This window comes from Collimonas rhizosphaerae (genome assembly GCF_038896935.1).
GTDB lineage: Bacteria > Pseudomonadota > Gammaproteobacteria > Burkholderiales > Burkholderiaceae_D > Collimonas > Collimonas rhizosphaerae.
Genome location: NZ_JBANDC010000005.1, coordinates 57,553 through 113,551, shown reverse-complemented (window position 1 = coordinate 113,551; position 55,999 = coordinate 57,553). Strand labels below are relative to the sequence as shown.

55 protein-coding genes (2 of these 55 running past the window's edge) are annotated in these 55,999 nt (G+C 61.0%); 29 read left to right on the top strand and 26 right to left on the bottom strand.

The window, feature by feature from the left end; translation table 11 throughout:
- From V8G57_RS08700 to V8G57_RS08680, 5 genes are all read left to right on the top strand, one after another.
- Positions 1-393 carry the 3' portion of a type 2 periplasmic-binding domain-containing protein gene (locus V8G57_RS08700; protein ID WP_342829018.1) on the top strand. It extends 423 nt beyond the left edge of the window, so the window shows 393 of its 816 coding nt (coding positions 424-816); the start codon falls outside the window, past its left edge; it ends in the stop codon at positions 391-393.
- A 282-nt stretch (positions 394-675) separates the two neighbouring features.
- Positions 676-1,782: a branched-chain amino acid ABC transporter substrate-binding protein gene (locus V8G57_RS08695; protein ID WP_342829017.1), complete on the top strand. Its 1,107-nt coding sequence runs from the start codon at positions 676-678 to the stop codon at positions 1,780-1,782.
- A gap of 139 nt (positions 1,783-1,921) precedes the next feature.
- Positions 1,922-2,932, top strand: a complete 1,011-nt coding sequence (lhpH, locus tag V8G57_RS08690) for a trans-3-hydroxy-L-proline dehydratase (protein WP_342829016.1) — start codon at positions 1,922-1,924, stop codon at positions 2,930-2,932.
- 21 nt (positions 2,933-2,953) lie between these two features.
- On the top strand, positions 2,954-3,892 hold the full coding sequence (locus V8G57_RS08685) for a delta(1)-pyrroline-2-carboxylate reductase family protein (RefSeq protein ID WP_342829015.1): 939 nt from the start codon (positions 2,954-2,956) through the stop codon (positions 3,890-3,892).
- A complete protein-coding gene (locus V8G57_RS08680; protein ID WP_342829014.1) occupies positions 3,889-4,383 on the top strand; it encodes a GNAT family N-acetyltransferase in 495 nt (164 codons plus the stop codon). The genes V8G57_RS08685 and V8G57_RS08680 overlap by 4 nt, the downstream gene beginning before the upstream one ends.
- 39 nt (positions 4,384-4,422) lie before the next feature.
- Here V8G57_RS08680 and V8G57_RS08675 read toward each other — a convergent pair whose 3' ends face one another.
- Entirely contained in the window at positions 4,423-4,887 is a 465-nt protein-coding gene (locus tag V8G57_RS08675; RefSeq protein WP_342829013.1) for a rhodanese-like domain-containing protein, read from the bottom strand.
- A gap of 426 nt (positions 4,888-5,313) precedes the next feature.
- On the opposite strand from V8G57_RS08675, the gene glnA reads away from it, so the two are divergent.
- The 4 genes from glnA to ntrC all read left to right on the top strand — a co-directional run bounded on the left by glnA (position 5,314) and on the right by ntrC (position 10,413).
- Positions 5,314-6,729, top strand: coding sequence for a type I glutamate--ammonia ligase (gene glnA, locus V8G57_RS08670; protein ID WP_092397390.1), 1,416 nt, complete (start codon positions 5,314-5,316; stop codon positions 6,727-6,729).
- 210 nt (positions 6,730-6,939) lie between these two features.
- Entirely contained in the window at positions 6,940-7,437 is a 498-nt protein-coding gene (locus V8G57_RS08665; RefSeq protein WP_092397392.1) for a DUF4124 domain-containing protein, read from the top strand.
- A gap of 253 nt (positions 7,438-7,690) precedes the next feature.
- A complete protein-coding gene (gene glnL / locus V8G57_RS08660; protein WP_092397394.1) occupies positions 7,691-8,773 on the top strand; it encodes a nitrogen regulation protein NR(II) in 1,083 nt (360 codons plus the stop codon).
- Positions 8,774-8,883: 110 nt separating this feature from the next.
- Complete coding sequence (gene ntrC / locus V8G57_RS08655; protein WP_092397396.1) at positions 8,884-10,413, top strand: nitrogen regulation protein NR(I); 1,530 nt, start codon at positions 8,884-8,886, stop codon at positions 10,411-10,413.
- 23 nt (positions 10,414-10,436) lie between these two features.
- Here ntrC and prpR read toward each other — a convergent pair whose 3' ends face one another.
- Positions 10,437-12,083 carry a propionate catabolism operon regulatory protein PrpR gene (gene prpR, locus V8G57_RS08650; RefSeq protein WP_342829012.1) on the bottom strand — a complete coding sequence of 549 codons (1,647 nt, stop codon included), beginning with the start codon at positions 12,081-12,083 and terminating at the stop codon, positions 10,437-10,439.
- A gap of 277 nt (positions 12,084-12,360) precedes the next feature.
- On the opposite strand from prpR, the gene prpB reads away from it, so the two are divergent.
- The 9 genes from prpB to V8G57_RS08605 all read left to right on the top strand — a co-directional run bounded on the left by prpB (position 12,361) and on the right by V8G57_RS08605 (position 20,995).
- Positions 12,361-13,251, top strand: coding sequence for a methylisocitrate lyase (gene prpB / locus V8G57_RS08645; RefSeq protein ID WP_092397400.1), 891 nt, complete (start codon positions 12,361-12,363; stop codon positions 13,249-13,251).
- Positions 13,252-13,304: 53 nt separating this feature from the next.
- Complete coding sequence (gene prpC / locus V8G57_RS08640; RefSeq protein ID WP_342829011.1) at positions 13,305-14,468, top strand: bifunctional 2-methylcitrate synthase/citrate synthase; 1,164 nt, start codon at positions 13,305-13,307, stop codon at positions 14,466-14,468.
- Positions 14,469-14,584: 116 nt separating this feature from the next.
- The gene (locus tag V8G57_RS08635; protein ID WP_092397404.1) at positions 14,585-14,986 is read left to right on the top strand and encodes a hypothetical protein; all 402 of its coding nucleotides are present in this window, start codon (positions 14,585-14,587) and stop codon (positions 14,984-14,986) included.
- A gap of 100 nt (positions 14,987-15,086) precedes the next feature.
- Positions 15,087-16,538, top strand: a complete 1,452-nt coding sequence (locus V8G57_RS08630; RefSeq protein WP_092397406.1) for a bifunctional 2-methylcitrate dehydratase/aconitate hydratase — start codon at positions 15,087-15,089, stop codon at positions 16,536-16,538.
- Positions 16,539-16,676: 138 nt separating this feature from the next.
- Positions 16,677-18,569 carry a propionate--CoA ligase gene (locus tag V8G57_RS08625; protein ID WP_425458252.1) on the top strand — a complete coding sequence of 631 codons (1,893 nt, stop codon included), beginning with the start codon at positions 16,677-16,679 and terminating at the stop codon, positions 18,567-18,569.
- Positions 18,570-18,653: 84 nt separating this feature from the next.
- A complete protein-coding gene (locus tag V8G57_RS08620; RefSeq protein WP_342829009.1) occupies positions 18,654-19,145 on the top strand; it encodes an arsinothricin resistance N-acetyltransferase ArsN1 family B in 492 nt (163 codons plus the stop codon).
- The gene (locus V8G57_RS08615) at positions 19,145-20,038 is read left to right on the top strand and encodes an RluA family pseudouridine synthase (RefSeq protein WP_342829224.1); all 894 of its coding nucleotides are present in this window, start codon (positions 19,145-19,147) and stop codon (positions 20,036-20,038) included. The genes V8G57_RS08620 and V8G57_RS08615 overlap by 1 nt, the downstream gene beginning before the upstream one ends.
- Positions 20,039-20,081: 43 nt before the next feature.
- Positions 20,082-20,339: a hypothetical protein gene (locus V8G57_RS08610; RefSeq protein ID WP_092397414.1), complete on the top strand. Its 258-nt coding sequence runs from the start codon at positions 20,082-20,084 to the stop codon at positions 20,337-20,339.
- Positions 20,340-20,347: 8 nt separating this feature from the next.
- On the top strand, positions 20,348-20,995 hold the full coding sequence (locus tag V8G57_RS08605) for an esterase/lipase family protein (protein ID WP_342829008.1): 648 nt from the start codon (positions 20,348-20,350) through the stop codon (positions 20,993-20,995).
- A 32-nt stretch (positions 20,996-21,027) separates the two neighbouring features.
- Here V8G57_RS08605 and V8G57_RS08600 read toward each other — a convergent pair whose 3' ends face one another.
- The 6 genes from V8G57_RS08600 to ampC form a co-directional block, all read right to left on the bottom strand.
- Entirely contained in the window at positions 21,028-21,834 is an 807-nt protein-coding gene (locus V8G57_RS08600) for a hypothetical protein (protein WP_342829007.1), read from the bottom strand.
- The gene (gene cysC, locus V8G57_RS08595; protein WP_425458251.1) at positions 21,831-22,481 is read right to left on the bottom strand and encodes an adenylyl-sulfate kinase; all 651 of its coding nucleotides are present in this window, start codon (positions 22,479-22,481) and stop codon (positions 21,831-21,833) included. The genes V8G57_RS08600 and cysC overlap by 4 nt, the downstream gene beginning before the upstream one ends.
- Before the next feature lie 287 nt (positions 22,482-22,768).
- Complete coding sequence (locus V8G57_RS08590; protein ID WP_092397422.1) at positions 22,769-24,076, bottom strand: MFS transporter; 1,308 nt, start codon at positions 24,074-24,076, stop codon at positions 22,769-22,771.
- Positions 24,073-24,525, bottom strand: coding sequence for a MarR family winged helix-turn-helix transcriptional regulator (locus V8G57_RS08585; protein WP_342829005.1), 453 nt, complete (start codon positions 24,523-24,525; stop codon positions 24,073-24,075). The genes V8G57_RS08590 and V8G57_RS08585 overlap by 4 nt, the downstream gene beginning before the upstream one ends.
- Before the next feature lie 179 nt (positions 24,526-24,704).
- The gene (locus tag V8G57_RS08580) at positions 24,705-25,862 is read right to left on the bottom strand and encodes an NHL repeat-containing protein (protein ID WP_342829004.1); all 1,158 of its coding nucleotides are present in this window, start codon (positions 25,860-25,862) and stop codon (positions 24,705-24,707) included.
- A gap of 164 nt (positions 25,863-26,026) precedes the next feature.
- Positions 26,027-27,217: a class C beta-lactamase gene (gene ampC, locus V8G57_RS08575; RefSeq protein WP_342829003.1), complete on the bottom strand. Its 1,191-nt coding sequence runs from the start codon at positions 27,215-27,217 to the stop codon at positions 26,027-26,029.
- Positions 27,218-27,364: 147 nt separating this feature from the next.
- On the opposite strand from ampC, the gene xth reads away from it, so the two are divergent.
- Positions 27,365-28,132 (top strand): exodeoxyribonuclease III, encoded by a 768-nt coding sequence (xth, locus tag V8G57_RS08570; RefSeq protein ID WP_342829002.1) that lies wholly within the window; start codon positions 27,365-27,367, stop codon positions 28,130-28,132.
- 74 nt (positions 28,133-28,206) lie between these two features.
- On the opposite strand, the gene V8G57_RS08565 is transcribed toward xth, so the two are convergent.
- Positions 28,207-29,715: a leucyl aminopeptidase gene (locus V8G57_RS08565; protein WP_342829001.1), complete on the bottom strand. Its 1,509-nt coding sequence runs from the start codon at positions 29,713-29,715 to the stop codon at positions 28,207-28,209.
- 38 nt (positions 29,716-29,753) lie between these two features.
- Between V8G57_RS08565 and lptF the strand changes: the two genes are divergently transcribed.
- From lptF to V8G57_RS08550, 3 genes are read left to right on the top strand one after another with little or no spacing between them, the layout of a single operon-like run.
- Positions 29,754-30,905 (top strand): LPS export ABC transporter permease LptF, encoded by a 1,152-nt coding sequence (gene lptF / locus V8G57_RS08560; protein WP_092397452.1) that lies wholly within the window; start codon positions 29,754-29,756, stop codon positions 30,903-30,905.
- Entirely contained in the window at positions 30,902-32,035 is a 1,134-nt protein-coding gene (gene lptG / locus V8G57_RS08555) for an LPS export ABC transporter permease LptG (RefSeq protein WP_342829000.1), read from the top strand. Before lptF ends, lptG begins: the two co-directional genes overlap by 4 nt.
- A gap of 31 nt (positions 32,036-32,066) precedes the next feature.
- Complete coding sequence (locus tag V8G57_RS08550) at positions 32,067-32,468, top strand: sirohydrochlorin chelatase (RefSeq protein WP_342828999.1); 402 nt, start codon at positions 32,067-32,069, stop codon at positions 32,466-32,468.
- On the opposite strand, the gene V8G57_RS08545 is transcribed toward V8G57_RS08550, so the two are convergent.
- Positions 32,449-33,360, bottom strand: coding sequence for a LysR substrate-binding domain-containing protein (locus V8G57_RS08545; RefSeq protein WP_342828997.1), 912 nt, complete (start codon positions 33,358-33,360; stop codon positions 32,449-32,451). The genes V8G57_RS08550 and V8G57_RS08545 overlap by 20 nt on opposite strands.
- 125 nt (positions 33,361-33,485) lie before the next feature.
- Here V8G57_RS08545 and V8G57_RS08540 point away from each other — a divergent pair, with 125 nt between their 5' ends.
- The 4 genes from V8G57_RS08540 to V8G57_RS08525 all read left to right on the top strand — a co-directional run bounded on the left by V8G57_RS08540 (position 33,486) and on the right by V8G57_RS08525 (position 35,305).
- A complete protein-coding gene (locus tag V8G57_RS08540; protein WP_342828996.1) occupies positions 33,486-33,695 on the top strand; it encodes a DUF3563 family protein in 210 nt (69 codons plus the stop codon).
- Positions 33,696-34,128: 433 nt separating this feature from the next.
- Entirely contained in the window at positions 34,129-34,524 is a 396-nt protein-coding gene (locus V8G57_RS08535) for a hypothetical protein (protein WP_144738913.1), read from the top strand.
- A gap of 261 nt (positions 34,525-34,785) precedes the next feature.
- Positions 34,786-34,989 (top strand): hypothetical protein, encoded by a 204-nt coding sequence (locus tag V8G57_RS08530; RefSeq protein ID WP_342828995.1) that lies wholly within the window; start codon positions 34,786-34,788, stop codon positions 34,987-34,989.
- A gap of 142 nt (positions 34,990-35,131) precedes the next feature.
- Positions 35,132-35,305, top strand: a complete 174-nt coding sequence (locus tag V8G57_RS08525) for a hypothetical protein (RefSeq protein WP_342828994.1) — start codon at positions 35,132-35,134, stop codon at positions 35,303-35,305.
- A 12-nt stretch (positions 35,306-35,317) separates the two neighbouring features.
- Here the strand turns inward: V8G57_RS08525 and cobA are convergent, their stop codons facing one another.
- The 7 genes from cobA to V8G57_RS08490 form a co-directional block, all read right to left on the bottom strand.
- Positions 35,318-36,094, bottom strand: coding sequence for a uroporphyrinogen-III C-methyltransferase (gene cobA, locus V8G57_RS08520; protein WP_092397464.1), 777 nt, complete (start codon positions 36,092-36,094; stop codon positions 35,318-35,320).
- Between the two features lie 29 nt (positions 36,095-36,123).
- On the bottom strand, positions 36,124-37,470 hold the full coding sequence (locus V8G57_RS08515) for a sulfate adenylyltransferase subunit 1 (protein ID WP_342828993.1): 1,347 nt from the start codon (positions 37,468-37,470) through the stop codon (positions 36,124-36,126).
- The gene (gene cysD, locus V8G57_RS08510; protein ID WP_092397468.1) at positions 37,470-38,405 is read right to left on the bottom strand and encodes a sulfate adenylyltransferase subunit CysD; all 936 of its coding nucleotides are present in this window, start codon (positions 38,403-38,405) and stop codon (positions 37,470-37,472) included. The genes V8G57_RS08515 and cysD overlap by 1 nt, the downstream gene beginning before the upstream one ends.
- Before the next feature lie 31 nt (positions 38,406-38,436).
- Positions 38,437-39,180, bottom strand: a complete 744-nt coding sequence (locus tag V8G57_RS08505; protein ID WP_342828992.1) for a phosphoadenylyl-sulfate reductase — start codon at positions 39,178-39,180, stop codon at positions 38,437-38,439.
- 2 nt (positions 39,181-39,182) lie between these two features.
- The gene (locus tag V8G57_RS08500; RefSeq protein WP_342828991.1) at positions 39,183-39,725 is read right to left on the bottom strand and encodes a DUF934 domain-containing protein; all 543 of its coding nucleotides are present in this window, start codon (positions 39,723-39,725) and stop codon (positions 39,183-39,185) included.
- Positions 39,700-41,397, bottom strand: a complete 1,698-nt coding sequence (locus V8G57_RS08495) for a nitrite/sulfite reductase (protein ID WP_342828990.1) — start codon at positions 41,395-41,397, stop codon at positions 39,700-39,702. The genes V8G57_RS08500 and V8G57_RS08495 overlap by 26 nt, the downstream gene beginning before the upstream one ends.
- Before the next feature lie 97 nt (positions 41,398-41,494).
- The gene (locus V8G57_RS08490) at positions 41,495-42,268 is read right to left on the bottom strand and encodes a sulfite exporter TauE/SafE family protein (protein ID WP_342828989.1); all 774 of its coding nucleotides are present in this window, start codon (positions 42,266-42,268) and stop codon (positions 41,495-41,497) included.
- A gap of 243 nt (positions 42,269-42,511) precedes the next feature.
- On the opposite strand from V8G57_RS08490, the gene V8G57_RS08485 reads away from it, so the two are divergent.
- Entirely contained in the window at positions 42,512-43,453 is a 942-nt protein-coding gene (locus V8G57_RS08485; protein WP_092397478.1) for a CysB family HTH-type transcriptional regulator, read from the top strand.
- Positions 43,454-43,577: 124 nt separating this feature from the next.
- Here the strand turns inward: V8G57_RS08485 and V8G57_RS08480 are convergent, their stop codons facing one another.
- Together V8G57_RS08480 and V8G57_RS08475 are read right to left on the bottom strand one after the other, a co-directional pair.
- Positions 43,578-44,036: a hypothetical protein gene (locus V8G57_RS08480; RefSeq protein WP_342828988.1), complete on the bottom strand. Its 459-nt coding sequence runs from the start codon at positions 44,034-44,036 to the stop codon at positions 43,578-43,580.
- A gap of 362 nt (positions 44,037-44,398) precedes the next feature.
- On the bottom strand, positions 44,399-45,994 hold the full coding sequence (locus V8G57_RS08475; RefSeq protein WP_342828987.1) for an MDR family MFS transporter: 1,596 nt from the start codon (positions 45,992-45,994) through the stop codon (positions 44,399-44,401).
- A gap of 191 nt (positions 45,995-46,185) precedes the next feature.
- Here V8G57_RS08475 and V8G57_RS08470 point away from each other — a divergent pair, with 191 nt between their 5' ends.
- Positions 46,186-47,571: a chloride channel protein gene (locus tag V8G57_RS08470; protein WP_342828986.1), complete on the top strand. Its 1,386-nt coding sequence runs from the start codon at positions 46,186-46,188 to the stop codon at positions 47,569-47,571.
- On the top strand, positions 47,568-48,215 hold the full coding sequence (locus tag V8G57_RS08465; protein WP_092401795.1) for a class I SAM-dependent methyltransferase: 648 nt from the start codon (positions 47,568-47,570) through the stop codon (positions 48,213-48,215). Before V8G57_RS08470 ends, V8G57_RS08465 begins: the two co-directional genes overlap by 4 nt.
- A gap of 9 nt (positions 48,216-48,224) precedes the next feature.
- On the opposite strand, the gene V8G57_RS08460 is transcribed toward V8G57_RS08465, so the two are convergent.
- The 7 genes from V8G57_RS08460 to ltnD all read right to left on the bottom strand — a co-directional run.
- Positions 48,225-50,480 (bottom strand): mechanosensitive ion channel family protein, encoded by a 2,256-nt coding sequence (locus tag V8G57_RS08460; protein ID WP_342828985.1) that lies wholly within the window; start codon positions 50,478-50,480, stop codon positions 48,225-48,227.
- 125 nt (positions 50,481-50,605) lie between these two features.
- The gene (gene denD / locus V8G57_RS08455) at positions 50,606-51,583 is read right to left on the bottom strand and encodes a D-erythronate dehydrogenase (RefSeq protein ID WP_342828983.1); all 978 of its coding nucleotides are present in this window, start codon (positions 51,581-51,583) and stop codon (positions 50,606-50,608) included.
- Between the two features lie 34 nt (positions 51,584-51,617).
- Entirely contained in the window at positions 51,618-52,406 is a 789-nt protein-coding gene (gene otnI, locus V8G57_RS08450) for a 2-oxo-tetronate isomerase (protein ID WP_342828981.1), read from the bottom strand.
- 25 nt (positions 52,407-52,431) lie between these two features.
- On the bottom strand, positions 52,432-53,754 hold the full coding sequence (locus V8G57_RS08445) for an MFS transporter (protein ID WP_175501143.1): 1,323 nt from the start codon (positions 53,752-53,754) through the stop codon (positions 52,432-52,434).
- Positions 53,755-53,819: 65 nt separating this feature from the next.
- Positions 53,820-54,458: a 3-oxo-tetronate 4-phosphate decarboxylase gene (otnC, locus tag V8G57_RS08440; protein ID WP_342829223.1), complete on the bottom strand. Its 639-nt coding sequence runs from the start codon at positions 54,456-54,458 to the stop codon at positions 53,820-53,822.
- Between the two features lie 32 nt (positions 54,459-54,490).
- Positions 54,491-55,798, bottom strand: coding sequence for a 3-oxo-tetronate kinase (gene otnK / locus V8G57_RS08435; RefSeq protein WP_342828980.1), 1,308 nt, complete (start codon positions 55,796-55,798; stop codon positions 54,491-54,493).
- 3 nt (positions 55,799-55,801) lie between these two features.
- On the bottom strand, positions 55,802-55,999 hold the end of the coding sequence (gene ltnD, locus V8G57_RS08430; RefSeq protein ID WP_342828979.1) for an L-threonate dehydrogenase. 696 nt of this gene lie beyond the right edge of the window; only the last 198 of its 894 coding nucleotides appear in the window; its start codon lies beyond the right edge, outside the window; the stop codon is at positions 55,802-55,804.

The following is a 55,999-nucleotide window of genomic DNA, read 5'->3' as shown; positions in this document are numbered from 1 at the left end:
CGCGGACGCAGCGTCTGCCTGGCGCAAGGCGGCGCTTATATCGGCAGCATGGCGGCCCGCTATGGCGCCGTGGAAAAAATATACAAAGCTCCGGCCGATGCATTGCTGGCGCTCAGGACCGGCGCCTGCGACGCCGCCGTGCATGACGATGCGGTCTTGACGGGCATGCTGGATTTGCCCGAATGGAAGAAGTTTTCAGCCAGCCTGCCGCTGGACGCCAGCCCGGCCACGCTGACTATTGCGGTGAGGCCGGCGGATACCGGCCTGGGCGATTACCTGCAGCAGGCAGCCAGCGCATGGGACAACGGCTACTGGGCCGGCAACCGGAAAAAATGGGTCAGCAATGTCGCATTCGAAGTCTACCTGGACCAGAATGTCCCGGATTGCCACTAGCCGCGCCTCAGCACCCTTTCTGCTGTCTCTGCCAGGCACCGCCAATTTGTTTCCCTCGCCGCCCGATAGCAACTAAAATCCCTGCAGGATCAAGTCATTTTGCCATCGAATCTACGGAGAAGCTGCCGCATAAAAGAATTTAATGTGGCGGCGTCCCTGCTAGGATTCGATCTGCAAGAGACGTCCCCGGTGTCCCACGCCTGACGATGGGTGCCGATATTAAAAAAACACTATTATTAAAGACAGACGAAAGGATTCGCCATGTACGCACGGACCAAACTGATGATGGTTATGTTGGCTGCATTCCCAGCGCTCGCTATGGCGCAGGAGACACAAGTAGTAAAGATCGGTTTCAGCGGTCCGCTGACCGGCCCCCAGGCATCTGCCGGCCGCGACAACCAGGGCGGCCTGGCCATGGCGATCGACAAGCTCAATGCCCAGGGCATGGTCATCGGCGGCAAGAAAATCAAGTTCGAAGCACAGATGGAAGACGACCAGGCCGATCCGCGCGCCGGTGTGGGTGTAGCGCAAAAGCTGGTCGACATGGGTGTCAAGGCAGTGGTCGGCCCTTACAATTCGGGCGTCACCATTCCTGCTTCGCGCGTCTATAACGACGCCGGCATCGTGATGGGCACCGTGGCTTCCAATCCGAAGGTGACTTTGCAAGGCTTCCACTCGGTATTCCGGGTAGCGGCCAGCGACAGCCAGCTGGGCGGCAAGATGGCGCTGTATGCAGCCAAGGAACTGAAGGTCAAGACAGTCGCGATCATCGACGACCGCACCGCCTACGGCCAGGGCCTGGCGGAAGAGTTTTCGAAAGTCGCCAAGGCCAACGGCATCAAGGTGCTCGGCAATGACTTCACCAATGACAAGGCAACCGATTTCACCGCCATCCTGACCTCCATCAAATCGAAGAAGCCGGACGCGATTTTCTACGGCGGCTACTCGCCGCAGGGCGGCCCGATGATGCGCCAGATGAAGCAGCTGGGCGTGAGCGCCAAGTTCCTTGGCGGCGACGGCATCTGCGCGCCTGAAATGGGCCGCCTCGGCGGCGACGCGATTACCGACCAGGTGTATTGCACCCAGGGCGGCGCCATGCTGGACAAGCTGGCTTCGGGCAAAACCTTTGCAGCCGACTACCAGAAGCGTTACAACCGTCCTGCGGAAACCTACGCTGCTTCGTTCTACGACGGCATGATGGTGATCGCGCAGGCGATGAAGGACGCCAATTCGGTCGAGCCTAAGCAATACGTCTCGGCGCTGGAAAAGATCCACTACAAGGGTGTCGCCGGTGCTTATGAATTCGACGCCAACCACGACCTGAAGCAATCGCCGGTAACCGTGTTCCGCTTCAAGGGCGGCGTGCCGGAAGCGCTCACCAGCTACTAAGCAGCTAGCGGGCAGCAGCCCTGGCAGCCCCGCTGCCAGGCGTGTCGCAAAAAGTAAGGCAAGGCGGGAGGCGCTGCGCGCTTTCCGCCTGCATCAAGATGCAGCGCGAACCTTCTCGGCTCTCTCATACAAGATTCCCATGCTAAGTTACACACGAACCATCCACACGGTCGATGCGCACACCGGCGGCGAACCGCTGCGCATCGTCATTTCCGGCCTGCCGCCGGTGCCGGGCAAGACCATCCTCGAGCGCCGCAGCTGGCTCAAGGCGCAGCGCGACGATGTGCGCCAGTTCCTGATGAACGAGCCGCGCGGCCATGCCGACATGTACGGCGCCTACCTGTTGCCGCCGGTTACGCCGGCCGCCGATTTCGGCGTGATCTTCATCCATAACGAAGGTTACAGCGACATGTGCGGCCACGGCATCATCGCGCTCGGCAAGGTGCTGGTGGAGCTCAACCATGTAGAACGCACCGTGCCGCTGACGCGCATCGGCTTCGACACGCCGGCCGGTTTTATCGAAGCCCAGGTCGAGTGGGACGGCCAGCGCGCCGGCGCCGTCACCTTCCGCAATGTGCCGGCGTTCATCTACCGGCGCGATGTCGAAGTCGAGACGCCGAGTTTCGGCAAGGTGACGGGCGACATCGTGTTCGGCGGCGCCTTTTATTACTACATGAATGCCGACCAGGCTGGCGTCAAGATCAAGCCGGAGCAGGTGCGCGGCCTGATACAGCTGGGCGCGGAAACCAAGCAGGCGGTCAAGGACCAGGTGGCGATCCGGCATCCGCTGGAGCCCGGCCTGGATACCCTGTACGGCACCATCATCGACGGTGCGCCGAACGGCGCCGGCGCCGACCAGGCCAATGTCTGCATCTTCGCCGACCGCGAAGTGGACCGTTCGCCGACCGGCACCGGCACTTCCGGCCGTGCCGCCCAGCTGTTCCTGCGCCAGAAACTGGCGCTGAACCAGGTGCTGGTGAATGAGAGCATCGTCGGCAGCTGTTTCCGGGTGCGCGTGACCGGCGCCACCAAGGTCGGCGAGTTCGATGCGGCGCTTACCGAAGTCACCGGCGATGCGCACATCATGGGTTTCAACCAGTGGGTGCTGGAAGACAGCGATCCGTTTCCGCAAGGTTTCTTCTTGCGCTGATTAATTTGGACGGCCTGACTTATGAAAATCCTCGACGCTGACAGCACCGCCGCCGCCTTGCCCTATGCCGAACTGGTGCCGGCGCTGGTAAAGGTCGCGCGCCAATTGCGCGAAGGCGAGATCAACGCACCCGAACGCATGGTGGTGGAAATCGACAAGGCCAGCGTGCTGCTGTGCATGCCGGCTATCGCCGCTGACATCGGCATGACCAAGCTGATCACCGTGCACGCCAACAATGCGCAATTCCAGTTGCCGGCGATCCAGGGCGAAGTGGTGGTGTTCGACGCCGCCAGCGGCCGCCGGCTGGCGCTGTTGCACGGGCCTACCGTTACCGCGCGCCGGACTGCGGCGGTAAGCCTGCTCGGCATCGAGGCGCTGCTGCCGTCCAGGCCGAAGTCCGCATTGCTGATCGGCACCGGAGTGCAGGCTATCGCCCACGCCGACGGCTTGGTCGAGTATTTCGGCGTCAATCAATTCTGGGTCGCCGCGCGCGACCTGCAGAAGACCCAGGCGTTTTGCGACGCCTTGCAGCTGCGCCATCCGCAGATTGCGGTCAAGGCCCTGGCCGCCGCCACGCTAGCCACCGATTTACCGCACACCGATGTCTTGATTGCCTTGACCACCTCGCGTACCGCGGTGATCCCGGCCCATGTCGCGGCAACCACGCTGGCGATCGGCGTCGGCGCCTTCAAACCGGACATGGTCGAGTTCCCGCCCGAGCTGCTGCACAGCCGCACCGTGGTGGTCGACTGCCTGGCCGGCGCCAGGCATGAAGCCGGCGATCTGCTGCAGGCGCAGGTCGACTGGAGCAAGGTGCGCGAACTGCCCGATGTGCTGGCGCACGGCTTTGTCCAGCAGGCCGTCTTGCCGGTATATAAGACCGTCGGCCAGGCCGCCTGGGACCTGGCGGCTGCGCGCGTGGCGATCGCATCGCTGGCGCGCACGGAACAGGCGACATGATCCGCAGCGCGGTGCAAGCCGACGGCATGAGCCTGACCGCGCTGTCGATCCAGGTCTGGCTGCATGCCTATGCCACCGAAGGCGTCAGCGATGACCTGGCGCGCGAGGTGCTGTCGACTTTCACGCCAGAGTATTTTCGCGAGATCATCGCTGATCCCGATTGCCGGCTGTTCGTCGAAGTGGATGGCGAAAACCTGCGGGGCTATATCCTGCTCGGCCTGGACTCGCCTTGCGCGGAAAAAAACTACGGCGGGGTCGAGGTCGACACGCTATACGTGCAGGAGCACTTCCATGGCCGCGGCATCGGCCGCGCGCTGCTGGACCATGCCCGCGGCAGCGCCGGCGACCGGCTCTGGCTTACCGCCTGGGCTGGCAATGTACAGGCACTGGGTTTTTACCGCGCCTACGGTTTCACCGATATCGGCACTGCCTGGCACGAATTCGAAGACCAGAAATACGAGAACCGGATACTCGCCTACCAGGCCAACTGAATCCGGCGCCCAGGCGCGCCAGCCTGCCGGGCAATTCCCTCAAGCTCCCAGCCAAGGCAAACCGGCCTTGCACCAGCCGTTGATGTTCTTGCGGTGGCCATTGTTGTCCTTGTCCCCTTCGAAGCCTTCCAGGATATTGAAACAGTTGCTGTAGCCGTTTTCGGTCGCCAGCTTGGCCGCGTGCTGCGAACGTACGCCGGAGCGGCACAGGAACAGCAGCGGCGTTCCTTTTTCAGCGATCTGCGCGAGCTGCGCCAGGAAATCGGGATTTTGCACGCCGCCGGGGTATTGCGACCATTGCACCGCCGCATGCTGCGGATCGCGGATCGAAACCCGGCCGACCCAGTCGCGTTCGGCATTGGTGCGGACATCCACCAGGATCGCGGCGACTTCCGCCTGCAGCAAGGCAAACGCCTCGCTCGGGGTGACGGCGCCGGCATAGGGCAGGTGGTCATTCTGGCCACGTTGGCGGGCGGTGGCCAGGAGTTCGTCGGTAGTGGGCATGGTGTATCTCCAAAAAGTGTTTTTTAAACAAGTGGCTATTCAATATCCCGAGTGCACCGTTATGGTGCCAATCCCTGGCTCGTCAAGATGCAGGCACTAAAACGGTGCTTGCATTTTCCTGTGCACCATAACGGTGATTTGCGATAACCGGATCAACTCCGGAAAAACGCAATACAGCCTTCTAAACCAGCTAATTACCGGATCGAATAAGCGTGCCGCAATGAAAGGATGGTGGCATGGATTCTGCTATCATCCTGCACTGAGTTCTGGTCGTACTGAATTGCTGTCCGGTCATAGTTTGCTCAATACCTGTACATCATGATGTTACTGCGACGCTGAAGACTGCGCGCAACAGATCCTGAGCAGGGCGCACAATTTAAAAACCGTAGTACTTTTTTACAAGTACTTTCATCTTAGGAGATTCACATGGCAATGACGGCCGCAGAAGTCTTGAAAATGGCAAAAGACAACGAAGTCAAATTCGTTGATTTTCGCTTCGCTGACACCAAAGGCAAGGAACAGCACGTAACTGTCCCTGTCTCTCATTTCGATATCGATAAATTTGAGTCGGGTCATGCATTTGACGGTTCTTCTATTGCTGGGTGGAAGGGTATCGAAGCTTCCGACATGTTGTTGATGCCGGACCCTAACACCGCGAACATCGACCCGTTCATGGAAGAAACCACATTGTTCATGCAATGTGACGTCATCGAGCCATCCGACGGCAAAGGCTACGACCGCGATCCGCGTTCGATCGCCAAGCGCGCTGAAGCCTACCTGAAATCTTCCGGCCTGGGCGATACCGCCTATTTCGGCCCGGAACCTGAATTCTTTATTTTCGACAACGTCCGCTGGGGCGCAGACATGTCCGGCTGCTTCGTCAAGATCGGTTCGGAAGAAGCATCGTGGAGCACCGGCGCCGAACTCGAAGGCGGCAACACCGGCCACCGTCCAACCGTCAAGGGCGGCTATTTCCCTGTGCCTCCGGTCGACAGCTTCCAGGACATGCGTTCGGAAATGTGCCTGATCCTGGAATCGCTGGGCATCCCGGTTGAAGTGCATCACCACGAAGTTGCAGGCGCCGGCCAGAACGAAATCGGCACCAAGTTCTCGACCCTGGTCGAGCGCGCCGACTGGACCCAGAACCTGAAGTACGTGGTCTGGAACGTGGCCCACACCTACGGCAAGACGGCGACTTTCATGCCTAAGCCTATCGTTGGCGACAACGGTTCCGGCATGCACGTGCACCAATCGGTCTGGAAAGACGGCAAGAACCTGTTCGCCGGCGACGGCTATGCCGGCCTGTCCGAATTCGCGCTGTTCTACATCGGCGGCATCATCAAGCACGCCAAGGCGCTCAACGCGATCACCAATCCAGGCACCAACTCGTACAAGCGCCTGGTTCCAGGCTTTGAAGCACCGGTCAAGCTGGCCTATTCGGCGCGTAACCGTTCGGCTTCGATCCGTATCCCGCACGTAGCGAATCCAAAGGGCCGCCGCATCGAAACCCGTTTCCCGGATCCGCTGGCTAACCCGTACCTGTGCTTCGCAGCATTGCTGATGGCAGGCCTGGACGGCGTGCAGAACAAGATCCATCCGGGCGAGGCAGCATCGAAAGACCTGTACCACCTGCCGCCAGAAGAAGACGCGCTGATCCCTACCGTTTGCGCTTCGCTGGAAGAAGCACTGGAAGCGCTGGACAAGGACCGTGAGTTCCTGACCCGCGGCGGCGTATTCAGCGACACCATGATCGATGCCTACCTGGACTTGAAGAAGCAGGAAGTCCAGCGCTACCGCATGACGACTCACCCGATCGAATTCGACATGTACTATTCGGTATAAGTCGGTTCGCAAGTTTGCACCTCCGCTCTTGCCAGTTGCAAGGGCGGACTGCAAGATAAAGGACAGGGAACTCCCTGTCCTTTTGTTTTTCTCACACGCTTGTTTTCATCGCCTGCATATCGCAAACTATATTCTGCAGGATGGTTTGTCATTGCATGTTTCTTGACATAAACTAGCGGCTCGATTGAATTGCCATTGCGAAGAAAGTCTATGAAGCGTCTTTTATCGGGATTTCTGCTATTGGCGGCCGTCAGCATGGCCGCAGGCACTGCTTACGCCCAAAGCGAGGTTTACCTTTGCGTGGACCAGAACGGCGTCAAGGAATACAAGAACACGGGTGACACCAAGGGCTGCAAGCGCGTCAGCCTGCCGCCGCTGACCGTGACTTCATCGAGCAAGCCGCCACGCGAAGGCACTGCTGCCAGCAAGCCGGCGGCCTCCACCCCGACCGACTTTCCGAAAGTCGATAACGGTACGCAAAAGGCGCGCGACAACGACCGCCGCCAGATCCTGCAGGACGAGCTGAAGAACGAACAGCAGCGCCTGGCCAATCTCAAGAAAGACTACAACGACGGCACGCCGGAGCGGCAAGGCAACGAGAAAAACTACGCCAAGTACCAGGAGCGCGTGGCGTCGATGAAAGAAGACATTTCCCGCAGCGAGAAAAATATCGATGCGCTCAACCGGGAACTGTCGAATCTGAAGTAACCAACGGCATGGTATCAACCTTGCTTAATGGATAAGGCCGCCGATGCGGCCTTTATTTTTGCCTACCCGGTTTAAGATAGAGCAGAGCCGGACGCACCATAATGTGGCGATCCTGCATATTACCCACCGACATCGCTTACAAAGCTTGTTATGCTCGGAAAATGCACTATTTCAATCACACTCGCAGTCTCAATGACGCCGGCGCGCCGCGCCTCGCTTTGCCTGGGCCGGGCTTTTTGACAAGGATGCCAGGATGCCAATAAAAACCGCCGAACGGAACGTGCTCGCCAGCCTTGACCTGCTGGCTTCCGCGGTGCTGGTGCTGGACCAGCACGGACGCCTGGTGTTTGCCAACGCCGCCGCGGAAAACCTGCTGGAAAGTTCCAGCCGCCTGCTGCAGCAGCAGACGCTGTCCGACCTGTTCCTGAACCCGGACCAGCTGCTGGCGATTTTCGAACAAGCCTTGCAGCACCAGTTCGACGACTCGCGCCAGGACCTGATCCTGGAACGCGTGGGACGCGAACCGCTGTGGGTCGACACCATCGTCACCGCGCTCGACAACCCCGAGATGCCGGTGCTGATCGAGTTGCGGGAGAATGTACAGCAGCTCAAGCTGGAGCGCGAGGAGCGCCTGATCGACCAGAGCCAGGTCAACAAGGAACTGATTCGCAACCTGGCCCATGAAATCAAGAATCCCCTGGGCGGCATCCGCGGCGCCGCCCAGCTGCTGGAGCTCGAACTGCCGGAGCGCCACGTCAAGGAATTGCGCGAATACACGCAAGTCATCATCAAGGAAGCCGATCGCCTGCAGACCCTGGTGGATCGCCTGCTGGCGCCGCACCGGCTGGCGCAGATCGTGGGCGACGTCAATATCCACGAGGTATGCGAGCGGGTGCGCAGCCTGATCGTGGCCGAATTCCCGAGCGGCCTGAGCATCAAGCGCGATTACGATCTGTCGATCCCGCAGTTCCGCGGCGACAAGGAACAGCTGATCCAGGCCATCCTCAACATCGCGCACAATGCCGCGCAAGCGTTGCAGGAGCGCATCAAGGCGGGCGATGCCGAGCTGGTTTTCCAGAGCCGGGTAGTGCGCCAGGTGACGCTGGCCAAGGTGCGTTACCGGCTGGCACTAGACTTGCATATCATCGACAATGGACCTGGCATCCCGGCCGAGATTCAAGAACGCATTTTCTACCCGCTGGTGTCGGGACGCGACGGCGGCAGCGGCCTGGGTTTGACGCTGGCGCAAACCTTTGTACAACAGCACATGGGCGTCATCGAATGCGAAAGCCGGCCGGGATATACAGATTTCAGAATCCTGATACCTCTGCCTTGATGGCTGCCTGCAAACGGTGCCTGCAAGTAGTTGACAGGCTGTAACAGCGAGGCCGTCATTGCGCTGATAAATAGTTTAACGGACTGCGCTCCTGGCGCAGCACAAAACACATGAAACCAATCTGGATTGTTGACGACGACGAATCGATTCGATGGGTGCTTGAAAAAGCGCTGGCCCGCGAAAACCTGAGCACCAAGAGTTTCTCCAATGCGCGCGATGCGATCGAAGCACTGCAATCGAGCACGCCGCAAGTGCTGGTCTCCGATATCCGCATGCCGGGCGCTTCCGGCCTGGAGCTGCTGCAAACCGTCAAAGCCAAGTTTCCCGGCGTGCCGGTGATCATCATCACCGCTTTTTCCGACCTGGATTCCGCGGTTGCCGCATTCCAGGGCGGTGCTTTCGAATACCTGGCCAAGCCTTTCGATGTCGACAAGGCGGTCGAACTGATACGGCGCGCGCTGGAAGAAAGCTTGCGCGAGGCCAACGTCGAGCAAGCCTCTGCCGAGACGCCGGAAATCCTGGGGCAGGCGCCGGCCATGCAAGACGTGTTCCGTGCCATCGGCCGCCTGTCGCAATCGAATGTGACGGTGCTGATCACCGGCGAATCGGGCACCGGCAAGGAACTGGTCGCACGCGCCTTGCACAAGCACAGCCCGCGCGCGTCGCAGCCGTTCATCGCCCTCAATACCGCGGCGATTCCGAAAGATTTGCTGGAGTCGGAATTGTTCGGGCACGAGCGTGGTGCATTTACCGGCGCCCAGGCATCGCGCCGCGGCCGTTTTGAACAAGCTGAAGGCGGCACCCTGTTCCTCGATGAAATCGGCGACATGCCGTTCGACCTGCAGACGCGCCTGCTGCGCGTGCTGTCCGACGGCCATTTCTATCGGGTCGGCGGCCACCAGTCCCTGAAAGCCAACGTCCGCGTCATCGCCGCCACCCACCAGAACCTGGAAACCCGGGTACGCGAGGGACTATTCCGCGAAGACTTGTATCACCGCCTGAATGTGATCAGGCTGCGTTTGCCGAGCTTGCGCGAGCGGCGCGAAGACATCCCGATCCTGACGCGCTACTTCCTGAGCCAGAGCGCCAAGCAGCTGGGCGTCGAAAGCAAGCGGGTTTCCGATAACGCCATGCGCTTCATGAGCAGCCTGGACCTGCCAGGCAACGTGCGCCAGCTGGAAAACCTGTGCAACTGGATTACCGTGATGGCGCCCGGCCAGACGGTCGAGATCAAGGACCTGCCGCAAGACCTGGTCGGCGGCCGCGACCAGAGCATGCAGCTGGAAAGCCCGGCCAGCCGGCCGGTAGCGTTCGATCCGCATCTGGCGGCGCCGGCCGCTGCCGCGCACTATCCTGAAATCCTGGCGCCGGCGGCGCAAGCTGCGGGCGCCGGCGAACGGCCGCTTGAAAAGCAAAGCTGGATTGCCCTGCTGGAGACGGAAGCGGCCCAGATGCTCAGCAATGGCGACGCCGACGTGATGGATGTGCTGGGACGGCAGTTTGAATCGGCCCTGATCAAGATCGCCTTGCGCCATACCCACGGACGCAAGAACGATGCGGCGGTACGCCTTGGCATCGGACGCAATACCATCACGCGCAAGATCCAGGAATTAGGCATAGCCGGCGCAAAAGACGATTGACGGCAAGCCGGGCAGGATGGTGCTTAGCTATCCTGCGATTCCCTCAGTTTGCGCCATAGGGTAGTGCGGCTGATGCCCAGGTACCGGGCCGCAGCTGCACGGTTGCCCTCGAACCTTGCCAGCACCTGCGCCGCGGATTCCGCCACCGCCGGCATGGCAACCGCCGGCGGCGCATTGCTGTTCGCGGCCGCCAGTTCCGGCGCCGCCGACAGCAGGAAGGCCGGCGTCAGCGAACGCAGCGGCTCGGCCGCCAGGAACAGCGCCACGCGTTCCATCAGGTTGCGCAGTTCGCGCACATTGCCGGGCCAGGCATAACTTTCCAGCAGCGGCGCGCAAGCCACGACTTCGGCGTGGAGATTGGCGTGCGGCCGCACATCCAGCGACGCCAGCGCCTGTTTCAGGCACCATTCCGCCAACGCCACCAAATCCTCCGGGCGCGCGCGCAAGGGCGGCAAATCCAGGCGCAGGACGCCGATGCGATAGAACAGGTCGGCGCGGAAACGGCCGTCGCGCACTCTTTCCTCGAGGTTGCAATGGGTGGCGCTGATGATGCGGACGTCAACCGCGATCGGGCGGGTAGAACCTACGCGCACCACTTCGCGCTCTTCCAGCACGCGCAGCAGCCGGGTTTGCAGCGCCAGCGGCATTTCGCCGATTTCATCGAGGAACAGGGTGCCGCGGTGAGCCGCTTCAAACAGGCCGGCGCGGCCGCCGCGGCGCGAGCCGGTGAAGGCGCCTTCTTCGTAGCCGAACAGCTCGGATTCCAGCAGCGATTCTGCAATCGCGCCGCAGTTCACCGCGACAAAAGGACGGCTGCTGCGGCCGCTGGCCGTGCCCTGCGCCAGCGGATGTTCACGGTGGATCGCCTGCGCCGCCAGCTCTTTGCCGCTGCCGGTTTCGCCATGGATCAGGACGTTGGCCGGCGAACGCGCAAACAGCGTCACCGACCTGCGTATCGCTTCCATGGCGTCCGACGCGCCGCGCAAATCGCTGATGCCGTGCTTGGCCCTGAGCGTGTCGCTGACCGGATAGCTGCGGCCGCCGGTCGATTCCAGCTGGAGTTGAGTCAGGCGCGCCAGTTCCAGCGCATCGTTGAACGCTTGCCGGATCGATGCGGCGGAGTAGACAAAGATGCCGCTCAGCCCGGCTTCTTCGGCGAGGTCGGTGATCAGGCCGGCGCCCACTATCGCCTTGATGCCGCTCGCTTTCAAATCGCTGACCTGGGCCCGGGCGTCTTCTTCGGTGGCGTAGCTGCGCTGCTCGATGCTGAGGTCGAATGCGGCCTGGAATTCCGCCAGCGCCGGCATCGACGCCTGGTAAGTGATGACGCCGACCCGCGGCGTGATCTTGCGGGCGCGGGCCAGCGCCTGCATCACATCGAAGCCGCTGGCCTTGGCGATGATGACCGGCACCGACAAGCGGCTCTTCAGGTAGGCGCCGTTGGAGCCGGCGGCAATCACGGCGTCGCAGCGTTCGGTCGCCAGCCGTTCGCGGATGTGCTGGACCGCGTCTTCAAAACCCAGCTGGATAGGCGCGATATTAGCCTGGTGGTCGAATTCCAGCGTGATGTCGCGGAACAGGTCGAACAGGCGCGATACCGAGACGGTCCAGATGACCGGCAGGTCGTTGTTGTCGCGGTTGCTGGCGGGAGAGGGCAGGGGACGGGCCATGTTATCGAGGTTTCATTGTTGCTGTAGCGGTGTTTCAATGATGTTTCATTAATGTTTCATGGATCAATTTGAAACATAGTATGGAACATCGAGGACAGCAATGCAATCGCTCGATGACTCCGAGGCGATCCACGCAAGTCCCTGATTCCAAATAAATAGTCGTCGCAGCCTGGGAAACGGACGGGGAATTGCCGCGGTTCATGCCGGCCATGGCATGGCGATTGCAATATTGCTGTATCGGTTTCCCCATGAAACCTGTTCGAGACAAGGTGACGATATGACGCAATATTCCGCAGGCGCTGCATTCAGGCAGGCCGTTCGTGACGAATCGCCGTTGCAGGTGGTCGGCGCGATCAACGCTAACCACGCTTTGCTGGCCAAGCGCGCCGGTTTCAAGGCGATCTACCTGTCTGGCGGCGGCGTTGCAGCCGGTTCGCTGGGCTTGCCGGACCTCGGCATCTCCAACCTGGACGACGTCCTGACCGATGTGCGGCGCATCACCGATGTCTGCGACCTGCCGCTGCTGGTGGATGTCGATACCGGTTTCGGTTCTTCCGCCTTCAATGTGGCGCGCACGGTCAAGGCCATGATCAAGTTCGGCGCCGCCGCCATGCATATCGAAGACCAGGTCGGCGCCAAGCGCTGCGGCCACCGGCCCAACAAGGAAATCGTCAGCAAGCAGGAAATGGTGGACCGCATCAAGGCTGCCGTCGATGCCCGCACCGACGACAACTTCGTCATCATGGCGCGCACCGATGCGCTGGCGGTGGAGGGCCTGGAAGCTGCGATGGAACGCGCGGTGGCCTGCGTCGAAGCCGGCGCCGACATGATCTTCCCGGAAGCGATCACCCAGCTCGACATGTACAAGACATTCGCGGCGGCGGTCAAGGTGCCGGTGCTGGCCAACATCACGGAATTCGGCGCGACTCCGCTGTTCACGGTCGATGAACTGAAATCCGCCGATGTCGGCCTGGTGCTGTATCCCTTGTCAGCTTTCCGCGCAATGAACAAGGCTGCCGAAAACGTCTACACCGCGCTGCGCCGCGACGGCACCCAGAAAAACGTGATCGACACCATGCAGACCCGCGCCGAACTTTACGAACGCATCAACTATCACGAATTCGAGCAAAAACTGGATGCCTTGTTTGCGCAGCAGAAGGCGAAATAACCGGCATCCTGTATTTGAATCCTGGTCAAATAAATCGCATAGGAGCACGACACATGAGTGAGCAACAGCCTGCAGCAGCGGCAACCTTCAAGCCCAAGAAATCGGTAGCCCTGTCCGGCGTCACCGCCGGCAATACCGCGCTGTGCACCGTCGGCAAGACCGGCAACGACCTGCACTACCGCGGCTACGATATCCTGGATATCGCCGACAGCTGCGAATTTGAAGAAATCGCGCATTTGCTGGTGCATGGAAAACTGCCCACCAGCGCTGAACTGAATGCCTATAAAACCAAGCTCAAAGCCCTGCGCGGGCTGCCGGCCAACGTCAAGGCGGCGCTTGAGTGGCTGCCGGCGTCATCGCATCCGATGGACGTGATGCGCACCGGCGTCTCCGCGCTGGGTTGCGTCCTGCCGGAAAAAGACGACCACAATACGCCTGGTGCGCGCGATATCGCCGACCGCCTGATGGCCTCGCTCGGCTCCGTCTTGCTGTACTGGTACCACTACAGCCACAACGGCAAGCGCATCGAAACCGAAACCGACGACGAATCGATAGGCGGCCATTTCCTGCACCTGCTGCACGGTGAAAAACCGTCCGCGCTGTGGGAGCAGGCGATGCACACTTCGCTGATCCTCTACGCCGAACATGAATTCAACGCGTCGACATTTACCGGCCGCGTGATTGCCGGCACCGGCTCCGACATGTATTCGGCCATCACCGGCGCCATCGGCGCCTTGCGTGGCCCCAAGCACGGCGGCGCCAACGAAGTCGCATTCGAGATACAGAAGCGCTACGACAACCCGGACGAGGCAGAAGCCGACATCAAGAAGCGCGTCGAAAACAAGGAAGTGGTGATCGGCTTCGGCCATCCCGTGTATACCATCTCCGATCCGCGCAACAAGGTGATCAAGGAAGTGGCGCGCAACCTGTCCAAGGATGCCGGCTCCCTGAAAATGTTCGATATCGCCGAGCGGCTGGAAACGGTGATGTGGGACATCAAGAAAATGTTCCCCAACCTGGACTGGTTTTCGGCCGTTTCGTATCACATGATGGGTGTGCCGACCGCCATGTTTACGCCGTTGTTCGTGATTGCCCGCACCTCCGGCTGGGCGGCGCACATTATCGAGCAAAGGATAGACAACAAGATTATTCGTCCATCGGCGAATTATGTGGGCCCAGAAGATTTAAAATTTGTCCCGATTGGCAAACGCAAATAGCGCCCGTATGCAAAATGGCAATACTGGCGCAGGAGCGAGCCAATAGATGTTTCCATCGCGTAAGCGATGGAAACTATCCGCTGCTTACTCAATTAACGCCTTAGGGCCGGGACCATATGATCGCTTTTAACGCATTGAATACTTACCGTATCGCTTCCGCTTTGACACTTACCGCCTTGCTGGCTGCCTGCGGCTCCAGCGTGCCGCTGGCCGATACCAAGCCGGCCCCGGCTTTGCCGAACCTCCTGAAGCTGGAGCCGGCGCCGTCGGCAAGCCTGCTGACCGGTAATTTCTATTGCGAATTGGGCAACCGGGTCGACCTGGCCGGCGCCGGCAGCGACGTCAAGCTGACCTGGAAAGGCCGCAGCTATCCGATGACCACGGTCAGCACCACCACCGGCGCGGTGCGCCTGGAAGACAAGGCCAGCGGCCTGGTGTGGATCCAGATCCCGGCCAAGTCGATGCTGCTCAATTCCAAGCTGGGACAGCAACTGGCCAACGAGTGCAAGCTGCGCTGATGCCCTGAACCGGGACGGCGTTGCAGGAGCGGCTGGGTATTTCTGCTTTAATTTTTTGGTTGTAATTGTTCGTTTTAATTTTTCATCATCAAGGAAAACAATGTCCGCTCACATCTCCAACGTCCGCCCAAAATACGACAAAGTGCTGGTCGATATCGTCGACTACGTGACCAAATACAAGATCACATCCAAAGTAGCCTACGATACCGCCCGCAACTGCCTGATCGATACCCTGGGCTGCGGCCTGGAAGCGTTGGAGTATCCGGCTTGCAAAAAGCTGATGGGACCGATCGTGCCGGGCACCGTGGTGCCTAACGGCGCCAAAGTGCCGGGCACCCAGTTCCAGCTCGATCCGATCCAGGCCGCCTTCAACATCGGCGCCATGATCCGCTGGCTGGATTTCAACGACACCTGGCTGGCAGCGGAATGGGGCCATCCGTCCGACAACCTGGGCGGCATCCTGGCTACCGCCGACTGGCTCTCGCGCAACGCCATCGCCGCCGGCAAGAAGCCGCTGAAGATGAAGGACGTGCTGACCGCGATGATCAAGGCGCACGAAATCCAGGGTTGCATCGCCCTCGAGAATTCTTTCAACAAGGTCGGCCTCGACCACGTGGTGCTGGTCAAGGTTGCGTCGACCGCGGTAGTGGCCGAAATGATGGGCCTGACGCGCGAAGAAATCCTCAATGCGGTATCGCTGGCATGGGTCGACGGCCAGTCGCTGCGCACCTATCGCCATGCGCCGAACACCGGTTCGCGCAAATCCTGGGCAGCCGGCGACGCCACCTCGCGCGCGGTGCGCCTGGCCTTGATCGCCAAGAGCGGCGAAATGGGCTACCCGTCGGTGCTGACCGCCAAGACCTGGGGCTTCTACGATGTGCTGTTCAAAGGCCAGCCTTTCAAGTTCCAGCGCAAGTATGAATCGTACGTGATGGAAAACGTGCTGTTCAAGATTTCGTTCCCGGCCGAATTCCATTCGCAGACCGCGGTGGAAGCGGCCATGACCTTGCACGCCGAACTGGCCAAGGCCGGCAAGTCGGTGGAAGACATCAAGAAGATCACCATCCGCACCCATGAAGCCTGCATCCGCATCATCGACAAGAAGGGTCCGCTGAACAATCCGGCCGACCGCGACCACTGCATCCAGTACATGGTTGCGGTGCCGCTGATTTTCGGCCGCCTGACAGCCGGCGATTATGAAGACAAGATCGCCGCCGACAAGCGTATCGACGTCTTGCGCGACAAGATCGTCTGCGTCGAAGACAAGGCATTCACCAAGGATTACCACGATCCGAAGAAGCGTTCTATCGCCAATGCGCTGACCGTGGAATTCAAGGATGGCAAGAAACTCAAGGAAATCGTGGTCGAATATCCGATCGGCCACGCCCGCCGCCGCAAGGATGGCATTCCGCTGCTGGAAGCGAAGTTCAAGGTCAACCTGGCGCGCCAGCTGTCGGCCAAGCAGCAGCAGAAGATCCTGGAAGTGTCGCTGGACCAGAAAAAACTGGAAGACATGGCAGTCAACGAGTATGTTGACCTGTATGTGATCTAAACCAGGCAGCGCCCCGCTTTGACGGGGCGCTGTTGCATTTGTCCGCAGTGGTTTGCCAAGACATGCCGCAGAAGCATGCAAGGCGGAAGGCGTTCGCCTTCCAGCCCTACGATTCTTTTCAAGAAGCGAGGAGACAGCATGAGTTTCGCCACCTTTTACCAGCGCTCGATCGACGATCCGTCCGCCTTCTGGGCCGAGCAAGCCAGGCGCATCGACTGGCACCACCCGTTCTCGCAAGTGCTCGACGACAGCCGGCCGCCGTTCGCCAGGTGGTTTGCCGGCGGCGCCACCAACCTGTGCCACAACGCGGTCGACCGCTGGGTGGCGACGCGCGGCGACCAGCCCGCCCTGATCGCGATTTCCACCGAGACCGGCACTGAAAAGACCTATTCCTTCCGCGAACTGCATGCAGAGGTCAACCGCATGGCCGCCATCATGCAAGGGCTGGGCGTGGCACGCGGCGACCGGGTCCTGATCTACATGCCGATGATCGCCGAGGCGGTATTCGCCATGCTGGCCAGCGCCCGCATCGGCGCCATCCATTCGGTGGTGTTCGGCGGCTTCGCTTCGAACAGCCTGGCGAGCCGCATCGACGATGCCACGCCCAAGCTGATCGTCTTGGCCGACGCCGGTTCGCGCGCCGGCAAGATATTGCCGTACAAGGGTTTGCTGGACGAAGCAATCAAGCTGGCCCGGCATCAGCCGGCGCACGTGCTGCTGGTCAACCGCGGCCTGGCGCCGATGGCGCTGGCCGCAGGGCGGGATGTCGATTATGCCGAGCTGCGGCAGCAGCATATCGGCGCCAAGGTGCCGGTGACCTGGCTGGAATCTAACGAAGCTTCTTACATCCTGTACACCTCGGGAACCACCGGCAAGCCCAAGGGCGTGCAGCGCGATGTGGGAGGTTACGCGGTGGCCTTGGCGACCTCCATGGACACCATCTTTTGCAGCAAGCCGGGCGGGACATTTTTCTGCACCTCCGACATCGGCTGGGTGGTCGGCCACTCCTACATCGTTTACGGGCCGTTGATCGCGGGCATGGCGACGGTGCTGTATGAGGGGTTGCCGATCCGTCCCGACGGCGGTGTCTGGTGGAGCATCGTTGAAAAGTACAAGGTGACCCGCATGTTTTCGGCGCCGACCGCGATCCGGGTGCTGAAAAAGCAGCCGCCGGAGCTGATGCGGAAGTACGACCTGTCGTCCTTGCAGGCGCTGTACCTGGCCGGGGAGCCGCTGGACGAAACCACTTCCAGCTGGATTGCATCGGCGCTCGGGGTGCCCGTCGTCGACAACTATTGGCAGACCGAATCCGGCTGGCCGATCATGACCATCGCCAGGAATGTCGACAGCAGGCCGGGCAAGCTGGGCAGCCCTGGCGTGCCGATGTACGGCTATAAGGTGCAGCTGTTGAACGAAGCCACCGGCGCGCTTTGCGGCGCCAATGAAAAAGGCGTGGTGGTGATCGAATGGCCGTTGCCGCCGGGCTGCATGCAAACCATCTATGGCGACGACCAGCGCTGCATCGATACCTATTGGGCCACGCAAGTGCCGGGCTCGGGCAACCGCGCCTATTCCACCTTCGACTGGGGCATCCGCGACGACGACGGCTATTACTTCATCCTCGGACGCACCGACGATGTCATCAATGTCGCCGGCCACCGGCTGGGCACCCGCGAAATCGAGGAAAGCATTTCCAGCCATCCGAATGTATCGGAGGTGGCCGTGGTCGGCGTCGAAGACAAGCTGAAAGGGCAGGTGGCGGTGGCCTTCGTGATTCCGCGGCAGGCGGTCGATACGGCGCAGGCGCGGGCTGCGCTGGAAGCGGAGATCATGGGCGTGGTCGACAAGCAGATCGGCAGCGTCGGCCGGCCGGCGCGGGTGCATGTGGTCGGCCTGCTGCCGAAAACCCGTTCCGGCAAGCTGCTGCGCCGTTCGATCCAGGCGATATGCGAGGGACGCGATCCGGGCGACCTGACCACGATCGAGGATCCGTCCTCCCTGCAGCAGATCAGGGAAGCCTTGCTGGCCTGATGCGGCGTATTTGGCCGATGTCCTCGGCACGGGCGATTGCGCGGTATGATTGTGCATTCACCCGTATAAGCTGAGTTTTTTGCCATGACCCATACAATCCGTCCGGCCGCCATTGCCGATGCCGCCGCCATTTGCGACATTTACAATCCTTACATCCGCGATACCTTCATCAGTTTTGAAACCGAACCGGTGACGCCCGAGCAGATAAAACATCGCATCCTGGATATCACCGCCAGCTTCCCGTGGCTGGTATGCGTCGAAAACGAACAGATCCTCGGCTACGCCTATGCCACCAAATGGCGTACGCGCGCGGCATACCAGCATGCGGTGGAGACTTCGGTATACCTGTCGCCTGACGCTGCCGGCAAGGGGCTCGGCAGCGCGCTGTACCGGGCCTTGATCGCCGAGCTGCAGAAATTGCCGGTGCATGTGGTGATCGGCGGCATCGCCTTGCCGAATGCCGCCAGCGTCGCCTTGCACGAAAAAATGGGCTACGAAAAGGTGGCGCATTTCGCCCAGGTCGGCAAGAAATTCGATCGCTGGATCGACGTCGGTTATTGGCAACGGGTACTGTGATGGCGCCGCAACGCCAGCCGCTGCCGGTGGTCGATGGCGTTGCACCAAGCTATCTGTGGCTGCCGGCGGGCGAATGGCCTGATTTGCTGAGTTTCCTGGAACAGCGATTCCCGGCTGTCGGCAGCGCCACCTGGGTGGCGCGCATGGCGCGCGGCGAGGTGGTCGACGGCGACGGCGCGCGGCTGGCGCCGGACAGTCCTTACCGGCGCGGCGCCCGCATTTTTTATTATCGCGAATTGCCGGCCGAAACGCCGATCCCGTTTGAAGAAATCATCCTGTACCAGGATGAGCGGATACTGGTGGCCGACAAGCCGCATTTCCTGCCGGTGATTCCGAGCGGGCGTTTCCTGCACGAGACCTTGCTGGTGCGCCTGAAAAAAAAGACCGGGCTGGCCGACCTGACGCCGATCCACAGGCTAGATCGGGAAACCGCCGGCGTCGTGATCTTTTCGCACGACATGGCCAGCCGCGGCGCCTACCAGTCGCTGTTCCAGCAACGGCTGGTCGAGAAGACCTACGAGGCGCTGGCGCCGACCGCGCCGGACCTGGCGCTGCCTCTGGTCTACCGCAGCCGCATGGTGGACGGCACGCCTTTTTTCCGGATGCAGGAAGTGGACGGCGAGCCTAATTCGGAAACCCGCATCGAGCTGATCGAGCAGCGCGCGAGCTGCAGCCTTTACCGGCTGCAGCCGCTGACCGGCAAGAAACATCAGCTGCGCGTGCATATGGCAGCATTGGGGATACCGATCATCAACGATGCCTTTTATCCCGACGCCCATCCATGCAAGGGCGACGACTTGTCGGCGCCCTTGAAACTGCTGGCGCGCGAAATCGCTTTCGCCGATCCGCTGGACGGACGGCGCCGCCATTTCGCCAGCCAGCGCGAACTGTAGACGAAGGAATGTTGGAACAGATGTCAAATACCAGGAGAACGCAATGAGATCAACCCGAGCCACGGCGGCGGTCGAACGTCTCAATGCCCGCAGCACCGATGTACGCTATTCGATGGTGAGGACCGCGGAGGAATTGTTTTACCTGACGCAGAACGCCGGCTTCGAAGCGCCGATCCGCTTGAGCGAAGCGCTGGAGCTGGATGATTTCGTCAAGTTCGTCAACGCTTACGGGCCGCAAAAACCGAAGCGCATCAGCAAGCTGGATGTCGCTTTTGAAAAGCAGCTGCAAAAGAAAGATTAGCCGCAGCCATGGACGCCCAACGGCCCGGTAGCGCCGGCGTACACGCCATCCTGGTGCATGGCATGGGGCGCACGCCGGTATCGATGCTGCTGCTCGCCAAACGTCTGCGCGCGGCCGGCATGACAACCCATCTGTTTGCCTATTCGGCCGCCTTTGAGCGCTGGCAGCCCTGCGTCGAACGCTTGCGCAAATTCATTGCGGCGCGCACCGGCGACCAGCGCTTCATCGTCATCGGCCATTCGCTCGGCTGTGTCTTGACGCGGGCCGCATTGCCGCACCTGGCGCGGCAGCCGGAACTGGGCGTGTTCCTGGCGCCGCCGACCAAGGCTTCCAGCTACGCCATGAAGCTGGCGCAGTGGCGCCTGTTCAGGTTGCTGACCGGCGAGATGGGGCAGTTGCTGGCGCGCCAGGATTTCATGGATACCTTGCCGGTTCCGGATATCCCGTTGCGCGTGTATGCCGGCACCAAGGGGCCGCGCGGCAACTGGATGCCGTTCGGCGACGAGCCGAACGACGGCATCCTGTCGGTCAAGGAAGTACAGCTGGGGGAAATACCGGTGCAGCTGCTGCCCACCATCCACACGGTCATCATGAATTCGCGGCAAATGACCGACGACATCGTGAGGGCCGTGCAGGCCAGGCCAGGCCACGGCTGATTCAAGGAACCTGCAGGCTGCGCCTTTGCCGGCTACGCAGCTTCATACGCTTGACCTACCTCGTAGGCAGCGCACAAATCTGCAAGTCTCTCCGTGGCGTATCGATACAGCTGGTTGTCCAATTGGTTTTGCCGGTTGAACTCCAGATACAGGCGTTCGCCGATTTCATCCCTGATGCTATCTTCCTGGCTTGACGTGTCTGAGCGATTGACGTGTTCCGGTTGCAGCGCCAGCTGCGGGAAAACCTGGCGATATGCATGCTCGATAACCTCGAGCGATTGTGCGTATTTCTCGACTATGCCTATCGCTTTCCAGCTTTGCAGGAGCGCCTGTGCTTCCAGCAGGTCTGCATCGCTTGCCTGCGCAGCGAGTATGCCTTGGTCGGCAAAGGACGCTGAAGACAGATGGATGACCTGGTAGTTGCGAATCACGACGCCGCCCGGCGCGCCGGATAAAGCCCAGTCAAGGTAGTCTGCAAAAGTACCTGTCGTTGCTTCCCTGAATGGCTGCCCCGGATCCTTGCGGGTAAATTCGTACACTGAGCGAGCCCGTAACAGCGGATTCCTCAAGAAAACGATGGGCAGCGCATTGCCATGCGGCAGCGGCGGCCGCGCCAGATGGCTGGACAGCGCTCTTATCGCTGGATTGGCTTTCAGGAACTTGCCTATGTCCGCGCTCGTTCTCAGATCGTGCGCGTGACTGCCTTCGTAGGTCGTCCATTGATTTCCGAAATGCTGCTGCAGCGCCAGATCCAGACTGCTGCCTGCATTCTTGAAGATGTGGTAATGGATGATGACGGGAGGATTGCCGTCCTCCCGGATTGAATGCGGATTAATCATTTCGACGATCGATCAAGCAGGTTGAGGAGGAGGCCGACTCCCGCCTCAACCGTGGTGGCGCCGCAGTCAATAACTGCGGTTGGGTGTTCTGGAGCTTCGTAGGGACTGTCGATGCCGGTCATGTTCTTCAACTGCCCTGACCTTGTTTTCCGGTACAAGCCTTTTGGGTCTCTTTGCTCGCACACAGCCAGCGGTGTGTTGATATATACCTCGATAAAATCGGCGTCGCCAATCAGCTCCCTGGCCATTTCCCGTTCCTTGTGAAACGGCGAAATGAACGCGGTGATAACGATCAGTCCTGCATCCATCATCAGTTTGGCGACTTCGGATATGCGGCGCATGTTTTCGGCGCGGCAGGCGTCGGAAAATCCCAGGTCCCTGTTTAACCCCGCGCGGACGTTATCGCCGTCGAGGATGTAGGAATGCCTGCCCATTGCGTGCAATTCCATCGCAAGGGCATTGGCGATAGTCGATTTGCCTGAACCGGACAGGCCGGTGAGCCATATGACCTTGGCAGCATGGCCGTTCAGTTTTGCGCGGTCGGTCCGGGTCACTGCGAAGAGTTGCGGATGCAAATCTTCCTCCCGGAATATCCTCTGAGGGGCCTCGCGTTCGACGACCGTCAGGTTGTTGAAACGACTACCCATATGGCCCTCTTTCTTGCATGAATTATGGTACGCAGCACAGAATGTCTTTGTATATATGATTTATACCGATTCTAGTGTGCAGGTTCTTGCAGTGAGGTAACGTTTGGTTTCGGATTGTAACTATTTGTGGATGCTGAATGGCAATGGCAGGGCTAAGTTACAAAACGGTTTGTAAGCGGCAGGAAAGCGCTTGATATCGTAATTTGTTCAAGTGTGTTGGCAGCAGTGGCGTGCCTGGGGCAACTACCCTGCTTCTTTCCCTGGCGAAGGAAAGAAGCAGGGAGCTCTTAACGATTCGTTACAGGCATGGCCGGTATCAGGTCGCCGCCGGCATGGTGGCCCTTGATGCGCAACACCATCACCGCGGCGACGATGCAAGCCGCGCCCATCAATACCGACGACAAGGTGTAGCTGCCCAGGCTGTTGCGCAGCGAGCCGGCCAGCATGGTGGCGCTGGCGGCGCCCAGCTGGTGGCCGGCGACGATCCAGCCGAACACGATAGGCGCGGCCAGCCGGCCGAATACATCGTTGGCCAGGCGCACCGTCGGCGGCACGGTGGCGATCCAGTCGAGGCCGTAAAACAGTGCGAAGACCGGCAGCCCGAAATAACTGAGGCCGAAGGCGTGCGGCAGGAAAATCAGCGCAATGCCGCGCAGGCCGTAATACCAGAACAGCAGCACGCGGGCATTGAAACGGTCCGACAGCCAGCCTGACATGGTGGTGCCGAACAGGTCGAGCAGGCCCATGGTGGCGAGGATGCTGGCGCCGCCGACGGCGGAAATGCCGTAGTCGCCGCACATGGCGATGAAATGCGAACCGATGTAACCGTTGGTGCTCATGCCGCAAATGAAGAAGCTGAAGAACAGCAGCCAGAAGTCGCGGATTTTCACCGCTTTCCCCAAGGCTTCGAAGGCGATGGACAAAGGATTCTTGGATTTGCTGGCCGTGTCCGGCGGCAGCTCTTCAAACTGGCCGTAGCGCTTCATGCCGATGTCCTGCGGCCGTTCCGGCAGGAACACCGCCACCAGCGGGATCGCCAGCGCCGCTACGCTGGCCACCAGGATGGCTACCGAGCGCCAGCCGAAATGTTCAACCATGTACGCCATCAAGGGCAGGAACACCATCTGGCCGGTGGCCGAGCTGGCGGTCAGCAAGCCCATCGCCAGTCCGCGCCGGGTTTCGAACCAGCGGCTGACGATGGTGGCCGCCAGCGTATTGGCGGCGACGCCGCTGCCGGCTCCCACCAGGATGCCCCAGGCCAGCACCATATGCCAGGGCATGGTCATGAAGGTGCTGACGAAGGTGCCGACCGCCAGCAGCACCAGCGCCCCCAGCACGATAGGGCGGATGCCGTAGCGCTGCATGGCGGCCGCCGAGAACGGCCCGATCAGGCCGTACAGCGCGATGTTGACTGAAATGACGAAAGAGATGGTGGTGACGCTCCAGCCGAATTCATGTTCCAGCGGCAGGATCATGACCGACGGCGTGGCGCGGATGCCGGCGGCGGCCAGCAATACGAGGAAAGTGATGCCGACGATGATCCACACGTAGCTGAAACGTGTGCGCGACATGATGGCTTGTATGGTCTGGTTCATAAAATGGCGTTTTCGCTTTGTTCGAATTTCACGTTTGCATCATCGACCAGGTTCATCAGCGCATGATGGGTCTGGTCGCCCAATATCGTATTGATGACATCTTGCGCCTTGCGCCAGTTGGGTTTGGACTGCCGCCACTTGCGTCCGCCTTCCGCGCTCAGGCGGACGCCGAAGGAGCGCTTGTCGGTCAGCATCTCCAGCGGCAGGTCGACGGTCTCGATCCAGCCGGCGCTGATCAGGGGCTTGAGCGTGCGGCTCATGGTGCTGCGGTCCATGCCCATGTTGTGCGCCAGCGGGATTACCCCGATCGGACCGTATTTGCCGATCCTTGCCAGCAATGAGTACTGGCTGATGGTGAGTTCGTCGGCGGCAAGATAGTGATCGTAGATATTGGTCATCTTGCGCGTCAGCTGGCGCAGCGTCGTGCAGCTGCATTCGTTTTTCATCATGGGCAGTCCTTTTTGATGCATATGCATCCATGTATATGCATACTACAGATGGGGCCGGGGCAATGTCAACAGGCTTATCGCGTTTGTTGCGATTTGTACGCGGAGAGGAGCAGGGGCGGCAGACGCCGCCCGCGGGGCTTGTTATCCAGGCAAGGCAGGCGTTGCCGGCGGGCTGTGCGCTAGAACTTGAAAAGGCACAGGCAGGATGAAGAACTGCCGCTGCTGAACAAGGTGCTGACCTGGCCATCGGTCGTCACTTTGCGGATCAGGTTGTTGCCGGTATCGGCGACATAGATGTTGTTGGCTGCATCGGCAGCGACACCCTTGGGCTGGTTGAAGCTGGCCTTGCTGCCGCTGCCGCTGGCGTCGCCCGCGGTTCCGGCCGCGCCGGCCAGAGTGCTGGCCACGCCGGTCACGGACACGGTGCGGATCAGCTGGTTGCCGTTGTCGCTGATGCGGATGTTGCCGGAGCTGTCTATTGCAAGGCCGTACGGCTGGCTGAAACGGGCGCGCTGCCCGCTGCCGTCATCGCTGCCTGAGCTGCCTGCGGTTCCGGCCAAGGTGCTGACGACGCCGTTCTGGTCAATCTTGCGGATCGTGTTGTTGCCGGTATCGGCGATATAAATATTAACTGCGAGGTTAGCTGCGGGGTTGCTTGCGCTGTCGAGAGCGATGCCGCGCGGCAGGTTGAATTGCGCACGGGTGCCGGCGCCGTCCGAGCTTCCTTGATTGCCGGCGCTGCCCGCCAGCGTCGTCACCACGCCCGCCGCGGTGATCTTGCGCACCGTGGCGTTGCCGGTATCGGTCACGTAGAGATTGCCGGCGGCATCGCGCGTCACGCCCCAAGGCTGGTTGAAGCGTGCGTTGCCCGCCGTGCCGTCATCCTGCCCGGCCTGGCCGGCGCGGCCGGCGATGGTGGTCACCAAGCCGGCGCTGGTGACCATGCGGATCGTATGGTTCTGGGTGTCGGCCAGGTACAGGTTGCCGGCTGCATCGACAGCGATGCCGCCCGGCTGGTTGAAGCGCGCCAGGCTGCCGTTGCCGTCGCTGCTGCCGCTATTGCCGGCGCTGCCGGCCAGCGTGCTCGCATCGCCGGCGGCGGTGATCTTGCGGACGGTGTTGTTGGCCGTATCGGCTACGAACAGGTTGCCGCCGGCATCGACGGCGATGGCGCCAGGCTGGTTGAAACGGACCTTGCTGCCGCTGCCGTCGGTGCTGCCGGCTTCGGTACTCGACGTGGTTGCGTCGCAAGTGGTCTGGCTGGTCCGGCAGCAGGCTGCGAGGGTCAGGGCCAGCAAGCAGAGGGAAAGCCTGGCAGGTAGTTTGGCAATTCGCATGTGGTCTCTGGTAGATTGACTCTGATATGCCTGATGACAAATCGATACGAGAATATTACCGGATTCCAGGGCTTTCTTGGGAGCAAAGTTGGCGCGGCCGGAATTGCGCCGCCGCGCCGCCGCGCCGCCAGCGCCATCCGGTTCGATTCCTTTGCGGCTGACAATCAATTTTTCGATGCGGCCTCGTTATCTAGCCGGGTCAATATCCGGTATGCCGCAGTGACGCGCTGGTCGATGGGATAGGATTTGTTCGCCAGGATCACGATGCCGATCTTTTTGGCCGGCACAAAAGCCACGTAGCCTGAAAAGCCATTGGTGGAGCCGGTTTTGTTGATCAGCACATCTGCTTGCGGAGGCAGCGGAGGGCTTAGCTTCGCAGCTGGCAATTCGTCGTAGAGGGAGGTGGTGGCGTTGCCCGCCAACAGCTGCTTCAGTTCTAACGGATAGGGATATTGTTCCCAGATCAGGTCCTGCGTAAATTCTCCCGAGCCGAAATATCCCGTATGCGTGCCGGTGATCGCGCGCTGCAATTTCGCTTCCAGCTTGATTGCCTGCATGTTGGCGCCGATGAAGCGGATCAAGTCGGCCGAACCGGATTTCACTCCGTAGGCTTCAGACGCCAGCACGCCTGGATTCACCCTGGCCGGGACATCTTTTACGGTGTAGCCTTGCGCATAATCCTGCATCTGGCCGGCTGGCACATTGATATAGCTGTGCGTCATTCCCAATTCGGGGAAGAGCTTCTTTTCAACCGCGTCCTCAAAAGACATATCCATGCTCTTGGCGGCAATCATGCCGAGCAACCCGATGCTCGGATTTGAATATTTCCTGTATGTGCCGGCGGCATGGGCCGGCTGCCAATGCTTGAAATAATCCATGAGCTGCTCGGTATTGCCGATATTGTCCGGGACTTGCAGCGGCAGGCCGCCGGCGGTGTGCGTTCCCAGGTTCAGCAGGCTGATATTGTCAAAGCTGCTGCCGCGCAGGGACGGCAGGTATTGGCTGGCGCTGTCGCTTAACGACAGCTTGCCTTCGACCTGGGCGTAAGAAGCCAGCGTCGCCGTGAATGTCTTGCTCAGAGAGCCGATTTCAAAGAGCGTCTTGCTGGTAACGGGTTGCCGGGTTTCCTTCGACGCTACGCCATAGTTATAGAAATAATTCTGGCCATCGATGGTGACGGCGACCGCCATGCCCGGAATGCCGTAGCTTTGCATCAGCGGCTGGATGGCGCTGTCTACGGTGGCCTTGATGCCGGACTGGTCGAGGTTGGCGGCGGCACAGTTGCCGGCGGCGAGAATACAGGCTGAAAAGGACAGTAGTTTCAATATGCTCATGGTTTTTTGCGGATATCGCATGAAGTCTTGTGAAGACGGAAATATCCCCTGTTGGCGGATTATCCACAAGCGAGAATAATTTCGGCAAGGCTAAAGAAAATCTTATGGCTCTACATCATTGCCGGCTTGCGGTAACATCGTCGTTAATCAAACAAGGATCTGGAAATAATGCAAAAAATTGCGACCTGGAACGTTAACTCTCTCAAAGTCCGCCTGCCGCAAGTGCTGCAATGGCTGGCCGATAACCCGGTCGACGTATTGGCCCTGCAGGAAACCAAGCTGACCGACGACAAATTTCCCGCGGCGGAAATCGAGGCGGCCGGCTACCACGTGGCGTTCAGCGGCCAGAAGACCTATAACGGCGTGGCCATCCTGTCGCGCCATCCGATCACCGATGTGGTCAAGAACAATCCGCGCTATGAAGACCTGCAGCAGCGCATCATCGCCGCCACCATAGACGGCATGCGGATTGTCTGCGCCTATATCCCCAACGGCCAGTCGCTCGAATCGGAAAAATACCAATACAAGCTGCAGTGGCTGGATGCCTTGCACGACTGGCTGCAGGACGAATGCAGGCAGCATCCGAAGCTGGCCTTGATGGGCGACTACAATATCGCCCCGGAAGACCGCGATGTCCACGATCCTGCCGCCTGGGTCGGGCAAAACCTGGTGTCGCCGCCCGAGCGCGCCGCTTTCGTCCGCTTGCTGGGGCTGGAGCTGACCGATGCTTTCCGCATGTTCGAACAGCCGGAGAAACTGTTCAGCTGGTGGGATTACCGGCAGATGGGATTCCGCCTGAACCGCGGCATGCGCATCGACCATATCCTGCTGTCGCCGCCGTTGGCCGCGCAGTGCACGGCCTGCGTCATCGACCGGGCGCCGCGCAAATGGGAACAGCCGTCGGACCATGCGCCGGTGATCGCGACGCTGGGTTAAGCAATCCGGGTGCGGAAATAAAAACGGGGTGCCGGCATTGCTGCCGGCACCCCGTTTGCCATGCCAGGTACTGATTACTTGGCTGCGGCGGCGCGGTTCATCAGGAACGTGGTCAGCAGGGCGACCGGGCGACCGGTTGCACCCTTGGCTGCGCCGCTTTTCCATGCCGTGCCGGCGATATCCAGGTGGGCCCAGGTGTATTTCTTGGTGTAGCGCTCCAGGAAACAGGCTGCGGTGATGCTGCCGCCGGCCGGGCCGCCGATATTCGCCATGTCGGCGAAATTCGACTTCAGCTGTTCCTGGTAGCCGTCTTCGATCGGCATGCGCCATGCGGTGTCGCCGGTCGCCTTGCCGGCGCTCAGCAACTCTTCCGCCAGGGCGTCATGCGCGCTGTCGTGACGCGTGAACAGGCCGGAATTGTGGTGGCCGAGCGAAGTGACGCAAGCGCCGGTCAGCGTCGCGATATCGACCACGGCTGCCGGCTTGAAGCGCTCTACGTAGGTCAGCGCATCGCACAGCACCAGGCGGCCTTCGGCGTCGGTGTTGAGGATCTCGATGGTCTGGCCCGACATCGAAGTGACGATGTCGCCCGGCTTGGTGGCGGTGCCGGACGGCATGTTCTCAGTCGCAGGAATGACGCCGATCACGTTCAGCTTCAGCTTCAGCTCGGCGATGGCGCGGATGGTGCCCAGCACCGAACCGGCGCCGCACATGTCGTATTTCATCTCATCCATGCCGGCGCCGCCCTTGAGCGAGATGCCGCCGGTGTCGAAGGTGATGCCCTTGCCGACCAGCACGGTCGGCGCATCCTTGGCCTTGCCGCCCAGGTGCTTGACGATGATGAACTTCGGCGCTTCGCCGCCGCCGCGTGCAACCGACAGGAAACTGCCCATTTTCAGGGCTTCCAGCTGCTTGCGGTCGAGTACTTCGACCGACAGCTTGAATTCCTTGGCCAGTTTCTTGGCTGTGTTGGCGAGGTAAGTCGGGGTGCAGACATTGCCGGGCAGGTTGCCCAGTTCCTTGGTCAGGTCGATGCCGTTGGCCAGCGCCACGCCTTGCGCCAGGGCGTCCTTGGCGACAGCGGCTTTGGCGGCGGCGACCAGGAAGGCGACCTTCTTGATGCCGGATGTTGTCTCTTTTTTACTTTTCAGGGTGTCCGAGCGATAGCTGTTGTCGCGCAGCACCAGGATGCTGCTGCGGATGGCCCATGCCAGGTCGCGTTCCTTGACGGCGTCAAACGGCAGCGCCAGCAGGGCGTCGGCGCCGCCCAGCGTCGCCAGGACGCGCGCCACGCACAGGGCCGCCATCGACGTCACCTTGTCGTTCAGCTCGCCGTCCGCGCCAAGGCCGATCAGCAGCACGCGTTCGGCGGCGACGCCGGCGACTTTGCGCAGCAGCAGGGTGGAGCCTGGTTTACCGGAAATATCTCCGGACTTTAGTGCAGCAGTGATTTCACCAGATTTGTCAAGAGCTTGCGCTTGTGGCGAGAGTTTCTTGTTTTCATAGATCCCGACTGCGATACAGCCGGCTTTCAGAGAGGCAATTGAGGTTTTTGCGTCAATGGTTTTTATGCTAAAGTCCATCACTTACTCCTTTTTTTGATCCGCAATTATATTCCCCAATGATCTTTCAGCGCGCACTACGACGCGAATTAATTAGCACCGCCGGTGCAGTTTTCACTACGCTCTTCACAATTATCATCACGGTGATGCTGATCAAGATTCTGGGACAAGCAGCCGGAGGACAGATTGCGTCCCAGGACGTGGTCGCGCTGATCGGTTTCCAGTCCCTGAACTACATGCCGATCCTGCTGATCCTGACCGGCTATATCTCGGTGCTGCTGGTGGTCACGCGCAGCTACCAGGATTCGGAAATGGTGGTCTGGTTCGCTTCCGGCCAGAGCCTGGTGCGCTGGATCCAGCCGGTGCTGTGGTTCGGCCTGCCGATCATCGTCCTGACCACTTTCCTCAGTTTTGTGGCGACGCCGTGGGCCAACAGCGAGAGCGCGCAATACCGCGAACGCTTCGAGAAGCGTGAAGACATTTCCCGGGTTTCGCCCGGCAAGTTCCAGGAATCGGCGTCGGCCAACCGCATCTACTTCGTCGAAGGGCTGACCGGCGACGCCAGCAAGGTCAAGAATGTCTTCGTCAATACCCAGCAGGACGGCAAGAACAGCATCGTGGTGGCCAAGGAAGGCAATGTCGAGCTGGACAAGAACGGCGACAAGTTCCTGATCCTGTCGAAAGGGCGGCGCTATGACGTCCTCTCCAGCCAGAACGAGTTCCGGGTCATGGAGTTCGAGCGATACGGCGTGCTGGTGGCCAGCAATTCGCAAGCGGTCAATGGCGACAAGTCGGCGCGCGCCTTGCCCACCGGCGACCTGCTGAAAGACCGCAACGGCTTCAACATGGGCGAGCTGCTGTGGCGCCTGTCGCTGCCGCTGATGGCGCTATGCCTGATGCTGCTGGCGATACCGCTGAGTTTTGTCAATCCGCGGGTAGGGCGTTCGGCCAGCCTGCTGATCGCGCTGCTGCTGTTCATTACCTACAGCAACGTGACCAATATCTTCCAGGCCGCGGTAGTGCAGGGACGCATGTCGTTCGGCGTCGGCTGGTGGCCGATGCACCTGGTGGTGCTGGCCATCATCGCTTTGCTGTTCCTGTGGCGGCTCAATGTCAATAGCCGCTGCCACCCTCTGGTCATGTGGTCCGCTGTCAAGCACGCACGCCTGCTTAAAAACAAAAAAACGATCAAGAAAACGGCGGCAACATGAAAGTCCTGCAGCGTTATTTCACTTCCGAGATAGTCCGGTCCGTCCTGTTCACGCTGGCGGCGTTCCTGGCGCTGTTCGCCTTCTTCGACTTGATGAACGAGCTGCCGTCGGTCGGCCGCGGCGGCTATAAATTGCAGCACGCCTTCTTTTTCGTCGTGCTTGGCTTGCCGGGCTACGCCTATGAGCTGATGCCGATTGCGGCCCTGATCGGCACCATCTATACCTTGTCGCAATTCGCCGCGCGTTCCGAATTCACCATCATGCGCGTCTCCAGCATGTCGACCATGATGACCGCCAGGATCCTGGTCAAGATCGGCTTGCTGTTTGTGGTCGCCACGGTATTGATCGGGGAATTCGTGTCGCCCAAGAGCGCCGAGTTTGCCGAGAAGGTGAAGCTGGAGGCCAAGGGCTCGTCGATCTCGCAGAAATTCAAGACCGGCTTGTGGAGCAAGGATGTAATACGGACCGGCGGCACCAGCGGCGACATCGTCGGCTCGCGCTTCATCAATATCGGCGAAATCCGCCCGGACGGCCGGCTGATCGGCGTCAAGCTTTACGAATTCGACCGCAACCTGCACATGACGGCCCTGATCCTGGCCGGCCACGCTGACTACAAGGGCCAGCACACCTGGAACATGGAAGACGTGGTGCAGACCGATTTTGTCAACGGCACCTCGACTGAGGACATCACCAGTTCGATCGCTACCAAGAAATTCCCGAACAAGGAGCTGGTGTCGGAAATCACGCCGGAAATCCTGTCGGTCCTGTTTGCCGACCCGGACCATATGTCGGCTTACAACCTGTGGTCTTATTCCCAGCATCTGGCGGAAAACAACCAGCACACCGAGCGCTACGACATCGCGTTCTGGAAAAAGCTGGTGTACCCCTTGTCGGTCTTCGTGATGATGGCGCTGGCCCTGCCGTTCGCCTACCTGCATTTCCGCACCGGCGGCGTCAGCCTGAAGATCTTTACCGGCATCATGATCGGCGTCAGTTTCCAGCTGGTCAATACGCTGTTTTCGCATCTCGGTTTACTCAACACATGGCCGCCTTTTTTCACCGCGGCCTTGCCCAGCACCATCTTCCTGCTGATCGCCATCGGCGCCTTGTGGAAGATCGAGCGAAACTGACGCCACACCTTGCTTGAAGATAGGGTGAACCATGTCTCAGTCTGCCTCTCATTCCACACCTCGCCAGGCGCTTATCCTGTTCGCCCACGGCGCCCGCGATCCCAGCTGGGCCGCGCCGTTCGAGTCCCTGCGGCAGCTGATCCAGCGCCAGCGGCCGCAGCTGCTGGTCAAGCTGGCTTTCCTTGAATTGATGCAGCCCGACCTGCCGCAGCTGCTGCAGCAGCTGGTTGCCGCCGGCGTCAGCGAAGCCAGCGTGGTGCCGGTATTCCTGGGGCAGGGCGGCCATGTGCGGCGCGACTTGCCGGCATTGATCGCACAGGCCCGCCAGCAGCATCCGCAACTGGCCATCACGGTGGCGCAGGCGGTAGGCGAACAATCCGACGTACAGGACGCCATCGTCCGTTACTGCCTTTCTACTCTGCCGCCTGGGTAATGCTGGCGCAGGTCTGCTGTCCCTTCGTTTGCAGCCAGCCGATAAAATTCGCCAGCACCGGATCCTGGCCGCCGGGGCGGAACAGCAAGTGGAATCCTTTGTCGCGCAGCAGCAGGTCAGGGAACAGCGGCAACAGGCTGCCATGTGCGAGATCGTCCTCGATCAGGGCCAGCGATCCCAGCGCTACCCCAAGATCGGTCAGCGCTGCCTGCAAACTTAAAAAGAAATGTTCATAGATCTGGCCGGGAAGCTGGCCCTTGACCGCCACGCCGACTGCGCTGAACCAGCGCGTCCAGCTTTCCGAGCGGCTCGACAGGTGCAGCAGCGATGCCTGCAGCAGGTCGGCCGGCGCCTTGAAGCGGTGCTGCTGCAGGTAACGCGGCGACGCTACCGGCGTCAGCACGTCGTCCAGGAAGCGTATGCACTCGTACTCAGCGCGATGCATGGGACTGCGCCGTATCAGCACATCGAACGGTTCCTTGATGGCGTCGACGGCGACGGTCGAGGTGGTGACGCGGATTTCGACACGCGGGTTTTCTATCTGGAACGAGGACAGCCGCGGAATCAGCCAGCGCATCGCCATGGATGGCGTGCAGCTGACGCGGATGATGCGCACCTTGCCGGTATTGAGCAGCTGTTCGCCCGCCAGCGCGATGCGGTCGAGGCCGGCTTTGACGTCGGCAAAAAATATCCGCGCCGCCGCCGTCGGCTCGACGCCGCGCTGGCCCCTGACAAACAGGGTCTGGTCGAAATGCTGTTCCAGCAGCTTGATCTGCTGGCTCACCGCGCTGTGCGTCAGGTGCAGCTCGGCGGCCGCCAGCGTCAGGCTGCCGGTCCGTACAACGGCTTCAAATACGCGCAGCGGCTTGAGCGGTGGCAGTCGTGTTTTCATGTTAAAAAAACTTATATTGGGGATAGTTAATACGGCTTTAAGAAAAACCTGGGCGGACCTATTCTACAGCCATGGCAATCGGTTACGGAGCCTCCGATTTTTAGGCTCGCCGCTGGGAGTTCGATATGGCGTTTTCTAATATATTTTCTAATGGTAAATTGCAGCGCCTGGTACAAAAGCTGGCTGCGTCGGGCGACGGCGCAGCAGATTCGGAACAGGCTTATCTTGCGGCGTCCCGGGATCACCAGGACCTGGAGCGGCGCTTGCGGGTGCTGGATTGCCGGCACGGATCGGTCCTGCATACTTTGCGGGTGCTGAAAATCAGTTCCTATTAATTCTGCCGAACGCCGGCCGTCATCGGTGTGATGGTTCGGCAATACATATTTTGTGGCGAAAGTAAAGGGTTTTTACTTGACAGAATAGCTAGCCGGAAATATAATCCCCGCATTGCATCACATGGAGGTCCATATCTTGGACAGTTGTTCTAGTAGTAGACATGGATGGGCCCTCAGCCCGGCACATAGCGCATAACCCTTAGCAGACCTCCCTCCGCTACAGCTTGTGCTATATGCGAGCTGTAGTATCGCGGCAAGCCATGCCGCAGCGATACTCCCATCCGTTTTTTTGCAAGACCGTTTTTCGTGCCGCCATCCGGCGGATTGCGTACGGCTGTGTCTGGCCATGTGCTTGCTTCAGGCGCACAGGCTTGACGCTGGCCGCGGCAATGCGCCTGGCAGCGCGGCTGACGGAAGTGGGAAGGAGATCGCCATGCCATTCGATAAACTGCATGCATTTTTCAACAAGCGCCGTTTTGCTGCGTCCGGCGACAGCGGCGAGACAGCTTTGCCATACCGTATCGTGACCACTTGCCGCAGTTCGGAAGTGGCCAAGCTCGAAGAGCTGATGCGGCGGCTGCTGTCGGCGTATGACGTGACTTACCAGGGCAGCGAGCCTGCGATACAAGCGCATCTGACCAGCATCACGGTCGAAGTGATGTGCTCGGTGCGGGAACGCGGCGGACTGGTGCAATTGGTCACCCGCCTGGCGCAGGAAATCAGCGTGCGCAGCGTACGCTGGGAAAGCATTCCTCAGCGTTCGGCGCGTCCTGTCCAGGACCGCACCGCATCTCGCGCCCGGCATGCTGCCGCGGCGCAGCCGGCATAACCAGGAGTTAGTGAAATGGACTGTTCCAGTTGTCCGCGCTACCGGACTAAAAAATTAGCACCAGAAAATAGTAAAGCAGGCGTGAGTTTGCCTGTCCCCGTCTAGCCATCCCACCGTTCCGGTGTCGATTGGCCAGGCTGGACAGCTTGCAATCGACTGGCGGAATGTCTTTTCGCAGTCGTCCGTGCCAATGCCGGCACCTCGCCACGCTTTACATGCTGACCTTGTTTCCGAATCGGAAGCAGCACATGAAAAGGTGAAATGATGACTATCAAAACCCTGCTGGGCATGAGCTCGAACAATCGCAATAGCAGCGGCAGCAGCTGGACTTTCGGCTGGACGCCAAGCCAGGCATCGGCGCTTTCCGGCAACGCAAAAAATGCCGCCAAGCGTGAAGCCGGCCACGGCGAGCGCCAGGTCGGCGTCTACGGCGTGCTGGCGGCGCGCAATCTCAACGGGCGCTGAGCGCCGGTTGCAGTCCGAAGTCTGAAAGCCGGATCCTGCCGCTGTTGGCGGCAGGACGGCTGGTTATTTGAATGCGGCAGTTTCCCGGCATTGCAGCAACGTCGGGCCGATGCTGCCGCTAAGGAGCAAGAAGGAGCAAGAAATGAAATGGGAATTTTTGAACAAGAGAGTTGCAGTATTCCTGGTATTGACCGTAGCCGCCGCCGGCCTGGTCAGCTGGATCAATGTTTTGTCGCCTGAAGAGCGTGCCGATCAATCCGGCCAGGTCCTGCAAAAAGCGCTGGCCTCGCCGGCGCACGCCAAACCGCTGCGGTGAACGCTGACGGCGTCAGGCCGCATCCTGCCGGTCTTGCCGACCGGTTTCCAGCGTTTGCCGGGCGCGGCTTGCCAAAGCCTCGCCTATCATCACCAGCACCGGGCCTTCGCACAGCTGCAAGCCTGACTCCAGCTGATCCAGCCGCAAGCGCTGGATGCGCTGGTTGTCGCGGCTGCAGTTTTCCACTACGACAACCGGGGTCGAGGCAGCACGGCCTTGCGCCAGCAGGCGCTGCGCGGTAGCCGCCGCTTCACGCCCGCCCATGTACTGCACCAGCGTGTCGCAAGAAGGGATATTGACTTCATCCGATTCGCCGGGAGCCGTGCTCGAGGTGAAGAAGGCCACGCTGCGCGCCACGCCGCGCTTGGTCAAAGGCTGCTGCGAAGTTGCCGCTGCCGCCAGCGCGGCACTGATGCCTGGCACCACTTCGACTGCGATGCCATGCTGTTCCAGCGCCCGTAGTTCTTCATCGGCGCGGCCGAACAGCATCGGGTCGCCGCCCTTCAGACGGACTACCACTGCGTATTTACGCGCATTGTCGATCATCTGTTTGTTGATGAACTGCTGCGCGGTGGACAGCTTGCCGCAGCGTTTCCCGACCGCGATCTTCAACGCTTGCGGGCACAATGCGAGCATCTCTTCGGTGACCAGCGCGTCATGCAAGACGACATCGGCCTGCGCCAGCAGCCTGGCGCCGCGCACGGTAATCAGGTCGGCCGCGCCGGGGCCGGCGCCGATCAGGTAAACCTTGCCGTAGGCAGGTTGGCGGGAGGAGTGAGTAGCTTGCATGGCTTGCCTGTCCAATCTGTCGCTGTCAGTCAGTCGAGTCCGGGTTGCAGGCGAATCATGCCGGCAGCCACGGTCTGGTGCGTAACTTCATCAATCAGGATGAAAGCGCCGGTCGCGCGGATCGCATCGTAGGAATCGGCAGCGATGGCTTGCTGCAGGCTGAGCGAGACGCGGGCGATGTCGTTCAGCTTGAGCGATTCGGCCGGACGCCGTTCCTGGGTGTTGATATCGAGCAGCGTATCGACCTTGGAGATGCGCGCCGCGACCTGTTTGGTGCTGTGTTTCATCCAGTACTTGCGGCGCAGGTCGAGCGCGTCTTCCGACAGCCAGCAGAGGTCGGCGCTGACGGTTTTCAGCAATGCCGGCGCACGTTCGATCGAAGTCAGCATGTCGCCGCGCGAGATGTCCAGGTATTCGTCCAGCAGCAAGGTGACCGACTGGCCGACCACGGCCGACGGCAGCGAACCTTCCAGCACCAGGATGTCTTTCACCGTGGCGCTCTGGCCGCTCGGCTGCACCACCAGCTTGTCGCCCTTGTGCACCTTGCCGGCTTCGATGCGGCCCATGTAGCCGCGGAAGTCGTTGGCTTCGTGGCCGTTGTGGCGCGCCACCAGCTGCACCGGGAAGCGGAACGGCTCGTCGTGAGATTCGTCGTAGACGCTGAGCGATTCCAGCAGCTCGATCAGGGTCGGGCCCTGGTTCCACGGCATGTTGTCGCCGGCTGCCACCACGTTGTCGCCGGCCAGCGCCGACAGCGGGATGGGACGGACGTCGCGCAAGCCCAGCTGTGCTGCAAATTCCTGGTAGGCGGCAACGATGCGGTCATACACGGCCTGGTCGTAATTCACCAGGTCCATCTTGTTGACGGCGACGATCACGTGCTCGATCTGCAGCAGGTGGGCAATGGTCGAATGGCGTTTGGTCTGGGTCAGCAGTTCGACACTGCCGTCGTCGCCCAGCTTCACCTTGGAAACGTCGATCAGGATGATGACCGCATCCGCGGTTGAAGCGCCGGTCACCATGTTGCGTGTGTATTGCTCGTGGCCCGGGGTGTCGGCGATGATGAATTTACGCTTCGGCGTGGCGAAATAGCGGTAGGCGACGTCGATCGTGATGCCTTGTTCGCGCTCGGCTTCCAGGCCGTCGGTCAGCAGCGACAGGTCGATGGTGTCGCCCACCGTACGTTTGTGCTTGGCGCGCGAGATGGCGTCGAGCTGGTCGGCGAAAATGCCCTTGCTGTCGAACAGCAGGCGGCCGATCAGCGTGCTCTTGCCGTCATCTACCGAACCGGCGGTGATGAAACGCAGCAGGCCGCGTTCCAGCGGCGCGTTGTCGGCGGTGACGGGATTGGCAACGGTGTTTACAACGGCGTTCATCAGAAATATCCTTCTTTTTTGCGTTTTTCCATCGAGGCTTCCGACGTCTGGTCATCCATCCGGGTAGCGCCGCGTTCGGTGATTTGCGTCACCGCGGTTTCGGCGATGATGGCTTCCACGGTAGCCGCGTCGGAGGCGACCGGGCAGGTGCAGGAAATGTCGCCGACGGTGCGGAAGCGCACTTCACGCAGTTCCGCGGTTTCGCCTTCCCTGGCCGGCGTCAGGTCGGTCAGCGGCACCAGCAGGCCGTTGCGCGGGATCACCTGGCGCTGGTGGGCGAAATAGATCGGCGGCAGTTCAAGTTTTTCGCGCGCGATGTATTGCCAGACATCCAGCTCGGTCCAGTTGGAAATCGGGAATACCCGCATGTTTTCGCCTGGATGGACACGGGTGTTGTAGAGATCCCAGAGCTCAGGGCGCTGCGCCTTCGGGTTCCATTGGCCGAACTCGTCGCGGAACGAAAAAATGCGTTCCTTGGCGCGCGCTTTTTCTTCATCGCGGCGGGCGCCGCCGATGCAGGCGTCGAACTTGTGTTCGGCAATGGTTTCCAGCAGGGTCACGGCTTGCGCGGCATTGCGCGAATCGGTCAGCGGATTGCGCAGGCGCACCGTGCCGCGCTTGATCGAATCCTCGACCGAACCGACGATCAGGCGTTCACCCAGCTCGGCAACGCGCTTGTCGCGGAAGGTGATGACTTCTTCAAAATTGTGCCCGGTGTCGATATGCACCAGCGGGAAAGGGAATTTGCCAGGACGGAACGCTTTCTCGGCAATCCGCAACAGCACCACAGAATCCTTGCCGCCCGAAAACAGCAATGCCGGATTGCTGCACTCGGCCGCCACTTCGCGCATGATGTGGATCGCTTCCGATTCCAGCCAGTCGAGATGGCGGTTGGCGGCCTTGTCCAGGAAAAATTTTTCAACAACTGTGTTCATGTCGGTTCTTGTCATTTGAAGATGCGATGATTCAGGCGTTTGGCTGAGAGGCGGACTTGATGCGGATCAGTTTGCCGTCGACCACATGCAAGCCGCATTCCTTCGATTCGGGATTTTCCCACCACCAGCGGCCGGCGCGCACGTCTTCGCCCGGCTGGATGGCGCGGGTGCAGGGTTCGCAGCCGATCGACGGATAACCTTTGTCGTGCAGCGGGTTGTACGGCACATTATTGCCGCGGATGTATTGCCAGACATCGTCCTCCGACCAGTCGGCCAGCGGATTGAATTTGGCCATGCCGTGCGCTTCGTCCTGTTCCTGCACATGCAGTTCGGCGCGCGTCTGCGATTGCGCCCGGCGCTGGCCGGTGATCCATGCCTTGTTGCCGGCCAGGGCGCGCTTCAGCGGTTCGATCTTGCGGATCCGGCAGCATTCCTTGCGCATCTCTATGCTGTCGTAAAACGCGTTCAAGCCGTTCTGTTCGACATAGGCAGCCACAGCTTCAGGCTGCGGCCGGTATGGCGTGACGTCGTAGCCGTAGGTTTCCTTGATGCGATCCAGCATACCCAGCGTTTCGGCATGCAGGCGCCCGGTTTCCAGGGTGAAGATGGCGATCTTGCCCTGCAGCCGGTTGCGCAGGATCAGGTCGGTCAGCACCATGTCTTCGGCCGCTAGGCTGGAAGCGAACACCGCCGGCGTATATTCGGCGGCGATTTTTTCCAGCGTCGCCTTGGTGGCGGCGACCAGTTCCGGCAGTGATGAGGTCGGGCTGTTCATGGTCAGTCCTGGCTCACGGCTTGGCGCTGCACGCGGCGGAACAGCGGCGTTTTCTCATCCCACGAAGTCTGGTATTTTTCCGAGAAATCGGTCAGGCCTTTGAGGGCGTCGTTGATGTCCTTGTCGGCGCGTACCGCAAAGGCGTTGAAACCCACGCGCTGCATGTAAAACAGCTGGTCGCGCAAGACATCGCCGATGGCGCGCAGTTCGCCGTTGTAGCCAAGGCGGGTGCGCAGGTTATAGGCGATCGAATAGCCGCGGCCGTCGGTGAATTTGGGGAAGTCGACCGCGATCAGGGAAAAACGCGCCAGGTCGTCTTTCACTACGTCCGCTTGCGCATCGCTGCCCAGCCATACGCCTACTTCCGCACGCTCCAGCAATTGCGCGCGCTGGGCGGTCCAGACGCTGAACGGCACGATTACCCGGCCGGCAGGGATGCTGACGCTGTCGGCGCTGTCGCCTTCGTTCAGGCGCAGCACGCTCCAGTCGTCGGCGACGACGTTGCGGTTCTTGATGATATTAGTAGACACAGGCGTCCTCTCCATGGGTGTAGCCGGTCGGGATCGGGCTGGCGTAGACAAATTCCTTGAAGGGCGTGATGCCCAGGCGCTGCACCGTATCGATGAACAGCTCTTCTTCGGTGCGCTGCTGCACATACACGCTCAGCAGGCGCTCGATCACTACCGGCATTTGCTGCGCCGAGAACGACGGCCCGATGATCTTGCCGATGCTGGTGTTGTTGCCTTGCGCGCCGCCGATGGAAACCTGGTACCACTCGGAGCCGTCCTTGTCGACGCCGAGGATGCCGATATTGCCGACGTGGTGATGGCCGCAGGCATTGATGCAGCCCGAGATATTCAGTTCGATGTCGCCGATGTCATGCTGGAAATCGAGGTTGTCGAATTTCTCAGCGATGGCTTGCGCGATCGGGATCGACTTGGCGTTGGCCAGCGAGCAGAAATCGCCGCCGGGGCAGCAGATGATGTCGGTCAGCAGGCCGATGTTCGGCGTCGCCAGTCCTTGCGCCTTGACTGCCTGCCACACTGTAAACAGTTCGCTGATCTTGACGTCGGCCAGCACCAGGTTCTGCTCGTGCGTCACGCGCACTTCGCCGAAGCTGTACTGGTCGGCCAGGTCGGCCACGAAATCGAGCTGGGCGGCAGTGATGTCGCCAGGCGGCACGCCGGTTTTCTTGACCGAGAGGATGACGGCGGCATAGCCACTTACCTTGTGCGCCTTGACGTTGCGCTTGAGCCAGTTGGCGAACGCCTTGTTGTCTGCCTTATGCGCCTCGAAGGCGTCGTCGCCGGCAGGCAGGGTTTCGTATGGCGGCGGCGTGAAATACTGGGCGATCCGCTGCAGTTCTTCAGCCGTCAGCGTAGCCGGGCCGTCCTTGATGTCGAGCCATTCGGCTTCGACCTGGCGCGCGAATTCCTCGGCGCCCAAGGCTTTCACCAGGATCTTGATGCGCGCCTTGTACTTGTTGTCGCGGCGGCCGTGCTGGTTATACACGCGCAGGATCGCTTCCAGGTAGGTCAGCGCATGCTGCCACGGCAGGAATTCGCGGATCACGCTGCCGATGATGGGAGTACGGCCCATGCCGCCGCCGACCAATACGCGGAAGCCGACTTCGCCCTCGGCATTTTTCACCACATGCAGGCCGATGTCGTGCACGGCGGTAGCGGCGCGGTCTTGCTCGGCGCCGCTGATGGCGATCTTGAATTTACGCGGCAGGAAGGCGAACTCGGGATGGAAGGTGCTCCATTCGCGGATCATTTCAGCGTAAGGGCGCGGATCGATGATCTCGTCGGCGGCGACGCCGGCCAGTTCGTCCGAGGTCGTGTTGCGGATGCAGTTGCCGGAAGTCTGGATCGCATGCATTTCAACCGTGGCCAGCTCGGCCAGGATGTCCGGCGACTGTTCCAGGTTGATCCAGTTGAACTGGATGTTCTGGCGCGTGGTCAGGTGGCCGTAGCCGCGGTCGTACTTGCGGGCGATGTGGGCGAACATGCGCACCTGCGGCGAAGACAGCATGCCATACGGCACGGCGATGCGCAGCATGTAGGCATGGCGCTGCATGTACAGGCCGTTCTGCAGGCGCAGCGGCAGGAACTCTTCTTCCGTCAGCTCATCCGCCAGGCGGCGTCTTACCTGGTCGCGGTATTGCGCGACCCGTTCCTTGACTATCAGGTGATCGTATTGATCGTAGCGATACATCTTCGTCTTCCTTATGGGTTGCGGCCAAATTCGTCATGAACCGGCCACGCCTTTATAAATAGATGCAGGGACTGCGCTGGCGCAATCCTTTCGTAACTTAGTAAATCAGTTTTACCGCAACGCTGGTCAGCGTCAGCGCCAGCAGGCCGCGCAGGAATTTTTCCGGTACCGCGCGCGCCGCCAGCGAACCAAGCGTGATGCCAGGCACCGAGCCGAGCAGCAGGGCACCCAGCAGGTTCCAGTCGATCGAGCCCAGCCACCAGTGGCCGAGGGCGGCGATCGCGGTCAGCGGCACGGCGTAGGCGATGTCAGTGCCGGCGACTTCCGCCGGCGACAGGCGCGGATACAGCAGCACCAGGATGGTGGCGCCCACTGCGCCGGCGCCGATCGACGACATGGTGACCAGGGCGCCAAGCACCAGTCCTGCAAAAACCGTGGCCGCTGTCAGCTTCCTGCCTTGCAAATGTTTTTCCGGATGGGCGTTCAGCCAATGCTGCAGCTTGCCTTTGAACAGCAGGGCGATCACCGTCAGCAATACCGAACCCGCGATCGAATAGCGTATCACCTGGCCGATTTCGGCGCTGATGCCGCCCAGGTACTTGAGCGCCAGCGCGGTGGCGATGGCGGCCGGCAGCGCGCCCAGCGACAGCAGCTTGACGATATCCCAGCGCACGGTGCCGCGCGAGCGGTGAGCGACGGTGCCGGCGACCTTGGTCACCGACGCAAACGCGAGGTCGGTGCCAACCGCGACACTTGGATGGATGCCGAACAGCAAGGTGAGCAGAGGCGTCATCAGCGAGCCGCCGCCGACGCCAGTCAATCCAACCAATACTCCGACGGCAAAACCGCTCACTACATAAGAAACAGTCATATCACCTCGTACGAAACACCTGGAATCGTAATAAACTTCACATATATCTCCAACTACAGACTATTTATTTGCTTATATGCGCATTTGATATATGCAAATACGGCAAATACGCTTGCTTTCGGGAGCTGGAAGCAGGGGCGTCGAGGTGCAGTTGTTTTTTTGAAATGTACCGAGATTTGTTTTTTATCAAGTTTCCCGGTTGGACCGGATAGATTCTCATATAAAGAAAACCAAGGAAAATCCATGAATCTCCATCAGTTCCGTTTTGTCCGTGAGGCGGTGCGCCAGAACTACAACCTTACCGAGGCTGCGAAGGCATTGTATACCTCGCAGCCGGGTGTTTCCAAGGCGATCATCGAGCTGGAGGAAGAACTGGGCGTTGATATTTTTACACGCCACGGCAAGCGTATCCGCGGACTGACGGAGCCGGGGCGGGCGGTATTGCGCTCGGTCGAACTGATCATGCAGGAAATCGATGGCCTCAAGCGCATCGGCAACGAATATGCGGCGCATGACAGCGGCAGTTTCACGATCGCCACTACCCATACCCAGGCGCGTTATGCGCTGCCTAAGGTTGTGCAGGCGTTTACCTTGAAGTTTCCCAAGGTCAGGTTGTCTTTGTTGCAAGGTAATCCCAAGCAGGTTGCCGACATGGTGCGCAACGACCAGGCTGACCTGGCCTTGGCGACCGAGGCTATCGTCAACGCCGACGGCCTGGTGACCTTGCCTTGTTACCAGTGGGAGCATGTGGTGGTGGTGCCGCCGGATCATCCTTTATTGCAATCGAAGGCGATCACGCTGGAAGAGATCGCTGCTTTTCCGCTGATTACCTACGATAGTGCGTTTACCGGCCGGACCAAGATCGACCATGCCTTTTCTTTGCGCAACCTGAAGCCGGATGTGCTGCTGGAGGCGATTGATGCCGATGTCATCAAGACTTATGTCGAGCTGGGCATGGGGGTGGGGATTATCGCCGGGATGGCGTTCGATCCGGAGCGAGACGGCGGCTTGCGTTCGATTCCGGTTGGGCACCTGTTCGGCACCAACATTTCGCGGGCGGCAGTCAAGCAGGGGGCATATCTACGCAGTTATGTGTATACCTTCATCGAGCTGCTGGCCCCGACCATGAATCGGAAGCTGATCGAGCAGGTGATGAATGGCGAAAAGGACATGTACGAGCTATAACCACTGCAGTTAAATGGGGTCGGAGTTTTTTTTCGCGTCCTTTGCGAAAATTACTCTGACCCCATTTAACGGACCACGGAGTACATACCGCCGCGCTCGACTGATGCCGGCGCTGCGCCAGTCTTCAATACCCGGCATCCCGCACAGCATCCTCGGTAGCACGTTTCGCCACCTCTATGCGATGCATCGCATGCCGTTGCAGTTCCAGCACCCGCGGATCGTCTTCGCGCTGGCCGGTGTCGTTGCGGGCGCGTTCCAGTGCGTCGATGGCGTCGTGCAGGCGGCCGCGGTGGTCGAGGCGGGCGTCGGGGCGTTCTTCCTGGTAAATATCTTTGCCTACATATTGGGCAAGCTGGCTGATTTCACGCGTTGCCGCGTCGATTTCCGCCAGCGCCAGCTGTTCGTTCCTGCCCATCTGCCAGTTGTCGCCGGGACGGTGGTCGATCAGCCAGCGGGCGGCGTGCAGGTCAGCCAGCGCATGCAGGTATGCGCCGTGGTGGCCCGGTTCGTCGGCTTGCGCGGCGAGCGGCAGCACCGCGGGGACCAGCAGCAAGGAAAGCACGAGTTTGTGGATTGTTTTCATGGGACCTCCGGAATTGTTCTTGTGTGTCAAAGGCATGCGGGCTCAGCCATACTGCCGGCGCCGCATTGCCGATCAGCGATAGTAGTAGGGATGCGGTGCGTAATAGCCGCGTGCCGGGACGATCACGCAACCGCTGACCGCGGTACACAAAGTGATGCCGAGCACGATTAATCCGATGAGCTTTTTCATGTTGACCTTCTTTCCTGTTTGAGTTGCTACGAGGTCAGAATGCCATCGGGAGATTGATACAGGTGCTTCCAGGCGGTGTGAGATGTAACGGTTTGTTAGGTTCTCCGCTATCGGCAACAAGCGCCTGGAGCCAGGCAGAGCAGTCTGGTTGCGCCGCCCTGGACCGGCTTATGCTACTCGGAGACGACAGTCGTTTCGACCTTGGCATGCAAGGTAATGAGCGGCACTTTGCTTACCAGCCACAACGCGATCACGGTGACCACCACCGCCAGCCCGACTCCCATATGGATCGATCCGATCAGCGCTTCGCGCGCCGCTTCCAGCAGCAGCGGGCCCTGGTGGCCGGCGTTCGTCAGCTGCGCCAGCACGGTGGCCTGGGTTTCATGGCTGATCAGGATCTGCGGGTCGGCAAAACTGCTGAACCAGCTGTCCGCCTTGTCCTGCGCCAGCGCCTGGCGCACGCTGCCGGCGTACATGTGGTTGATCAGGGTGCCGATGATCGCGGTGCCGAGCATGCTGCCGATCATGCGCAGCGATTGCATCAGCGCGGTGGCGATGCCGAGGTGCTCGCGGCCGGCTTCCTGCTGGATGAAGATGGTCAGGTTGGGCAGGATGAATCCCAGGCCGAGCCCGCCTATCAGCATGAACGCGGCGATCACGCCATGCGAGGTCCAGCGGTTCGAGATCACCACGCCGAGGCAGGACAGCGCGAGCAGGCTGAAGCCGATGTAGAGCATCACGTTCGGATTCTTGATCTTGGTGATGATGCGGCCGTTGGAAATGCTGCCGAGCATGATGCAGGCCACCAGCGGCGTGATCAGCAGGCCGGCTTCCTGCGGCGACAGGCCGAAACCGCCCTGGTACAGCAGCGGCGCATAGAACATCAGCGAAAACATGGAGAACCCGCTCAGCACCGACAGCAGGAACAGGATCGACAGCCTGGGGTCGACCAGCAAGTCGAACGGCAGGATCGGCTGCGGTGTGTGATGCTCCCATTTCCACAGGGCGACGAAGGCCACGATGCTGGCGGCCAGCAGGCCCAGCATGCCAAGCGACAAGCCATGCTTGGGCAGCATCTCGACGAACAGCTGCAGGCATCCCAGCGACGCGGTGATCAGCAGGGCGCCCGGCCAGTCGAGGCGGATCTTGGCGTCAGGATGGGTATGGCGCAGGTGCGGCAGGTATTTGTAGACGAAGAACAGCGACAGCACGCCGACCGGCAGGTTGACGTAAAACACCCAGCGCCAGCCCCAGTATTGCGTCAGGAATCCGCCCAGCGAGGGTCCCACCGCGGTCGCGATGCCGAACGCCGTGCTCATCATCACTTGCCAGCGCAGGCGCACGTGGGCGCCGGGGAACAGGTCGGGGATGCAGGCGAACGCAGTGCCCACCAGCATGCCGCCGCCGATGCCCTGCAAGCCGCGCGCGATCACCAGCCACAGCATGCTGTTGGCCATGCCGCACAAGATGGAGGCGGTGGTGAACAGCAGGATGGAGACCAGCACGAAGGGCTTGCGGCCGTAAAAATCGCCGAGCCGCCCGAAAATCGGCACGGTGATTACCGAGGTCAGCAGGTAAGAGGTCGCCACCCAGGCGTACAGCTCAAAACCTTTTAATTCGGCAACGATGGTCGGCAACGCCGTGCCGACCACGGTCGAGTCCAGCGCCACCAGCATCACCACAAAGGCGATGCCGAGCATGGCAAGCAGGGATTCACGGAACGGTAAAACCTGGTCGCTCGAGTGAGCGGAGGCGGAATGGATAGCCATATTGTTGTTTATCGGCGGAACCGCCGGTTGGGGGAACGGGGCACTGATTACCGTAACCAGCCTGCGCAGGGCGAGGGCCGATTCATTATTGCAAACACAAGATCATACGCCTCTTGGCGCGTTTCTGCTGCTCCTCCGCCGCCCCTGGCCGATATCGTATTGGGGGATTTGCCCGGCGATAATTTATAATCATGTCTTTGCGCCCAAATCCGATGAATCCGCTGCCTCCCAGTTTTTCCGACCAGACGCTGCGCCAGCTGCGGCGCGCCTGGCGCAAATACGGCATTTTATGGCTAGGCGCGGTGCTGGTAGGCTTGATCGCGGTGCTCTACGCCTGGCTGATGGATGTCGGCTTCGGCATGTTTCGTTCCATGCAGCAGTCGCATTTCTGGTTGCCGCTGTTTATCACGCCGGCGGTCGGCGCCTTGTGCGTATGGGCCACGCGCCGTTATTTTCCCGGTTCCGAAGGCAGCGGCATTCCGCAAGTGATCGCGACGCTGGAAGAAGACACCAGCCAACGCGGTGAATCGCTGCTGTCGCTGAAAATCTTGGCGGGCAAGATCGGGGTGTCGTTCATCGGCATCCTGGGCGGCTTCACCATCGGCCGCGAAGGGCCTACGGTACAGGTCGGCGCAGCCTTGATGTTCAACCTGCGGCGCCTTTATCCGCGCGCCAGCGCGGCATTGGAACGGCGCCTGATACTGGCGGGGGCGGCGGCCGGCTTGTCGGCGGCTTTCAATACGCCGCTGGCCGGGATCGTGTTTGCGATTGAAGAACTGACGCGCAGCTTTGAACATCGCGCCAGCGGCGTCGTCATTACCGTGATTATTTTTGCCGGCGCGGTGGCGCTCGGCTTGAACGGCAACTATACCTATTTCGGCACGATACAGATCGACAGCACAATGACCGACATGGTGGCGCTGGCAGTGCTGGTTACCGGCATCCTGACCGGCGTCGCCGGCGGCATGTTCGGCTGGCTGCTGTTGAATACCAAGCGCTGGATCCCGGCCCGGGTCCAGCATCTGCGCAGCACCCGCCCGATCGCTTTCGGCGCGCTGTGCGGCTTGCTGGTGGCGGTGATCGGCGTGATTGCCGGCGGCGCCACTTTCGGCAGCGGTTATGTCGAGGCCAAGGGCGTGCTGGAAGGGCAGCAGCAGCTGTCAGTGTTTTATCCTTTCCTGAAAATGGCGTCGATGGTGTCGTCCTACCTGCCCGGCATCCCCGGCGGCATTTTTGCGCCGTCGCTGTCGATCGGCGCCGGTTTCGGCAACCTGCTGCACCAGGTGTTCAGCCACACCCCGTTGCCGATGCTGATTGCGCTGGCGATGGTGGGCTACCTGGCGGCCGTCACGCAATCGCCGATCACCGCATTCGTGATCGTGATGGAAATGATCAACGGCCATGTGCTGGTGATCTCCCTGATGGCGACGGCACTGATCGCCAGCCGGGTGTCGCGGCTGTTTGTGCCGCCGCTGTATGACGCGCTGTCAGAGCGCTATCGGGTCGCCGCGAGTGCGGCGCTCGTCAATTTGGAAAAAACGGAAGTTAAGCAATTAGGAAATGAGTCGGGAAAATGATTAATACAGATATGGTGGCTTATTACGCCAAACGCGCTTCGACTTACGAAGAGATTTACCAGCGCCCGGAGCGCCAGGATGAACTGCTGACCCTGCAGGTGCGGGTGCAGGAACTGATGGAAGGCCACGATGTGCTGGAGCTGGCCTGCGGCACCGGATTCTGGACCGAACAGATCGCCGCTTCGGCAAAATCGGTCTACGCTACCGATATCAACCCGGAGATGATCGAACTGGCCAAGGCCAAGCAACTGCCGGCCGGCAAGGCGACTTTCGCGCTGGCGGACCTCAATACATTCCAGCCGGACCGTCCGTTCACCGCCTGTTTCCTGGGTTTCTGGTGGTCGCACGTAGGGCGCCAGGACCAGGTGCGCTTCATCGCCCAGCTGCGTGAAAAATTGGGCAAGGATATCTTGCTGGTGATGATAGACAACGGCTACGTCGAGGAACAAAGCACGCCGATCGCCCGCACCGATGCGGATGGCAATACCTACCAGTTCCGCACCCTGCCCAACGGCGAACGCTACGAAGTCATGAAGAATTTCCCGACCGACAGCGGCTTGCGCAAGAAGCTGGCGCCGCTCACGCGCGAACTGCGCATCCTGCGGCTCGAATACTACTGGCTGCTCAGCTGCCGCATCAAATAAGGTCGCGCACTAACTCTTGGCGCCGGCCGCAGGCGCTGCCGGGGAGGAATCCGGCAGCGCGGTGTCTGCCGCGGCCAGCGGAAAATTCGCCCATTCGGTGGCGAAATGCACCTTTGGGTCGTCATCCACTTTTTTCTTGATGCGCAGGTTGAAGCTGCGCGTGACTTCATTCTGGGTTTGCGGCTTGGTGCGGATGCCGGCCAGCAGCGCCACGCCGTTCAAGTCGAAGCCATTGACCCCGTAGATCTCGATCGGCTGCAGCAGCAGCCTGCGCAGGCGGCGGTCTTCCAGCATTTCGGCGCCGGTTTCGCGCATCAGGCGCAGCGCATGGTCGACGTCTGAATCGTGGGTGATGCTCAGCTTGAGCGAGGCATAGGTATATTCGCGCGAATCGTTCTTGATCGCCGTGATCTGTGAAAACGGCACGCTGTGCACCGAGCCGTTGCTGTCGCGCAGGCGCACGGTGCGGATGGTCATGTTTTCCACCGTGCCGGCATGGCCGTTGCCGACATCGACCCAGTCGCCGACCGACATCGAATCTTCCATCAGGATGAAGACGCCGGTGATCAGGTCCTTCACCAGCGATTGCGAACCGAAGCCGAACGCTAGCCCGACCACCCCGGCCGAAGCCAGCAGCGGCGTGACATTGATGCCCAGGTTGGCCAGCGTGGTGATGATGGTGATGGCCAGGATCAGCAGCATCAGCGCATTGCGCAGCAGCGGCAGGATGGTGCGCATGCGGGTGCTTGGGTTCTTGCGCGCGTAACGGCTGTTGCGGGTCGGATTGATGGCTTCCTGGATAAAGGTGTCGAGCAGGATCCAGACCAGCCAGGCCACCACCAGCGTCAGGCCGATCTTGCCCAGCGCCGAAACGATCATCTGGCCGATCAGGGTGGCGTTGGCGAATTCCAGCAGCGAATGTTCCCAGATCCTGGTCAGCAGTTCGAAGAAACCAATCCACAGGGCCAACTGCAGCAGGCTGAAGCCGACGTTGCTGAGGCGCAGGATGTAAGGAGATTGCCGCCGCGTCGCCACCGCAGTCGTCTTGCGGGCGCGCACGCGCTGCAGCAGCGCGCTGATGAAAAACATGGCGATCAGCAGCGCCGCGCTGGCCAGCGCATGGTTGAGCGCCGAATTGTTGCTCGACAAATCGAGGATGGTGGCGACGCTGACGGTGACGCTCAACAGCAGGATCGGTATGTACCAGAACGCGGCGATCACTTCCAGCGTTTCCATGCGCGCCGGATGGTCGCGCCGCACCGCCAGCGGCCGGTTGCGGATGATGTGCGCCACCGGGCGCCGGAACAGCAGGGCGAACATGCCGCCCAGTATCGCCGCCACCAGGCTGGCCAGGGTCGCCGTCACGCCGGCCAGGTGGACGCCGATGATCTGGTTCACATGAGGATTGTCCAGGGCGTCGCCAAGCCAGCCGGCGCAGCCGATCACATACAGCAGGTTAAAGCCGCGCTGGTACAGGATATGCACCGCAACCATGCGGTGGCCGCCGTGCGACAGCGAAAAAATGATGGCGCAGACGGCCTGGAACAGACGCGCGCCGACCAGGGTGTACAGCAGCACGGTGGCCAGGGTCCGTCCCAGCGATTGTCCGTGCGCGCTATCCAGGCTGATGGTGACCGAGATTTCCACCACCAGCGCCAGCAATATCGGTGCGATATGGCGCCAGATATACAGCAGCAATTCCTTCATGCTGGGATCGGACGACAGCTTCGTCTCGACCTTGAAGCGCCGCTGCAGCCACTTGCCGAGATAGTACAGGGCAACGGCGACGGCGCCGAACAGGGCCAGCATGGCGAGGAAGCTGGCCAGCGCCTGCCATCCGGTTTCCGACTCCTGGCGCTGCAGGATGGTCGACAGGTCTCCCCAGGCCAGTGAAAACTGCTGGTTCCAGAATTTTTCCGGCGTGACGACTTGCTTCAGGTGCGCCTGGAAAGCATCGAGGCTATTGGAAATCAGGCCGATGAAGCCCTTTTGTTCGGGCGACGCCTTGCTGTTCTGCTGCTCCGCCTGGATCAGCGTGGCTACCAGGCTGCCGGTGGCGGGATTGCTTTGCAGGACCTTGGATAGCGAGTCCAGCGCGGAGGGCGCCGGCGCTGCGGCGGGCGGGGTGCTGGCGCCGCTGGCGGAAGCCGCCGCGGCCGCGGCCGCGTGAACCGGCCCGGCGCCGGCCAGCACCAGGCTCAGCAGCAAGCTGCACAGCATGCCCATCAGCAAGCGGACTATGGAAGGGGAAAAGCTGGTCTTCATGTCGGCTGGGCAAAAGTCATAAAGTGACAATCTTACCGTACCGCTGCCGTATGGTCCGCAAGTTAAGCGCATGTCAAAAAAACATGCATGCGCCGGTCAATCGGCGGCAGCCAGCCGCTGCAGGCTTACGCCGCCGGCAAATCGTCTTCCATGTAGGCGCGCACGATGTCGTCGAAGCCGGCGTCGCCGGTAAAACCCAGCGCCGTCGCCCGGCTGGCGTCCCAGGCTCCCGGCCAGCTTGAGATGATGCGGTCGATCGCCGGATCGTGGACCCATTCCACCCGCGCCGCGACCTGTTTGCCTGCGACCCGCTCCAATGCCGCGACCATGTCGGCGACGGTAACCGAGATCCCCGGCAGGTTGACGGTGCGGCTCTTGCCGAAGGCTTCGGCCGGCAGCGTGTAGCCGTGGATCAGGCTGGCGATCACTTTGCGCGGCGACAGCAGCCACAGGCGTACATCCGGCGCTACCGGGCAAACGGCGGGCTGGCCGTTGAGCGGTTCGCGGATGATGCCGCTGGCGAAAGACGAGGCGGCCTGGTTGGGCTTGCCGGGCCGCACGCTGATGGTCGGCAAACGCAATACGCGGCCATCGACAAATCCTTTGCGGCTGTAATCGTTGAGCAGCAGTTCGGCGATCGCCTTTTGCGTGCCGTAAGACGATTGCGGATTGAGCGCGGTATCGTCCTGCACCACGGCCGGCAGCACGCCGCCGAATACGGCGACGGAACTGGTGAAAATCACGCGCGGCACATTGGCGCAGGAACGGCAGCGTTCCAGCAGCAGGCGCGATGCGTCGAGGTTGATGCGCATGCCCAGGTCGAAATCGGCTTCGGCCTGGCCGCTGACAATCGCCGCCAGGTGAAACACCGCCGCCGTCTGCGGCGTGATCACGCGCTCCAGCAAAGCGTGCTCGGTGATGTCGCCGGTGACTTGCTCGATCCGGGCGTCGTCGAAGCCGGCGGCGGCGGCCACGTCGACCAGGGTGATCTTGCTGATGGCTTGCAGCTGGCCGCTGCGGTCCGGCAGGCTGCCTTGCTTGAGCAGGCTGCGCGCCAGGCGCTGGCCGAGGAAGCCGGCGCCGCCGGTGATGACTACTTGCATGGCAATTCCTTATTGAGCGTTGTTCGAAGCTTGTTTATAACCACGGCTTGAGCCAGCCCAGGCCGTCGGAAGTGGCGGCGCGCGGCCGGTATTCGCAACCGATCCAGCCCTGGTAGCCGAGGGTGTCGATCAGCTCGAACAGGTACGGATAATTGATTTCGCCGATATCGGGTTCATGCCGTTCGGGCACGCCGGCGACCTGGATGTGGCCGATGCCGGCCTGCGGCCGTACCATGTCGCGCTTGAGCTTGACCGCCAGGTCGCCTTCGACGATCTGGCAGTGGTAGAGGTCGAACTGCACTTGCAGGTTGCGGGCGCCGACCTCGGCGCAGATCGCCTGGGCATCGTCCTGGCGGTTCAGGAAGAAGCCGGGAATGTCGCGCGTGTTGATTGGCTCGATCACGATCGTGACGCCATGCACAGCCGCTTCCGCCGCCGCGTAGGCGAGGTTTTCCAGGTACACGGCGCGATGGCGGGCGCGGTCCTGCTGCGGCTGGATCAGGCCGGCCATCACGTGCAGCTTCTGGTTGCCGAGCGCTTGCGCATATTCCAGGGCGGTGGCGACGCTGCGCTTGAATTCATCTTCGCGTCCCGGCAGCGAGGCAATGCCGCGTTCGCCGGCGGCCCAGTCGCCTGGAGGTGCGTTGAACAGCGCCTGCGTCAAGCCGTTGTCGCGCAGCCTGGCCTGCAATTCGGCGGCGGCATGCTCGTACGGGAACAGGAACTCGACGCCCTTGAAACCATCCCTGGCCGCAGCCGGAAAGCGGTCAAGGAAAGCGTGCTCGTTGTACATCATGGTGAGGTTGGCGGCAAAACGCGGCATTGCTGGACTCCCGGAAAATGCATGGTTAGCGGTTGACCATCTTGGGCGGCGTGCGCAAGATGGCGATCGAACCTATCACCAGCATGCCTGCAAGCATGAACATGCCGGTCTGGTTATTGTGCGTCGTATCTTTCAGCCAGCCGACCAGGAACGGGCTGACGAAACCGGCCAGGTTGCCGACCGAGTTGATCACCGCAATGCCGGCGGCAGCGCCGGTGCCGGACAGAAAGGCGGTCGGCAGCGACCAGAACAGCGGTGAGCAGGTCAGCACGCCCATCGCGGCCAGCGACAGGAAAGCGATTGCAATCACGGTATTGTCGGCGGCAATCGCGGACACCACGAAGCCGACGGCGCCCAGCAGGGCCGGCACGATCAGGTGCCAGCGCCGTTCACGCAGGCGGTCGGAGCGGCGGCCGATGAGGATCATGGCGAATACGGCGCACACGAAAGGAATCGCACTGATCAGGCCGATCTTGAAATCGCCGACGACGCCGGAAGCCTTGACCAGGGTCGGCAGCCAGAACGTCAGGCCGTACTGGCCCATGACGATGCAGAAGTAGATCAGGCACATGTGCCAGATGCGGATATCCTTGAATACGGCTGCGGTGGATTTCGGGCTCTGCTTATCTTTCTGGTCGGCGCGGATTTCCGCTTCCAGGAAATCCTTTTCCGCTTCAGTCAGCCACTTGGCTTTGCGGATGCTGTTGTCCATCACGAAAAACACGGCGATACCAACCAGGATTGCCGGTATCGCTTCGATCATGAACATCCATTGCCAGCCGTGCCAGCCGCTGGAGCCGTGGAACGATTGCATGATCCAGCCCGACAGCGGATTGCCGAAAATGCCGGATACCGGAATCGCCGCCATGAAGGTGGCGACCACCTTGGCCCGCCGGTGCGAGGGAAACCAGTAAGTCAGGTAGAGGATGATGCCGGGATAGAAACCGGCTTCCGCCAGGCCCAGCAGGAAGCGCAGGACATAGAACTGGGTAGGCGTCTGGACCCAGGCGAAACAGGCCGACAGTATGCCCCAGGTGATCATGATGCGGGCGATCCACAGCTTGGCGCCGACCCGGTTCATGATCAGGTTGCTGGGCAGTTCGAACAGGAAATAACCGAGGAAGAAGATGCCGGCGCCGAGGCCGAAAATGGTTTCGCTGAACCCCAGGTCCTGCGACATCTGCAGCTTGGCAAAACCGACGTTGACGCGGTCCAGGTAGGCCACCACGTAACACAGCATGATGAACGGCACAAAGCGCCAGAATACTTTCTTGTACAGGTTTTCGGCTTGTTCGGCCGGCAGGCTTGCAGTTGCCTGCGCGCCTTTCTTTATAATCGTTGCTGACATCTTGTCTCCACCAGTTTAATTTTAAAAGCCGGACGTTTCTATTTGTTGAACTTATTTGTCAACATTTACCAGCGCGCTCCAAATACCCGATACAACTCATCCAGTGCCTCAGTGCCCAGAGGCTCCGGTTTATCCTTCGCCATCAGCCACAGGCGCGCCGTTTCTTCCAGCTCTTCCAGCGCGTACGCCGCCTGCGAAACGCTTTCGTGCCACAGCACCGGTCCCAGCCGTTCCAGCAATACCCCGCGCACGCTGGCCGCCAGCAAGCTGACTTGCTGCGCAACCTGCGGATCGCCGGGGCGGCAATACGGGATCAGCGGGATGCGTCCGACCTTCATCACCTGGTATGGCGTGATCGGCGGCAGCACCGCGCTGTCATGCCAGACGCCGGCCAGGGTCAGTGCCACCAGGCTGGTCGAGTGGGTATGCACCACGGCTTGCATCTGCGGGTTGTTGTCGTAGATCGCGCGATGCAGGGCCAGCGTCTTCGACGGCTTGTCGCCGCTGACCCAGCGGCCGTTCAGGTCGACCTTGGCGATCTGCGCCGGCGCCATCCTGCCGAGGCAGGCGTCGGTCGGCGTGATCAGCCAGCCGTCGTCGAGGCGGGCGCTGATGTTGCCTGCCGCGCCTACTGTGTAATTGCGTTGATGCAGGCTGGCCCCGATCTCGCAGATTTCTTCGCGCAGCGCCTGTTCCTTGAGCATGGCGCCGGCGCCTGCCTGGTTCTTGGGAGTGCTCATGGTCGTGTTCCGCCTAGCCGATTTTCACCCAGCTGAAGCAGCGCCTTTTCAAAGAAATCGATGCTGCCGAAATTGCCCGACTTGAGCGCCAGCGCCAAAGGCGTAGCGCCGATCGACGCCGTCGCCGGCACGCCGGGATCGATTTGCGCGCCTATGCGCAAAGCCCGCACGCCGAGCGCCTTGACCACTGCGCCGGAAGTTTCGCCGCCGGCGATCACGAAGCGCCGCACGCCGCTGGCCAGCAGCGCCGCGGCGATATCGGCCAGCGCCTGCTCGATCAGCAAACCGGCGCGCTCGACGCCGAGCTCGGCCTGCACCTGTTTCACTTGTTCCGGCGTGGTGGTGGCATAGATCAGCGCCGGCTGCTTATCCAGATGCTGCCGCGCGAAGGCCAATGCCTGTGCGACCACCGGTTCGCCGCCGGCGAGCGCCAGCGGATCGATGCGGAACGCCGGGCGCTTTTCCAGCCACGCCTTGACCTGGGCGTTGGTAGCTTTCGATGCGCTGCCGGCCAGCACCACCGACAAGCCCTCTACCGCCGGCAGTTCGCTGGCTGCCGCACCTTGCTGCGGATCGAGCAGGCCGGCGCGCACGAAATTGCCCGGCAGGCCGAGCGCGATGCCGGAGCCGCCGGTAACCAGCGGCAAACCGTCGCAGGCGGCGCCGATGGCGTACAGGTCCTGGTTTTCCAGGGCGTCGACAATCGCCATGCGCACGCCTTGCTGGCGCAGTACGTCGAAGCCGGCGCGGATCTGGCCGGTTCCCTGGGACACTGTCGGATAACCGACCAGGCCGACCTTGGAAGGTGTTTGCTGCTGCAGCACGCGGACCAGGTTCGGATCGGTCATCGGCGTCAATGGATGGTTCTGCATTCCCGATTCGCTGAGCAGCTGGTCCTGGATAAACAGGTGGCCGCGATACAGGGTGCGTCCGGTTTCGGGGAATACCGGGCAGGCTATCGTGAAATCGCTGCCCAAGGCGTCCAGCAGGGCGTCGGCCACCGGGCCGATATTGCCCTGCGGGGTAGAGTCGAAAGTGGAACAGTACTTGAAAAAGAACTGGCGGCAGCCTTGCCGCTGCAGCCAGCGCAGCGCCGCCAGGGAATCGGCCACGGCCTCCGCCGCAGGCGCCGTGCGCGACTTGAGCGCCACCACGATGGCGTCCACGTCCTGCGGCGCGCTGTCCGGCACGCCGATGGTCTGCACGGTGCGCATGCCTTCGCGCACCAGCATGTTGGCGAGGTCGGTGGCGCCGGTGAAATCGTCGGCGATGCAGCCGAGCAGGGGGCTTGTCTGTGCCGGCATGGTTTACTCCTGCGCCGTCGGCAACTGGATGCCGGGGAAGATCTTGATCACGGCGGCGTCGTCCTCGGCGCCATGGCCGGCGGTGGACGCCATCATGAACATCTGGTGCGCGGCGGCCGAGAGCGGCAGCGGGAATTTGCTGGTGCGCGCGGTATCCAGCACCAGCCCCAGGTCCTTGACGAAAATATCCACCGCGGACAG

Excerpts from the sequence above, each read along its gene's own strand:
- V8G57_RS08695 (WP_342829017.1), top strand. The coding sequence starts at position 676 with ATGATGGTTATGTTGGCTGCATTCCCAGCGCTCGCTATGGCGCAGGAG.
- lhpH (WP_342829016.1), top strand. The coding sequence starts at position 1,922 with ATGCTAAGTTACACACGAACCATCCACACGGTCGATGCGCACACCGGC.
- V8G57_RS08685 (WP_342829015.1), top strand. The coding sequence starts at position 2,954 with ATGAAAATCCTCGACGCTGACAGCACCGCCGCCGCCTTGCCCTATGCC.
- V8G57_RS08680 (WP_342829014.1), top strand. The coding sequence starts at position 3,889 with ATGATCCGCAGCGCGGTGCAAGCCGACGGCATGAGCCTGACCGCGCTG.
- V8G57_RS08675 (WP_342829013.1), bottom strand. The coding sequence starts at position 4,887 with ATGCCCACTACCGACGAACTCCTGGCCACCGCCCGCCAACGTGGCCAG.
- glnA (WP_092397390.1), top strand. The coding sequence starts at position 5,314 with ATGGCAATGACGGCCGCAGAAGTCTTGAAAATGGCAAAAGACAACGAA.
- V8G57_RS08665 (WP_092397392.1), top strand. The coding sequence starts at position 6,940 with ATGAAGCGTCTTTTATCGGGATTTCTGCTATTGGCGGCCGTCAGCATG.
- glnL (WP_092397394.1), top strand. The coding sequence starts at position 7,691 with ATGCCAATAAAAACCGCCGAACGGAACGTGCTCGCCAGCCTTGACCTG.
- ntrC (WP_092397396.1), top strand. The coding sequence starts at position 8,884 with ATGAAACCAATCTGGATTGTTGACGACGACGAATCGATTCGATGGGTG.
- prpR (WP_342829012.1), bottom strand. The coding sequence starts at position 12,083 with ATGGCCCGTCCCCTGCCCTCTCCCGCCAGCAACCGCGACAACAACGAC.
- prpB (WP_092397400.1), top strand. The coding sequence starts at position 12,361 with ATGACGCAATATTCCGCAGGCGCTGCATTCAGGCAGGCCGTTCGTGAC.
- prpC (WP_342829011.1), top strand. The coding sequence starts at position 13,305 with ATGAGTGAGCAACAGCCTGCAGCAGCGGCAACCTTCAAGCCCAAGAAA.
- V8G57_RS08635 (WP_092397404.1), top strand. The coding sequence starts at position 14,585 with ATGATCGCTTTTAACGCATTGAATACTTACCGTATCGCTTCCGCTTTG.
- V8G57_RS08630 (WP_092397406.1), top strand. The coding sequence starts at position 15,087 with ATGTCCGCTCACATCTCCAACGTCCGCCCAAAATACGACAAAGTGCTG.
- V8G57_RS08625 (WP_425458252.1), top strand. The coding sequence starts at position 16,677 with ATGAGTTTCGCCACCTTTTACCAGCGCTCGATCGACGATCCGTCCGCC.
- V8G57_RS08620 (WP_342829009.1), top strand. The coding sequence starts at position 18,654 with ATGACCCATACAATCCGTCCGGCCGCCATTGCCGATGCCGCCGCCATT.
- V8G57_RS08615 (WP_342829224.1), top strand. The coding sequence starts at position 19,145 with ATGGCGCCGCAACGCCAGCCGCTGCCGGTGGTCGATGGCGTTGCACCA.
- V8G57_RS08610 (WP_092397414.1), top strand. The coding sequence starts at position 20,082 with ATGAGATCAACCCGAGCCACGGCGGCGGTCGAACGTCTCAATGCCCGC.
- V8G57_RS08605 (WP_342829008.1), top strand. The coding sequence starts at position 20,348 with ATGGACGCCCAACGGCCCGGTAGCGCCGGCGTACACGCCATCCTGGTG.
- V8G57_RS08600 (WP_342829007.1), bottom strand. The coding sequence starts at position 21,834 with ATGATTAATCCGCATTCAATCCGGGAGGACGGCAATCCTCCCGTCATC.
- cysC (WP_425458251.1), bottom strand. The coding sequence starts at position 22,481 with ATGGGTAGTCGTTTCAACAACCTGACGGTCGTCGAACGCGAGGCCCCT.
- V8G57_RS08590 (WP_092397422.1), bottom strand. The coding sequence starts at position 24,076 with ATGAACCAGACCATACAAGCCATCATGTCGCGCACACGTTTCAGCTAC.
- V8G57_RS08585 (WP_342829005.1), bottom strand. The coding sequence starts at position 24,525 with ATGATGAAAAACGAATGCAGCTGCACGACGCTGCGCCAGCTGACGCGC.
- V8G57_RS08580 (WP_342829004.1), bottom strand. The coding sequence starts at position 25,862 with ATGCGAATTGCCAAACTACCTGCCAGGCTTTCCCTCTGCTTGCTGGCC.
- ampC (WP_342829003.1), bottom strand. The coding sequence starts at position 27,217 with ATGCGATATCCGCAAAAAACCATGAGCATATTGAAACTACTGTCCTTT.
- xth (WP_342829002.1), top strand. The coding sequence starts at position 27,365 with ATGCAAAAAATTGCGACCTGGAACGTTAACTCTCTCAAAGTCCGCCTG.
- V8G57_RS08565 (WP_342829001.1), bottom strand. The coding sequence starts at position 29,715 with ATGGACTTTAGCATAAAAACCATTGACGCAAAAACCTCAATTGCCTCT.
- lptF (WP_092397452.1), top strand. The coding sequence starts at position 29,754 with ATGATCTTTCAGCGCGCACTACGACGCGAATTAATTAGCACCGCCGGT.
- lptG (WP_342829000.1), top strand. The coding sequence starts at position 30,902 with ATGAAAGTCCTGCAGCGTTATTTCACTTCCGAGATAGTCCGGTCCGTC.
- V8G57_RS08550 (WP_342828999.1), top strand. The coding sequence starts at position 32,067 with ATGTCTCAGTCTGCCTCTCATTCCACACCTCGCCAGGCGCTTATCCTG.
- V8G57_RS08545 (WP_342828997.1), bottom strand. The coding sequence starts at position 33,360 with ATGAAAACACGACTGCCACCGCTCAAGCCGCTGCGCGTATTTGAAGCC.
- V8G57_RS08540 (WP_342828996.1), top strand. The coding sequence starts at position 33,486 with ATGGCGTTTTCTAATATATTTTCTAATGGTAAATTGCAGCGCCTGGTA.
- V8G57_RS08535 (WP_144738913.1), top strand. The coding sequence starts at position 34,129 with ATGCCATTCGATAAACTGCATGCATTTTTCAACAAGCGCCGTTTTGCT.
- V8G57_RS08530 (WP_342828995.1), top strand. The coding sequence starts at position 34,786 with ATGATGACTATCAAAACCCTGCTGGGCATGAGCTCGAACAATCGCAAT.
- V8G57_RS08525 (WP_342828994.1), top strand. The coding sequence starts at position 35,132 with ATGAAATGGGAATTTTTGAACAAGAGAGTTGCAGTATTCCTGGTATTG.
- cobA (WP_092397464.1), bottom strand. The coding sequence starts at position 36,094 with ATGCAAGCTACTCACTCCTCCCGCCAACCTGCCTACGGCAAGGTTTAC.
- V8G57_RS08515 (WP_342828993.1), bottom strand. The coding sequence starts at position 37,470 with ATGAACGCCGTTGTAAACACCGTTGCCAATCCCGTCACCGCCGACAAC.
- cysD (WP_092397468.1), bottom strand. The coding sequence starts at position 38,405 with ATGAACACAGTTGTTGAAAAATTTTTCCTGGACAAGGCCGCCAACCGC.
- V8G57_RS08505 (WP_342828992.1), bottom strand. The coding sequence starts at position 39,180 with ATGAACAGCCCGACCTCATCACTGCCGGAACTGGTCGCCGCCACCAAG.
- V8G57_RS08500 (WP_342828991.1), bottom strand. The coding sequence starts at position 39,725 with ATGGAGAGGACGCCTGTGTCTACTAATATCATCAAGAACCGCAACGTC.
- V8G57_RS08495 (WP_342828990.1), bottom strand. The coding sequence starts at position 41,397 with ATGTATCGCTACGATCAATACGATCACCTGATAGTCAAGGAACGGGTC.
- V8G57_RS08490 (WP_342828989.1), bottom strand. The coding sequence starts at position 42,268 with ATGACTGTTTCTTATGTAGTGAGCGGTTTTGCCGTCGGAGTATTGGTT.
- V8G57_RS08485 (WP_092397478.1), top strand. The coding sequence starts at position 42,512 with ATGAATCTCCATCAGTTCCGTTTTGTCCGTGAGGCGGTGCGCCAGAAC.
- V8G57_RS08480 (WP_342828988.1), bottom strand. The coding sequence starts at position 44,036 with ATGAAAACAATCCACAAACTCGTGCTTTCCTTGCTGCTGGTCCCCGCG.
- V8G57_RS08475 (WP_342828987.1), bottom strand. The coding sequence starts at position 45,994 with ATGGCTATCCATTCCGCCTCCGCTCACTCGAGCGACCAGGTTTTACCG.
- V8G57_RS08470 (WP_342828986.1), top strand. The coding sequence starts at position 46,186 with ATGTCTTTGCGCCCAAATCCGATGAATCCGCTGCCTCCCAGTTTTTCC.
- V8G57_RS08465 (WP_092401795.1), top strand. The coding sequence starts at position 47,568 with ATGATTAATACAGATATGGTGGCTTATTACGCCAAACGCGCTTCGACT.
- V8G57_RS08460 (WP_342828985.1), bottom strand. The coding sequence starts at position 50,480 with ATGAAGACCAGCTTTTCCCCTTCCATAGTCCGCTTGCTGATGGGCATG.
- denD (WP_342828983.1), bottom strand. The coding sequence starts at position 51,583 with ATGCAAGTAGTCATCACCGGCGGCGCCGGCTTCCTCGGCCAGCGCCTG.
- otnI (WP_342828981.1), bottom strand. The coding sequence starts at position 52,406 with ATGCCGCGTTTTGCCGCCAACCTCACCATGATGTACAACGAGCACGCT.
- V8G57_RS08445 (WP_175501143.1), bottom strand. The coding sequence starts at position 53,754 with ATGTCAGCAACGATTATAAAGAAAGGCGCGCAGGCAACTGCAAGCCTG.
- otnC (WP_342829223.1), bottom strand. The coding sequence starts at position 54,458 with ATGCTCAAGGAACAGGCGCTGCGCGAAGAAATCTGCGAGATCGGGGCC.
- otnK (WP_342828980.1), bottom strand. The coding sequence starts at position 55,798 with ATGCCGGCACAGACAAGCCCCCTGCTCGGCTGCATCGCCGACGATTTC.